This is a genomic window from Micromonospora sp. NPDC085948 (assembly GCF_040686315.1).
Classification (GTDB): Bacteria; Actinomycetota; Actinomycetes; order Mycobacteriales; family Micromonosporaceae; genus Micromonospora.
The window spans coordinates 399,397-454,928 of record NZ_JBFBJW010000003.1 but is presented as its reverse complement, the minus strand read 5'-3'; the positions used below and the strand labels follow the sequence as shown (position 1 = coordinate 454,928).

Annotated in this window: 53 protein-coding genes and 2 riboswitches (2 of these 55 only partly in view); of the genes, 25 read left to right on the top strand and 28 right to left on the bottom strand. The window is 72.0% G+C overall.

Annotation, left to right across the window (positions count from 1 at the left end; translation table 11 throughout):
• The 3 genes from AB0O48_RS11715 to AB0O48_RS11705 form a co-directional block, all read right to left on the bottom strand.
• Nucleotides 1-278, bottom strand: the beginning of a protein-coding gene (locus AB0O48_RS11715; RefSeq protein ID WP_365064929.1) for an amino acid ABC transporter permease. 499 nt of this gene lie to the left of the window's left edge; the window shows 278 of its 777 coding nt (coding positions 1-278); the start codon lies at nt 276-278; the stop codon falls past the left edge of the window.
• 39 nt (nt 279-317) lie between these two features.
• Nucleotides 318-1,232 carry an ABC transporter substrate-binding protein gene (locus AB0O48_RS11710; RefSeq protein ID WP_357245920.1) on the bottom strand — a complete coding sequence of 305 codons (915 nt, stop codon included), beginning with the start codon at nt 1,230-1,232 and terminating at the stop codon, nt 318-320.
• Nucleotides 1,233-1,513: 281 nt separating this feature from the next.
• Nucleotides 1,514-1,625, bottom strand: a riboswitch (SAM riboswitch).
• Nucleotides 1,626-1,711: 86 nt separating this feature from the next.
• Complete coding sequence (locus AB0O48_RS11705) at nt 1,712-3,670, bottom strand: amino acid transporter (protein ID WP_357245917.1); 1,959 nt, start codon at nt 3,668-3,670, stop codon at nt 1,712-1,714.
• 166 nt (nt 3,671-3,836) lie between these two features.
• Here AB0O48_RS11705 and corA point away from each other — a divergent pair, with 166 nt between their 5' ends.
• Nucleotides 3,837-4,967 (top strand): magnesium/cobalt transporter CorA, encoded by a 1,131-nt coding sequence (gene corA, locus AB0O48_RS11700; protein WP_365064925.1) that lies wholly within the window; start codon nt 3,837-3,839, stop codon nt 4,965-4,967.
• Between the two features lie 15 nt (nt 4,968-4,982).
• Here corA and AB0O48_RS11695 read toward each other — a convergent pair whose 3' ends face one another.
• Nucleotides 4,983-5,168, bottom strand: a complete 186-nt coding sequence (locus AB0O48_RS11695; protein ID WP_357245912.1) for a hypothetical protein — start codon at nt 5,166-5,168, stop codon at nt 4,983-4,985.
• A 227-nt stretch (nt 5,169-5,395) separates the two neighbouring features.
• Here AB0O48_RS11695 and AB0O48_RS11690 point away from each other — a divergent pair, with 227 nt between their 5' ends.
• On the top strand, nt 5,396-6,616 hold the full coding sequence (locus tag AB0O48_RS11690; protein ID WP_365064921.1) for an MFS transporter: 1,221 nt from the start codon (nt 5,396-5,398) through the stop codon (nt 6,614-6,616).
• Nucleotides 6,617-6,696: 80 nt separating this feature from the next.
• On the opposite strand, the gene AB0O48_RS11685 is transcribed toward AB0O48_RS11690, so the two are convergent.
• Nucleotides 6,697-7,359 (bottom strand): TetR/AcrR family transcriptional regulator, encoded by a 663-nt coding sequence (locus tag AB0O48_RS11685; RefSeq protein WP_365064918.1) that lies wholly within the window; start codon nt 7,357-7,359, stop codon nt 6,697-6,699.
• A gap of 83 nt (nt 7,360-7,442) precedes the next feature.
• Here AB0O48_RS11685 and AB0O48_RS11680 point away from each other — a divergent pair, with 83 nt between their 5' ends.
• Together AB0O48_RS11680 and AB0O48_RS11675 are read left to right on the top strand one after the other, a co-directional pair.
• Nucleotides 7,443-8,243, top strand: a complete 801-nt coding sequence (locus tag AB0O48_RS11680; protein ID WP_365064915.1) for an SDR family NAD(P)-dependent oxidoreductase — start codon at nt 7,443-7,445, stop codon at nt 8,241-8,243.
• A gap of 201 nt (nt 8,244-8,444) precedes the next feature.
• Nucleotides 8,445-8,828, top strand: a complete 384-nt coding sequence (locus tag AB0O48_RS11675) for a nuclear transport factor 2 family protein (protein WP_365064912.1) — start codon at nt 8,445-8,447, stop codon at nt 8,826-8,828.
• A gap of 54 nt (nt 8,829-8,882) precedes the next feature.
• Here AB0O48_RS11675 and AB0O48_RS11670 read toward each other — a convergent pair whose 3' ends face one another.
• The gene (locus AB0O48_RS11670) at nt 8,883-9,398 is read right to left on the bottom strand and encodes a 2'-5' RNA ligase family protein (protein ID WP_365065158.1); all 516 of its coding nucleotides are present in this window, start codon (nt 9,396-9,398) and stop codon (nt 8,883-8,885) included.
• Between the two features lie 78 nt (nt 9,399-9,476).
• Here AB0O48_RS11670 and AB0O48_RS11665 point away from each other — a divergent pair, with 78 nt between their 5' ends.
• Nucleotides 9,477-10,007 carry a DUF664 domain-containing protein gene (locus AB0O48_RS11665; RefSeq protein WP_357245906.1) on the top strand — a complete coding sequence of 177 codons (531 nt, stop codon included), beginning with the start codon at nt 9,477-9,479 and terminating at the stop codon, nt 10,005-10,007.
• A 4-nt stretch (nt 10,008-10,011) separates the two neighbouring features.
• On the opposite strand, the gene AB0O48_RS11660 is transcribed toward AB0O48_RS11665, so the two are convergent.
• Nucleotides 10,012-10,515 carry a DinB family protein gene (locus AB0O48_RS11660; RefSeq protein ID WP_357245903.1) on the bottom strand — a complete coding sequence of 168 codons (504 nt, stop codon included), beginning with the start codon at nt 10,513-10,515 and terminating at the stop codon, nt 10,012-10,014.
• A 135-nt stretch (nt 10,516-10,650) separates the two neighbouring features.
• Between AB0O48_RS11660 and AB0O48_RS11655 the strand changes: the two genes are divergently transcribed.
• Nucleotides 10,651-11,562, top strand: coding sequence for a DUF72 domain-containing protein (locus AB0O48_RS11655; protein ID WP_357245901.1), 912 nt, complete (start codon nt 10,651-10,653; stop codon nt 11,560-11,562).
• A gap of 15 nt (nt 11,563-11,577) precedes the next feature.
• On the opposite strand, the gene AB0O48_RS11650 is transcribed toward AB0O48_RS11655, so the two are convergent.
• Together AB0O48_RS11650 and AB0O48_RS11645 are read right to left on the bottom strand one after the other, a co-directional pair.
• On the bottom strand, nt 11,578-11,949 hold the full coding sequence (locus AB0O48_RS11650; protein WP_357245899.1) for a hypothetical protein: 372 nt from the start codon (nt 11,947-11,949) through the stop codon (nt 11,578-11,580).
• 155 nt (nt 11,950-12,104) lie between these two features.
• Nucleotides 12,105-12,734, bottom strand: coding sequence for a hypothetical protein (locus tag AB0O48_RS11645; protein ID WP_357245897.1), 630 nt, complete (start codon nt 12,732-12,734; stop codon nt 12,105-12,107).
• A gap of 196 nt (nt 12,735-12,930) precedes the next feature.
• On the opposite strand from AB0O48_RS11645, the gene AB0O48_RS11640 reads away from it, so the two are divergent.
• Complete coding sequence (locus AB0O48_RS11640) at nt 12,931-13,101, top strand: hypothetical protein (RefSeq protein ID WP_157563104.1); 171 nt, start codon at nt 12,931-12,933, stop codon at nt 13,099-13,101.
• Nucleotides 13,102-13,125: 24 nt separating this feature from the next.
• Here the strand turns inward: AB0O48_RS11640 and AB0O48_RS11635 are convergent, their stop codons facing one another.
• Nucleotides 13,126-13,989: an alpha/beta fold hydrolase gene (locus AB0O48_RS11635; RefSeq protein WP_357245894.1), complete on the bottom strand. Its 864-nt coding sequence runs from the start codon at nt 13,987-13,989 to the stop codon at nt 13,126-13,128.
• A 101-nt stretch (nt 13,990-14,090) separates the two neighbouring features.
• Nucleotides 14,091-15,347 carry a hypothetical protein gene (locus AB0O48_RS11630; protein WP_357245891.1) on the bottom strand — a complete coding sequence of 419 codons (1,257 nt, stop codon included), beginning with the start codon at nt 15,345-15,347 and terminating at the stop codon, nt 14,091-14,093.
• Between the two features lie 248 nt (nt 15,348-15,595).
• On the opposite strand from AB0O48_RS11630, the gene AB0O48_RS11625 reads away from it, so the two are divergent.
• From AB0O48_RS11625 to AB0O48_RS11615, 3 genes are all read left to right on the top strand, one after another.
• The gene (locus AB0O48_RS11625) at nt 15,596-17,725 is read left to right on the top strand and encodes a DNA topoisomerase IV subunit B (protein WP_365065155.1); all 2,130 of its coding nucleotides are present in this window, start codon (nt 15,596-15,598) and stop codon (nt 17,723-17,725) included.
• Nucleotides 17,726-17,763: 38 nt separating this feature from the next.
• Complete coding sequence (locus tag AB0O48_RS11620) at nt 17,764-20,247, top strand: DNA topoisomerase IV subunit A (RefSeq protein WP_365064904.1); 2,484 nt, start codon at nt 17,764-17,766, stop codon at nt 20,245-20,247.
• 263 nt (nt 20,248-20,510) lie between these two features.
• The gene (locus AB0O48_RS11615) at nt 20,511-21,029 is read left to right on the top strand and encodes a TrmH family RNA methyltransferase (protein ID WP_357245881.1); all 519 of its coding nucleotides are present in this window, start codon (nt 20,511-20,513) and stop codon (nt 21,027-21,029) included.
• Nucleotides 21,030-21,057: 28 nt separating this feature from the next.
• On the opposite strand, the gene AB0O48_RS11610 is transcribed toward AB0O48_RS11615, so the two are convergent.
• The 7 genes from AB0O48_RS11610 to pseB all read right to left on the bottom strand — a co-directional run bounded on the left by AB0O48_RS11610 (nt 21,058) and on the right by pseB (nt 28,401).
• Complete coding sequence (locus AB0O48_RS11610; RefSeq protein ID WP_365064900.1) at nt 21,058-21,693, bottom strand: alpha-ketoglutarate-dependent dioxygenase AlkB; 636 nt, start codon at nt 21,691-21,693, stop codon at nt 21,058-21,060.
• 67 nt (nt 21,694-21,760) lie between these two features.
• Nucleotides 21,761-22,819: a spore coat protein gene (locus tag AB0O48_RS11605; RefSeq protein WP_365065152.1), complete on the bottom strand. Its 1,059-nt coding sequence runs from the start codon at nt 22,817-22,819 to the stop codon at nt 21,761-21,763.
• Entirely contained in the window at nt 22,816-23,589 is a 774-nt protein-coding gene (locus AB0O48_RS11600) for a glycosyltransferase family protein (protein WP_365064897.1), read from the bottom strand. The genes AB0O48_RS11605 and AB0O48_RS11600 overlap by 4 nt, the downstream gene beginning before the upstream one ends.
• Nucleotides 23,586-25,415 carry a class I SAM-dependent methyltransferase gene (locus AB0O48_RS11595; protein WP_365064894.1) on the bottom strand — a complete coding sequence of 610 codons (1,830 nt, stop codon included), beginning with the start codon at nt 25,413-25,415 and terminating at the stop codon, nt 23,586-23,588. The genes AB0O48_RS11600 and AB0O48_RS11595 overlap by 4 nt, the downstream gene beginning before the upstream one ends.
• Complete coding sequence (locus AB0O48_RS11590) at nt 25,405-26,253, bottom strand: hypothetical protein (RefSeq protein WP_357245870.1); 849 nt, start codon at nt 26,251-26,253, stop codon at nt 25,405-25,407. The genes AB0O48_RS11595 and AB0O48_RS11590 overlap by 11 nt, the downstream gene beginning before the upstream one ends.
• A gap of 10 nt (nt 26,254-26,263) precedes the next feature.
• Complete coding sequence (locus AB0O48_RS11585; protein ID WP_357569972.1) at nt 26,264-27,421, bottom strand: aminotransferase class I/II-fold pyridoxal phosphate-dependent enzyme; 1,158 nt, start codon at nt 27,419-27,421, stop codon at nt 26,264-26,266.
• A complete protein-coding gene (pseB, locus tag AB0O48_RS11580; RefSeq protein ID WP_357245863.1) occupies nt 27,418-28,401 on the bottom strand; it encodes a UDP-N-acetylglucosamine 4,6-dehydratase (inverting) in 984 nt (327 codons plus the stop codon). Before pseB ends, AB0O48_RS11585 begins: the two co-directional genes overlap by 4 nt.
• A 367-nt stretch (nt 28,402-28,768) precedes the next feature.
• On the opposite strand from pseB, the gene AB0O48_RS11575 reads away from it, so the two are divergent.
• Nucleotides 28,769-30,502: a hypothetical protein gene (locus tag AB0O48_RS11575; RefSeq protein WP_357245860.1), complete on the top strand. Its 1,734-nt coding sequence runs from the start codon at nt 28,769-28,771 to the stop codon at nt 30,500-30,502.
• A 93-nt stretch (nt 30,503-30,595) separates the two neighbouring features.
• On the opposite strand, the gene AB0O48_RS11570 is transcribed toward AB0O48_RS11575, so the two are convergent.
• Nucleotides 30,596-31,105 carry a GNAT family N-acetyltransferase gene (locus AB0O48_RS11570; protein ID WP_357245856.1) on the bottom strand — a complete coding sequence of 170 codons (510 nt, stop codon included), beginning with the start codon at nt 31,103-31,105 and terminating at the stop codon, nt 30,596-30,598.
• Nucleotides 31,106-31,205: 100 nt separating this feature from the next.
• On the opposite strand from AB0O48_RS11570, the gene AB0O48_RS11565 reads away from it, so the two are divergent.
• From AB0O48_RS11565 to AB0O48_RS11550, 4 genes are read left to right on the top strand one after another with little or no spacing between them, the layout of a single operon-like run.
• A complete protein-coding gene (locus AB0O48_RS11565; protein ID WP_091401397.1) occupies nt 31,206-31,457 on the top strand; it encodes an acyl carrier protein in 252 nt (83 codons plus the stop codon).
• On the top strand, nt 31,454-32,743 hold the full coding sequence (locus AB0O48_RS11560; protein WP_365064885.1) for an AMP-binding protein: 1,290 nt from the start codon (nt 31,454-31,456) through the stop codon (nt 32,741-32,743). Before AB0O48_RS11565 ends, AB0O48_RS11560 begins: the two co-directional genes overlap by 4 nt.
• Nucleotides 32,736-33,491, top strand: a complete 756-nt coding sequence (locus tag AB0O48_RS11555) for an SDR family NAD(P)-dependent oxidoreductase (protein WP_357245850.1) — start codon at nt 32,736-32,738, stop codon at nt 33,489-33,491. The genes AB0O48_RS11560 and AB0O48_RS11555 overlap by 8 nt, the downstream gene beginning before the upstream one ends.
• Nucleotides 33,475-33,918 (top strand): hypothetical protein, encoded by a 444-nt coding sequence (locus tag AB0O48_RS11550; protein WP_357245848.1) that lies wholly within the window; start codon nt 33,475-33,477, stop codon nt 33,916-33,918. Before AB0O48_RS11555 ends, AB0O48_RS11550 begins: the two co-directional genes overlap by 17 nt.
• A 54-nt stretch (nt 33,919-33,972) precedes the next feature.
• On the opposite strand, the gene pseI is transcribed toward AB0O48_RS11550, so the two are convergent.
• Entirely contained in the window at nt 33,973-35,025 is a 1,053-nt protein-coding gene (gene pseI, locus AB0O48_RS11545; RefSeq protein WP_357245844.1) for a pseudaminic acid synthase, read from the bottom strand.
• Nucleotides 35,026-35,134: 109 nt separating this feature from the next.
• A complete protein-coding gene (locus tag AB0O48_RS11540; protein WP_365064880.1) occupies nt 35,135-36,304 on the bottom strand; it encodes a glycosyltransferase in 1,170 nt (389 codons plus the stop codon).
• A 276-nt stretch (nt 36,305-36,580) separates the two neighbouring features.
• On the opposite strand from AB0O48_RS11540, the gene AB0O48_RS11535 reads away from it, so the two are divergent.
• The 4 genes from AB0O48_RS11535 (at nt 36,581) to AB0O48_RS11520 (ending at nt 41,112) form a co-directional block, all read left to right on the top strand.
• On the top strand, nt 36,581-37,792 hold the full coding sequence (locus tag AB0O48_RS11535) for an acyltransferase (RefSeq protein ID WP_357245839.1): 1,212 nt from the start codon (nt 36,581-36,583) through the stop codon (nt 37,790-37,792).
• A 172-nt stretch (nt 37,793-37,964) separates the two neighbouring features.
• Nucleotides 37,965-38,735: a hypothetical protein gene (locus AB0O48_RS11530; RefSeq protein ID WP_357245836.1), complete on the top strand. Its 771-nt coding sequence runs from the start codon at nt 37,965-37,967 to the stop codon at nt 38,733-38,735.
• 283 nt (nt 38,736-39,018) lie between these two features.
• Nucleotides 39,019-39,160, top strand: a riboswitch (cyclic di-AMP (ydaO/yuaA leader).
• 231 nt (nt 39,161-39,391) lie between these two features.
• Nucleotides 39,392-40,240: a C39 family peptidase gene (locus AB0O48_RS11525; protein ID WP_365064876.1), complete on the top strand. Its 849-nt coding sequence runs from the start codon at nt 39,392-39,394 to the stop codon at nt 40,238-40,240.
• Between the two features lie 125 nt (nt 40,241-40,365).
• Nucleotides 40,366-41,112, top strand: a complete 747-nt coding sequence (locus AB0O48_RS11520) for an alpha/beta fold hydrolase (RefSeq protein WP_357245831.1) — start codon at nt 40,366-40,368, stop codon at nt 41,110-41,112.
• A 22-nt stretch (nt 41,113-41,134) separates the two neighbouring features.
• Here the strand turns inward: AB0O48_RS11520 and AB0O48_RS11515 are convergent, their stop codons facing one another.
• The 4 genes from AB0O48_RS11515 to AB0O48_RS11500 form a co-directional block, all read right to left on the bottom strand.
• The gene (locus tag AB0O48_RS11515) at nt 41,135-42,823 is read right to left on the bottom strand and encodes a CDP-glycerol glycerophosphotransferase family protein (RefSeq protein WP_365064873.1); all 1,689 of its coding nucleotides are present in this window, start codon (nt 42,821-42,823) and stop codon (nt 41,135-41,137) included.
• 34 nt (nt 42,824-42,857) lie between these two features.
• On the bottom strand, nt 42,858-44,369 hold the full coding sequence (locus AB0O48_RS11510) for a bifunctional cytidylyltransferase/SDR family oxidoreductase (protein ID WP_357245826.1): 1,512 nt from the start codon (nt 44,367-44,369) through the stop codon (nt 42,858-42,860).
• Between the two features lie 145 nt (nt 44,370-44,514).
• Nucleotides 44,515-45,291 (bottom strand): ABC transporter ATP-binding protein, encoded by a 777-nt coding sequence (locus AB0O48_RS11505; protein ID WP_357246181.1) that lies wholly within the window; start codon nt 45,289-45,291, stop codon nt 44,515-44,517.
• 34 nt (nt 45,292-45,325) lie between these two features.
• Nucleotides 45,326-46,219, bottom strand: a complete 894-nt coding sequence (locus AB0O48_RS11500) for an ABC transporter permease (RefSeq protein ID WP_357245823.1) — start codon at nt 46,217-46,219, stop codon at nt 45,326-45,328.
• Nucleotides 46,220-46,397: 178 nt separating this feature from the next.
• Here AB0O48_RS11500 and AB0O48_RS11495 point away from each other — a divergent pair, with 178 nt between their 5' ends.
• From AB0O48_RS11495 to AB0O48_RS11485, 3 genes are all read left to right on the top strand, one after another.
• Entirely contained in the window at nt 46,398-47,036 is a 639-nt protein-coding gene (locus AB0O48_RS11495) for a TetR/AcrR family transcriptional regulator (RefSeq protein WP_357245820.1), read from the top strand.
• A 138-nt stretch (nt 47,037-47,174) separates the two neighbouring features.
• On the top strand, nt 47,175-49,283 hold the full coding sequence (locus AB0O48_RS11490; protein ID WP_357245817.1) for a DUF6077 domain-containing protein: 2,109 nt from the start codon (nt 47,175-47,177) through the stop codon (nt 49,281-49,283).
• Nucleotides 49,284-49,563: 280 nt separating this feature from the next.
• Nucleotides 49,564-51,255 carry a CDP-glycerol glycerophosphotransferase family protein gene (locus AB0O48_RS11485; protein WP_365065148.1) on the top strand — a complete coding sequence of 564 codons (1,692 nt, stop codon included), beginning with the start codon at nt 49,564-49,566 and terminating at the stop codon, nt 51,253-51,255.
• An 84-nt stretch (nt 51,256-51,339) separates the two neighbouring features.
• On the opposite strand, the gene AB0O48_RS11480 is transcribed toward AB0O48_RS11485, so the two are convergent.
• Entirely contained in the window at nt 51,340-51,678 is a 339-nt protein-coding gene (locus AB0O48_RS11480; protein WP_365064867.1) for a DUF952 domain-containing protein, read from the bottom strand.
• A 113-nt stretch (nt 51,679-51,791) separates the two neighbouring features.
• On the opposite strand from AB0O48_RS11480, the gene AB0O48_RS11475 reads away from it, so the two are divergent.
• The 3 genes from AB0O48_RS11475 to AB0O48_RS11465 all read left to right on the top strand — a co-directional run bounded on the left by AB0O48_RS11475 (nt 51,792) and on the right by AB0O48_RS11465 (nt 54,319).
• Complete coding sequence (locus AB0O48_RS11475; RefSeq protein ID WP_355031047.1) at nt 51,792-52,103, top strand: hypothetical protein; 312 nt, start codon at nt 51,792-51,794, stop codon at nt 52,101-52,103.
• An 83-nt stretch (nt 52,104-52,186) separates the two neighbouring features.
• On the top strand, nt 52,187-52,843 hold the full coding sequence (locus AB0O48_RS11470) for a response regulator transcription factor (protein WP_357245811.1): 657 nt from the start codon (nt 52,187-52,189) through the stop codon (nt 52,841-52,843).
• Between the two features lie 9 nt (nt 52,844-52,852).
• Nucleotides 52,853-54,319, top strand: a complete 1,467-nt coding sequence (locus AB0O48_RS11465; RefSeq protein ID WP_357245808.1) for a sensor histidine kinase — start codon at nt 52,853-52,855, stop codon at nt 54,317-54,319.
• Nucleotides 54,320-54,328: 9 nt separating this feature from the next.
• On the opposite strand, the gene AB0O48_RS11460 is transcribed toward AB0O48_RS11465, so the two are convergent.
• Complete coding sequence (locus AB0O48_RS11460) at nt 54,329-55,246, bottom strand: TAXI family TRAP transporter solute-binding subunit (RefSeq protein WP_357246176.1); 918 nt, start codon at nt 55,244-55,246, stop codon at nt 54,329-54,331.
• A 127-nt stretch (nt 55,247-55,373) separates the two neighbouring features.
• Nucleotides 55,374-55,532 carry the final stretch of a hypothetical protein gene (locus AB0O48_RS11455; protein ID WP_357245805.1) on the bottom strand. It continues 498 nt past the right edge of the window, so only the last 159 of its 657 coding nucleotides appear in the window; its start codon lies beyond the right edge, outside the window; the stop codon is at nt 55,374-55,376.

Sequence of the window (55,532 nt, the reverse complement as noted above, 5' to 3'; positions counted from 1 at the left end):
ATGCCCAGCGGCGCCAGCCCGACGCCGATCAGCAGGATCGTCGCCGCGGCCGGAAGTCCTCGGAACACGTCGGTGTAGACCCGCGCCGGCCAGCGCAGCCAACGGCTGCGCGAGATGCCGGCGACGGCCAACAGCAGGCCCAGCACCGAGCCGAGCAGGGCGGCGGAGACCGCCAGGATCAGTGTGTTGGGCAACCCGACGGTCAGCATCTCGGGCAGCGCCTCGCGCATCGCGTCGATGTCGAAGAAGGTCTCCCACAGCGTGCTCAACGGATCCATCGGTCGCCTCTCCTACCGCCCTGCTCGCTCGTCACCGGGTCAGGACGCGGCCGACGCGGACGCCGACGGCACGGCCGACGCGGACGCCGACGGCTTCGACGACGTGCCCGACGCGGTCGGTGCCGACACGGTGCCGCTGCCCGGCGTGAAGTCCGCCGGGATCGGCCGACCGGGGTAGTACTGCGCCTGCAACCTGCTCCAGGTGCCGTCCGCGATGACCTCGTCGAGGCCCTTGTTCAGCGCCTCGCGCAGCTTGTCGCTGCCCTTGGCCACGGCGTACGCGGTCGGCGCCGGGCTGAGCTGCTTGGCCGCCACGGTGATCTTGCCGGTGCTGTCGGCGGCCGACTTCTCGCCGATTTCGGCCGGAGCGATCCACGCGTCGGCGGTGCCGGCCTTGAGCTGGTTGATCGCACCGTTGTAGTCCGGCACCCGGACCGGGTCGAGCTGCTGACCGGTGGCGTAGTCGTCCTGCACAGTGCCCTGCACCACCACGACCCGCTTGCCGGCGAGCTGGTCGAAGCCGGTGATCGGCGAGCCGGCCGGCACGTCCAGGCCGAAGTAGCCGAAGTCGTAGCCGTTGCCGAAGTCGACGGTCTTCTTGCGCGCCTCGGTGATGGTGATCGAGGAGCTGCCCACGTCGAACTTGTGGTTGTTGACCTGGGACAGCAGCGCGGAGAAGTCGGTGCCGACGAACTCGACAGTGAGGCCGAGCCTGCCGGCCACGGCGGTCAGCAGGTCGTTGTCGAAGCCGGTGAACCTGCCGTCCTTGAGGTACACGTTCGGCGGGGCGTCGGTCAGCGTGCCGGCCCGCAGCACGCCCGGCTGCGCCAGGCCGTACGGGTTGGCGGTGGCGTCGGACGAGGTGTCGTCGCCGCAGGCGGTGAGAGCGGTGGCGGCCAGGATCGTGGCCGCGCCCAGGGCTGCGGCACGGGTCAGGGCAGGAAGGATTCGCACGGGTGTCTCCGAAAGGGGTCATGTCTCGGCGGGCACGGACGTGTGCCGCCGACGGTGCGCCCGATGGGCGTACCGCTGGAAAGGCTCGGAAAAAGAGAGGTGTGCTAGTTAGTGCCGAGGGCCGCGTCGACACGCGGCGCTGCACATTCGCATCATGTCCACGTGCCGCCGCCGGGTCAGTGCCGGCGTGGGCTGACCGGCGCGGAGTTGCGCGACATCGGTCGGTGGGGCGGTGCTGAGGATGCGCATGGGTCTCCCGGGTCTGTGCTGACCTGGGTGCCAGGCCACGCTTGCACCGACGTCGTGCCGGTGCCTGGTCTTCACCCGGGGCACCCCACCGCGGAGGAGGGTTGCCGGCCAGCGAGCCGGGGCTTCGCGCTGGCACTCATGACCTGCAGCGAGGCTAGCAGCACGCACGGGTGGATCGTCCAGTCGTTATGACCACGCTCACCGTGCGCGGAGGATGCTCGGCCCGCAGGTCAGCCGGCGTGCACGTGCGGCCGGCGACACGGGTCGGGTTCCTGGCGGCGCAGGATCTCCCGGGTGACCGAGGCGATCGCGCCCTGCCCGAACGCCAGGTAGCGCAGGAAGTTGCGGGCCGGGCCGCCCTCGCTCCACTCGAAGTAGATGTGCGGTCGCCGCCCCGTGCGGTCGCGGATCTCCAGCAGCAGGACGGCGAGCGCGTTGGGCACCGAGGAGCTGGTCAGACTGAGCACCGCGAAGCTGTCGTCGGCCAGGCCGCCGCGTACCAGCAACTCGGTCTGGAAGTCCGACGGGTCGGTGACGTGCACCTCGACGAAGATCACGTCGCTGTCGTCGGGGAAGTCGTTGTCCGCCATCGTCTGTGCCAACTTCGCGCGGTACTCGGCCTCGTCGTGCCGGTCGGGCTCGTGGGCGACGAGCCGGATTCGCCGTCCGGCGCGTTCGTCGATCATCCGGGTGGCGACCGGATCCAGCTCGATCCGGTCCACCCGCAGCTCGTAGGCCCGAGACACCCGGGACAGCACCGAGACCACGATGATCCCGCCGATGAAACAGGCCGCGATCTTGACGCCGTCGGGGCGTTCCACCACGTTCGCCAGGGTGGTGTAGACGAAAACCACCGCGATGACGCCGAACGCGACGGTGCGACCGCGCTGACGCCGCCGGGCCGCCGCGAGCGTCACCGCCGTCGCCGCGGACGTGATCAACACCAGCACACCTGTTGCGTACGCGCCGCCCTGCGCGTCCACGCTGGCATCGAAGACGACCGTGATCAGGAAGGCCACCGTGGTGAAGACCAGCACGAGCGGCCGGACGGCCCGCGCCCAGGCCGGTGCCATGCCGTAGCGGGGCAGGTAACGGGGGACGAGGTTGAGCAGTCCGGCCATCGCCGACGCCCCCGCGAACCACAGGATCCCGATGGTGGACAGGTCGTAGACGGTGCCGAACACCTCCCCGAGGTGCTGGTGCGCCAGGTAGGCCAGCGCCCGGCCGTTCGCCGGCCCGCCCGGCCGGAAGTCCTCCGCCGGGATCAGGATGGTGGTCGTCACGCTGCTGGTGATCAGGAAGACACTCATGATCACCGCGGCGGTGGTGAGCAGCCGGCGCGCGCCGCGGATCCGGCCCAACGGTCGATCCTCGGAGTCCTGTGGGTCGCCCCGTACGCTCGGCATCACGGCCACCCCGGTCTCGAAGCCGGACAGGCCCAACGCCAGTTTCGGAAAGACCAGCAGCGACAACCCGACCACCAGCCAGGGATCGCCGTGCCCGGTGGTCAGCATGGTCGTCCAGTCCCCGACGGCGCTCGGGTGCGTCACCACCCGCCACAGCGCGTCGACCACCACCACCGCGTTCAGCGCCAGGTAGGCCGCCACCAGCACGACGGCGATGCCGATGGCCTCGGTGAATCCCTTGAGGAACACCGCGCCCAACAGGGCCACCAGCAGCAGCGTGACAAGTACCTCGTGCCCCTTGAACCCGTCCGGCCAGAACGGGTTCTCGTCGATGTGCGCGGTCGCGTCGGCGGCCGACAGGGTGATGGTGATGATGAAGTCGGTGGCCGCGAAACCGAGCAGCACCAGCACCAGCAACTTGCCCGGCCAGTAGCTCAGCAGGCGTACCAACATCGCGATGGAACCCTCACCGTGCGGGCTCTCCACGGCCACCCGCCGGTAGACCGGCAGGGCGCCCAGCAGCGTCACCAGCACCAGCACCAGGGTCGCCACCGGCGACAGCGCCCCGGCGGCCAGCGCCGCGATGCCCGGCTGGTAGCCCAGGGTGGAGAAGTAGTCGACGCCGGTCAGGCACATCACCTTCCACCACGGATGCTGCCGGTGCTCCGGCGGGCGTCCGTGCGGCCCCGGGTGCCGCACGGCGTGGTCCGAGCCCGCGTCGAGCAACCACCCCCGCAGCCGACCGCCGCGTCTGTCCACCTCCATCGGCGCGTCCCCCGTCATCCGCCCATGGTCACCGTGAGTATCCGCCCGTCGGGCCGCGCCCGTCCCCGGGTGCCCGGAACCCACCCGTCGGCGGGCTGGTTTCGGGTCGTGGGCACGGGGGATGCAGCCCTCCCGGATCGGCGGGAGCGCACCGGGCCGGACGGCGCCGGGGGAGGGGACAGGCATGGTCGGTGGCCGTCGATTCCGCCCCGGTGGTGGCTTCGGTCGCCAACTTGACGAGCACGACAGCACCGACGGCGTGCCGCCGTCGACGGTGTCGCCCGACCCGCCCACCGGCGGTCTGGTGGACAGCGCGGTCTACGTCCGAGGGCACCGCTTCGCCTCACCGTCCGGGCTCGCCGAGACGTACCGCTGCCTGCAGGAGCAGGACGCCGCGATGGCCTGGATCGGGTTGTACCGGCCCGACATCGAGCAGATCACCTCGCTGGCCCGGGAGTTCCGGCTGCACGACCTGGCGGTCGAGGACGCGATCAACGCCCACCAGCGCCCCAAGCTGGAACGGTACGGGCACACCCTGTTCGTGGTGCTGCGCGCCGCCCGCTACGACGACCTGCGCGAGGAGGTCGAGTTCTCCGAGCTGCACCTGTTCATCGGGCCGGGCTTCGTGGTCACCGTCCGGCACGGTGAGGTCCCGGACCTGGCCGCGGTGCGGCGGCGGATGGAGACCGACGCGCCGATGCTCGCCCGGGGACCGGAGGCGGTCCTGTACGCGATCCTCGACCAGGTCGTCGACGGGTACGCGCCGGTGGTGGCCGGGCTGGAGAACGACATCGACGAGATCGAGACCCAGGTGTTCGGCGGCGACCCGAACGCCAGCCGGCGCATCTACGGCCTGAGCCGCGAGGTCATCCAGTTCCAGCGGGCCGCCCGGCCCCTGCTCGCCGTACTCGACGCACTTGCCGACGGCGCCAGCAGTGCCGGCACGGACGAGGAGCTGCGCCGCTACCTGCGGGACGTGACCGACCACCTGACCCAGGTGGTGGAGCGGGTGGACGGTTTCCGGCACCTGTTGCAGAACATCCTCACCGTCAACGCCACCCTCGTCTCGCAGCAGCAGAACGAGGAGATGCGCAGCCTGACCGCGGCGAGCTACGCGCAGAACGAGGAACTGAAGAAGGTCTCGTCCTGGGCGGCGATCCTGTTCGCACCGACACTCATCGGCACCGTGTACGGGATGAACTTCGTCCACATGCCGGAGTTGAACTGGCGTTTCGGCTATCTGTTCGCGTTGCTGCTGATGCTGCTGGTCTGCGGCACCCTCTACGTGATCTTCAAGCGGCGCGGCTGGCTGTGAGCCACCCGCCCCGGATCACTCGATGCCGCGCAGGATGTGCCGTTCGTCCTCGACGTCGTCGTCACCGGCGGCGATCCGGCCGAGAAGGACGGCCGCGGCCCAGATCGTCAGCGGCGTCGCCGCCCCGGTCATGCCGCCGCCGGTCCGGTCGTCCCGGGCCTGGCTCCGCTCCGCACGTGCTGGTCTGCGCTGAGCCTGCATGGGCCCCGCCTCTCCTCGTCGACGCCGTCGTCGGTGGCGCGGCGTCAGCGCGCCACCGGTCGGGCGATCCACGCGCTGGCGGGTCACACCGGTACGACAGCCACCTCGAACTTTCCCACGCCCGGCCGTATTCGCACCGCTTGTTTTCGGGTTTCCGACTGCGGCCTGCCAAACCGGACATAACGCATCAGCGTTGTCGAGAGTGGTCGACTGGGTAGGGAGACCGGGTGAGCCGAGCTGCGGAGATGGTCTCGTCCGTCGTCCCCGCTCGCCGAGCGTTGCCCCGCTACCTCGTCGCCGCGACGCTCGCCCGAGGCGCGGACGCCGGCGGGGCGGTGGGAGTGGTGCTGCTGGCCACCCTGCCGGCGGTGGGGGCGACCCGTCCGGCGCTGCTCGGCGGGTTGTTGGCCACCTGCCTGACGGCACCGCACCTGCTCGGGCCGCTGCTGGCCCGGTGGCTGGACCGGGCCGAGGACGGCCGGGGCCGGCTGGCCGTCGGCTTCGTCACGTACGCCGCGGCGGTCGCGGCGGCCGGGCTGCTGCTCGGTCGGGTGCCCGTCGGCGTGCCCGTGGCCCTGCTGATCGCGGCCGGGGCTTGCGGGCCGCTGCTGACCGGGGGACTGAGCAGCCGGCTCGCCGCGCTGCTCGCTCCGGACGAGCGGGCGCAACGTCGGGGTCAGGGCTGGGACGCGGTGACGTACGGGATCGGCGCCAGCGCCGGCCCGGCCGTGGTGGCGACCCTCGCCGCGCTGGTCGGCCCCCGGATGTCGCTGGTCGGGTTGGGCGCCGCCACCCTGCTCGCGGCGGCCCTGGTGGGCACACTGCCGCCGCGGGTGCCCGCTCGGGACTCGCCAGCGCGGGTCGGGCCACCGGCGCGGGGCGCGCTGCGGGCCGTGCTCGGCCCCGGGCCGCTGCGCCGGGTCACCGGGGTCACCACGGTCGCCGCGCTGACCGGTGGGGCGATCTCGGTGCTTGCCGTCGCGCTGGCAGCGGACCTCGGCCGGCAGACGGTCTCCGGTGCGCTGCTGGCGGCGGTCTACGGCGGTGGAAACCTCGCCGCCGCGCTTCTGGTCACGGCGTTCCCGCTGACCGGTGCGCCGGAGCGACTCACCGTCCGCTGGGCGGCCCTCGGCGCGGTGGGGATCGCGCTCTGCGCGGCCGTGCCCAGCTTTCCGTTGGCGGTCGTCGCGTTCGCCCTGGCCGGGGCAGCGACCGCGCCGCTCTTCGCGGCCACCCTGGCGGCTCGATCGGCGTACGCGCCGGACGCCGTGCGGGCGCAGGTGTTCGTGTCGACGGCGGCGATCAAGGTTGCCGCCGCCTCGCTCGGCACCGGGTTGGCCGGGGTGCTCGCCCCGCTGGGTCCGCGCCTGCTGTTGGTCGCCGGAGCGTCGGTCACGCTTGCCGCGGCGACGGGGGCGACGGTGTCACGGCGGCGAAGCGACCGGTGACGCGACCGAGGGCCGGTCAGAGCGCCTGGCCGGCGGGGTGGGCAGAACGGTTGATGGCGTTGCCGCCGCGGAGCACGATCTCACTCGGATGGCCGGTGGGGACGAGCTCCGGGGCTGGTCGCATCGGGTGCGGCATCGCCGCCGCTGGTCGCCGGCGGTGCGGTGACGAGGGCATTCATCAGATCGCGCAGTTGTCGGGTCAGAGCGCCCTGATCCATGCCGGTGAGTGCGGGGGTCGCGATGACCTTTCGCATCAGCCACACTCCGGCGATCAGGGAGAGAAGTAGTTCCGCGCGTGGGGCGGCGTCGGGCCCAGGCAGACTGTCGGTCAGGTGCCGTCCGACGTGTTTCTCGATCCCCGCACGGATGATCTCGGCGGCCCGTGGATTGGCTACGGATCGCAGCATCAGCACGAACGGGTCCAGGTCGTCTGCCTCTGGCGCGGTCCGCGCAGCCAACCTGGTCGCCGTCTGTTCGCTCAGCACGCTGGGGTCGTCGCTGACGACTGTTCGCGGAGCGAACGAGCGGTCGACTGCCTCGGCGAACAGCTGTTCCTTGGAGCCGAAGTAGCGGTTGACCAGCATTGCGGTCACTCCGGCGCCTCCGGCGACCTCGCGTACGCCGGCGCCGTCGTAGCCCAGGCGGGTGAACGCCTCTATCGCCGAGTTCAGGATCGCCTCGCGGGTGGCGCCCGCATCGCGCCGGCGGGGGGCGTCACCGGATTCGTCTGTGTCTGCCGTCACGTCTACGAGTGTAGACTACTGCGATCCACGATGTCTACAGTCGTATACATAGCAGCCTGACGCCGAGAGAGAAGGAGAATCTGATGGACCTGCAGCTGATTGGCAAGCGCGCCCTGGTGACCGGTTCGAGCTCCGGGCTCGGTGAGGCGATGGCGCGGCTGCTCGCCGCCGAAGGCGCCCAGGTGGTCGTGCACGGGCGGAGCGAGAAGCGGGCAACGGCGGTGGCCGAGGCGATCCGCGCAGTCGGCGGAAAAGCGGACATCGCGCTCGGTGATCTCACCACGGACGAGGGTGCGGACGCGGTTGCCACGGCGGCTCTGTCCGGAGGGCCGGTCGACATCCTGGTCAACAACGCTGGCGCCTACAAGCACCTGTCCTGGACCGATGCGACGCCGGACTCCTGGCGCGAGACCTACGAGGGCAACGTCATCTCCGGCGTACGGATGATCCAGCGACTTGTGCCTGGCATGCGCGAGCGTGGCTGGGGGCGCGTCATCACCATTGGTGGCGGCCTCGCGACCCAGCCGTTGTTCCAGCATCCGCAGTACAACGCCACCCTCGCCGCCCGACACAACCTGGCGGTGTCACTCGCCCGGGAGTTGAAGGGCACCGGAGTGACCTCCAACATCGTCGCGCCCGGAGCGATCCTCGTCGAGGCCGTCAAGGACCTGCTGATCGAGATTGCCCCGGAGCGGGGCTGGGGCGAGACCTGGGAGCAGATCGAGCAGGGCGCGACGAACGAGCTGGTGCCCAACGACATCGACCGACTCGGCCGGCCGGAGGAGATCGCCGCGGCGGTCGCCTTCCTCGCGAGCCCGCTGGCCGGCTACATCAGTGGCGCCAACATCCGCGTCGACGGCGGCACCATCCGCAACGTCACCTGACCCCCGCAGCCATCATCGCGGCCACGACGTGACGTCCGTGCGGCAGTTGTTGACGCCGTGGGTCACCGAAACCGGTCCGACCCACAGCGGCCCCTCGCGTCGGTGGGGGGACGGGCTTCGTACTCCTCGCACGGCGCCCGGTAGTGGACACACTCCGGCCAGCACCGACCTGCCAAAGAGCCGATTCAGAAGGAACAGACAATGAGCGACGATGTTCGATTGATCGCCGAGAAGGCGTACGACGCCCTGATCCAGGGGTTCCAGACCGGTTCGTGGGAGAGCTTCTTCGAGCTGTTTGATGATGAGGTCGACGTGATCCTTCCGGCTCCGCAGACCGGGCACTTCACCGGGACCGAGGGGCGCGAGAAACTGGTCGGGTTCTTCAGCCTGTTCGCGCCTGGTGCCAGCCGCTTCGACAGGGTTGAGGTGATTTCCAAGACCGTCGCCGAGGATCGCGTCGTCTTCGAGGACTGGGCCCGGGGCGTCTTCTTCGGTGAGCCGTACGCGGCCCGGCACTGCATTCACGTAATTGTCCGAAATGGCAAGGTTGTCGGCTTCCACGAATACAACCGGCCCCTCGACTGACCGCAGCCCACGAAGCTGCCGAAACTCCACACAAGTCAGAATGCGTCCGGAGTGCTAGGGCAGTGGTTGGGCAATACCCCGGGCGTGGTCGGTGAGCGCCGCGCCGACCACCGTCGCGGCCAGCGGCAACACCTCAAGACAGCGGCGCACCGCCGCGGCCATCAGCACGTTCGGCACCCGCATGGAGAGTGTGCAGTGCGGCACCCAGCGGCCCGGCCGGTAGTGCTCGGCCAGCGGGATGCCGGCGGCGATGAGCCGATCGGACACCATCCGCTGGTGGGTCAGCAACTCCGCGGTGGGGGCCGGGCCGAGCCAGAGCACCCGGCCGACGAACTGCCCGGCGTGCTGGAAGTCCAGTCGCAGCGGGGCCGCGACGACAGTCCCGCGCAGCGCCTCGGCGACCTGCTCGGGGTTGAAGCGGGGCGCCACCGCGAGCGAGACGTGCGGCCGGTGGCGTCGCTCCAACAGGGAACGCATGCTCTGCACGCCCTCAGCCTCCAGGGCGTCCCAGAGCGCCCGGATCCGCCGGGTGGCGTCCGGGTCCAGATACAACTCCAACGCGGCGACCACCCGATCACAGTAGTGGCCGAGGTTTGATCGCACGCGCCAGCGGTACCTGAGGGGGACACCGACCCGAAGGGCGTGCCAGTGGACGTGAGTGACCTGCTGACCGAGGCGTACGACCGACTGCCCGACCTCGTGCGCGCGGCCGTCGACGGCCTCAGCCCCGAGCACCTGCGCTGGGCGCCCGGCCCGGGCGCCAACTCGATCGGCTGGCTCGTCTGGCACCTCACCCGGGTGCAGGATCACCACGTCGCCGACCTGCTCGACGCCGACCAGGTCTGGGTGAGCGGCGACTGGGCGGGCCGGTTCGGGCTCACCGCCGACCCGGACAACACCGGCTACGGTCACTCGGCCGTCCAGGTCGAGACGGTGCGGCCGGAGAGCGCGCAGGCGCTCGTCGACTACTACGAGGCGGTGGCGTCGCGGACCGGATCGTTCCTGGCCGGCCTGCGCCCGGCGGACCTGGACCGGGTGGTCGACGAGTCGTGGGACCCGCCGGTCACCCTCGGTGTCCGGCTGGTCAGCATCGTCGACGACGACCTGCAACACGCGGGCCAGGCCGCCTACGTGCGCGGCCTGCTCGAGGCCGACGCGTCCACCGGGGCCGGTCGGTAGGACCTCAGCCCATCGTCTTCGCGCCGTCGATCGACTCCCGCAGAATATCGGCGTGCCCAGCGTGCTGGGCTGTCTCGGCGATCAGGTGCAGCAGCACCCGGCGGACCGTCCACCTTGCCCCCGGCTCGAACCAGGGCGCCTGCGGCAGCGGATGCGCCGAGTCCAGGTCGAGGGTGGCGACCAGCGCGTCGGTCTGGTCGGCCACCTCCTGGAACCGCGCGACCAGACCGGCCAGGGTCTCGCCCGGCGTCATCCGGAACTGACCGACCCAGTCGATCTCCTCGCGCTGCATCGCCTCCGCTCCGCCCACGGCGAAGAGCATCCACCGGTGCTCGACGCCGGCGACGTGCTTGATCAGGCCGCCGAGGCTCAGCTCGCTGGCCGTGGGACGGGCGGCGGCCTGCTCGTCGGTGAGCCCGCCCACCGTGTGCAGGAGGAAACCCCGGTGCCGGCGGAGCGTCTGCAGGAGATCGGCCCGCTCACCGGTGAGCTGCTCCGTGCTGGTCATGCCGCCACCCTTCGTCGATGTTCACCAGCTGTCACCCTAGGGCGAGGCACCGACACTTCCGGCGTCGCACACCAGGTGCGACATGTGAGTCGCCAGCGGTTGCCGATTCGCGTCGGTGGCGGTCCACTGAATGACATGGGTGTGATCAAGGTGGGCACGTCGTCCTGGGCCGACCAGTCGCTGCTGCGCTCCGGGTGGTATCCACGCTCGGCCAACACGCCGGCCCGTCGACTCGGTTTCTACGCCGGCCGGTTCCCGTTGGTCGAGGTGGACACGTCGTACTACGCGGTCCCGGTTCCGGAGACCACGTCGGGCTGGGTCGACGCCACACCTGACGACTTCACCTTCGACGTCAAGGCGTTCAGTCTCTTCACCGGCCATCCGACGCCGGTCGCCGCGCTTCCCCGGGACCTGCGTCCGGCCGGCGGCCCGAGTCGGATCCGCCGTCGTGACCTGCCCGAGCGCGCGTACGACGAACTGTGGACCCGGTTCCGCGCGGCGCTCGCGCCGATCGCGGCGGCCGGCAAGCTGGGCGCGGTGCTGTTGCAGTTCCCACCATGGCTGGCCCGCGGTGCCGCGGCCGAACGTCGGATCGTCGAGCTGGCGCAGCGCTGCCGGCCGTGGCGGGTCGGCGTGGAACTGCGGCACGCCTCCTGGTTCGACGGTCCGGCGGCGGTCGAGACGCTGGACCTGCTGCGCGCGCACGATCTGTCCCTGGTCTGCGTCGACATGCCACAGGGGCACCCGTCGTCGGTGCCGCCGATCCTGACCAGGACCGCCGAGCCGGCGATCGTCCGCTTTCACGGCCACAGCCCGGCCTGGGGTGACGGCGACAAGCAGGACAAGTTCCGGTACGCCTACGGCGACGACGAGCTTCGGCACTGGGCCGGGCTGCTGGCTGACCTCGCCCGCCCGGCTGACGACCTGCACGTGCTGTTCAACAACTGCTGCGCCGGTCAGGCCCAGCGCGACGCCACCCGGCTGGCGCAACTGCTCACCGAGACGATGATCGCCGATCGGAGTGTCCCGGCCGGGTCGACCGGCTGACCGTCCACGCTGGTGTCAGGAGCGTCGGCCCCGGCTGCGCAGCGCGTCCTGCGTCGACTCGCCGATGTCGGCGTCGTCCGGGAAGGTCCGGCCACTGGGCGCCGGGTCCGGTGGGGCACCGGGTCCGGCCATCGTCGTGCGGGTCGGCTCCACCGAACCGAAGCCGTGCCGTCCCGCCGGATCGGTCCGGCCCGCCGACGCGCCCGCCCGCCGCTCCCCGCGTCGTCCCTCGGGCACCGCGGTCTCCTCGCTGCCCTCGTCCATCGGCGAGTCCGCATCGGTGCCCCAGGGCGCGTCGGCGTCGAAGCCGTCGCCGCCACCCCACGGCTGAGTCGCCTCCGGCTCCTGCCGGTCGTTGTCGCCGCTGCGTCCCTTGTGCGCCGTCATGGCCACCCCGCTCCTCGGTCCGCCGCGGTCGGCGGACGGTGTGCTGATCTCCGGCCGCGCGGTGTCGTCACCCGACCTTGTCGCAACGCTGAGCGCGCAGGGCCGGCCTGCGCCCCGCCGTCGAGAGGGCGGCGGGACGCCGGCCGGCCCGGCGTTCAGCGTCCGGCCATCGCCATCGGTCGCTTGCCGTTGCTCATGCCGGCCATCTTGATCATGCCTTTCGAGGCGCCCTTCATGGTGCCGCCCCGGCCGAGAATCCCCTTGAAGACCTGGCCGGGCTTCTGCTGCTCACCCATGTACGCGGTGACCACCACCAGGGCCCCGGTCAGCGCCGGGATGGCCCACTGGAGCAACTTCATCTGCCGCTGCGAGGAGGCCACGCTCGCCGGAGTCTGGTGGTTCGGCTCGGTGGTCCCGCTGACCGGTGACGCACCGGCCTTCTCCAGGCGCATGCCGATCAACCGGCTGTAGCCGGTCACGGCGAGAGCGCCGATCGTCAACGCCGTCTTGATGGCGCTGGTCCGGCCCACCCCGGACTGGGCCGCCACGCGTGGGCTCTCGGTCACCAGTTCGCCGACCGCACCGGCCAGGTGCGCGCCGATGGCGGCTGCGTTGACCGGGGTCCATCTGGACCATCCCGCCGACGCGACCGAGAGTCGCTGCGTCGAGTCGCTGATCTTCCCGGCTGCGCCGTTGACGCCGAAGGCACCCATGAGGGAGCCGCCGAACCAGGCCGCGAGACCCAGATCGTGCATCGAGCGCAGTGCGGTATGCCGTTCGGACATGTGATCCCCTTCCGCCGTGTTGGGCGCTGCGGCTTACCCGCCGCCCGGGCGGCTAACCCCGTCGTCCGGGGGCTGATCCGCGCCGCGCCGGTACGACCGGGACGTTCGGGTTTCGACGGGGTCCACGGCCGCCGGCAGGAGTCGTCCGCGCGGTGGCGGGTAGATCCCGAGCGACGCTGACGGAGAGGGGAACGGGATGTCGCAGCCGGACGAAAGTCGGGAGAAGACCCCGAAAACCGACGCGGTGCTCATGCACCCGGACAACGACCCACACCGGAACACCGCGGAGGTCGCGCCCCGCAAGGACCACGCGGAGATCCAGGTGGAGCGCGACGGTGAGCTGGTGCCGCTGGACCAGGACGAGTGATCCGTCCGGGCGGTCCGGTGCGGCTCAGCGGGACGGCAGGTCGCCGACGAAACCGGCGATCCGCCGCGCCAGCGGGGTGCTCGCGCGGACCCAGGTGAAGTGGTCCAGAGCGGCGCCGGCCTGCGCCGAGGTGTAGCGCTCGCGGGTGAGTGGGGCGGCGGCGAGCTTCGCGCAGAGCGCGTCCATCGTCTCGTGCGGGGTGAACTGGTCGTCGTCCACACTGACCGCCAACACCGGTGTGCGCACCGCGCGTACCGCCGCCTCGGTGTCCGTACCGTTCAGTCGGGGGAAACGGCCGGTCCGCGCGGTCTGGGCCCAGTCGCGGATCACGCCGCGTGCCTGCCGGCCGCCGAAGCCCCAACCCGGCCAGACCCCGAGCAGGGCCGTGGTGGCGGCGATCCCCTGGGTGTACGGCAGCACGCCCAGGCCGCGCAGACCCGGGTAGCTTCGCCAGTACGGGATGCCGACCGCGATCAGCGCCAACGCGTCCACGTCGTCGCCGCCGTGCAGGGCGAGGTGCAGCAGCGCGGCCTGCCCGCCGAGCGAGTGCCCGACCAGCAGCCGGGTACGCCCGTCCAGTCGTGGCTTGAGCGCGGACAGCACGGCGCCGACGTCGTCGGCCAGGTCGGCGTAGCCGTAGCGGTCGGCCCGGCTCGGCGTCGGGGTGCTCGCCCCGTTTCCGCGCAGGTCGGCGACGACCACGGCCAGTCCGCCGGCGCGCAGCTCGGCGGCGAAGGGCCGGTAGTAACGGGCGCGGACCCCCATCGCGGGCCAGATCACGGCCACCGGCGCATCGGTCACACCGGTTGGCTCCGGATAGATCTGCACACCCAGCCGACCACCGGCGACCTCGACGAACTCCTGTGCGTACTCCGGCTCCCCGTTCATCGGCCCAGCTTACGGCCTGACGTTACTGGCGGGTAGCCGCAGAGTGGTCGGGCGCGACGGAGGCCCCGCCGACCGGCGGGGCCTCCGAGTTGACGCGGCGATCAGGAGACGGAGATCGTCCCGTTGCCGGCGCGGACGCAGGCCACCGACCGGGCACTGGTGGAGGCCGCGCCGCTCAGGCACTGGCCGAGGACCTGGTGCCCGGTGGCGTTCGGGTGCCACGACTCCTGGCAGGTCTGGAAGTAGCTGACGCAGGTGTTGGCGATCCGCTGAATGGCGATCTTGTCCTTGCCGGCGAGGCTGGTGACGAAGGTGCCGGTCGCGCCGTCCTGGAGCCGGATCGGCGTGGCCAGCGTGCCCGTCGGGCTGCCCGTCTGCTCGCAGAGCCGGGCGCCGTTGAAGGCCTGCTGCACGTTCAGGTACACCAGGTCGTCGGCGGGGAACTCAGCGGCCAGGGTGTCCCGGGTGGACTGCACGATGGCGCCCAGGCCCTGGGAGAACCGGTGGCCCGGCGCCAGGCTGGCACGGTGGATCGGGCAGCCGCCCGCGTACCGCTCGGCACCGAGGTCACGGAACTTGTCCCGGGTGTCGTCCCGGCCGTCCTCCTCGTGGTACGCCGGGTTCAGGTCCAGCGGCAGCGGGTTCGTGTAGTCCTGGAACACCACCCGGTGCTGCCCGTCCGCGTCGATCTGGTCCAACGTGGTCAGCACCTGGCGGACGGCGGCGGTGGTCTCCGCGGTCGCGGCGCTGATCTGGGCGGCGGTGGCCAGGTCGGCGTCGCTGCACGGCTTCTGCTCGACCGGGCCGTTGAGGTACGCCCAGAACTCCCACCAGCCGGTCCACGCGTCGGCGATGAACCGGTTGGCGCACTTCTCCGCGACGCTGCCGAAGGTGAACGAGCTGTTGTTGGAACCCAGGCCGATCAGCACCAGGTCGATGTCCTGGGTCTGCGCGACGGCGCGGAGCTGGTCGAGCTGCGCGGCCACGGTACGGCCGTTGGTCCGCGCCTGCGAGGCGTTGGCGATGTCGTGCGGCTGACCGCCGGAGCAGGCCAGGTTGAACCGGTTCTGGATGCCCGGCAGGTTGGCCTGGTTGAGCGAGGCGTTCGCGGAACGGTGGCAGAAGTACGCGTTGTTGTTCGCGGCCGTCCAGCCGGGGAAGCCCTGGGCGACGCCGTTGACGTCGACCACCGGGGTGTACGCCCCGGCGCCCTCGCCGCTGATGAAGCTGTCCCCGAGTGCCACCGCGGCGGTGGGCAGCGCGGCGGACGCGGGTCCGGGCAGCGTGACGGTTGTCGACAGCGCGGCCATGGCGATCGTTAGTCCCGCGGCGAGCGCGGTACGGCGGAACCTGGGCATGGGGCCCCCATCCATCGAAAGATGAAAGATTCTCTGAGAGCGCGATCAGATCACCCCTGTGCAACGGGCGTCAATGGCCGGTAACAGAATCGTTCGATGAAAGACACGTGACTCCGCCGGCTGAGAAGGGGTGTCTGTGCGTGGTCCCGTGCGCGCTGGTTGGCTGTTCCGTGGCTCACGTTCGGCGGCTGCCGCACGGCGGGTCGCATAGGTCCTCCGGGACTTGTCCTAGCCTCGGGCTAGGCTCGCTGCGGCGCGCCACGCCGGCTGATGTCGCCGGTGACCGGCAGCACACAGCCGAGACCGGGGAGTACGACCAGTTGACCGCAGAGCCTGACACCCTGTACGGGGCCGATGACCTCACCCACCTTGAGGGGCTGGACGCCGTCCGCAAGCGTCCCGGCATGTACATCGGCTCCACCGACAGCCGTGGCGTGGGTCACCTCGTCAACGAGATCCTCGACAACTCCACCGACGAGGGTGTCGCCGGTCACGCCAGCGCCGTCGAGGTGATCCTGCACGCCGACGGCTCGGTGCAGGTCGACGACGACGGGCGGGGCATCCCCACCGACGTGCACGCCAAATCCGGCATCTCCGGCGTCGAGCTGGTGCTCACCCGGCTGCACGCCGGCGGCAAGTTCGGCGGCTCCGGCTACAAGACCTCCGGCGGCCTGCACGGCGTCGGCGCCTCGGCGGTCAACGCGCTGTCCCGACGGTTCGACGTGACCGTCCGTCGAGCCGGCAAGATCCACACGATGTCGTTCCGGCACGGCGTACCGGGCATCTTCGACGGCGCCGGGCCGGACGCGCCCTTCACCGCCGGTCCCGGCCTCCAGGTCATCGGCGCCATGAAGCGCGGCCAACGCACCGGCACCTCGATCCGCTGGTGGCACGACGCCCGCTACTTCGAGACCGGCGCCGCACTCGACGTGGACGCGGTCCGCACCAAGCTGCGGAACACCGCGTTCCTGGTCCCCGGTGTGACCTACCTGCTGCGCGACCTGACCGGCGAGGCGCCCGCCGAGGAGCGGTTCCACTACCCCAACGGGCTCAGCGACATGGTGGAGTTCCTCGCCCCGGCCGGCGACCGGCCCGTCTCCGGCACCCTGCTGGTCAACGGCGAGGGCACCTACCGGGAGAACGCCGCCGACGCCAACGGCGTGATGCAGTCCAACGTGCAGCGGCGCGCCGAGGTCGAGGTGGCGTTCCGGTGGGGCACCGGCTACGACCGCACCGTCGAGTGCTTCACCAACACCATCCGCAACGCGCACGGCGGCACCCACCGCAAGGGCTTCGAGCGGGCTCTCGTCCGCGCCCTCGCCGACGCCGTCCGCAACACCCGCGGCCTGCTCAAGGCCAAGGAGGAGCCGCCCCTGCTGGACGACGTCCTGGAGGGGATGACCGCCGTGGTGCACGTGCGCATCCCCGAGCCGCAGTTCACCTCGCAGACCAAGGACGAGCTCTCCACCCCGGGGATCACCAAGGTGCTCCAGAGCCTGGTCGACGCGCACGTGAAGGCCTGGCTGGAGGACCGGCGCACCAAGGCCGAGGCCCGCACCGTCCTGCAGAAGATCGTCGACGCGGCCCGGGTACGGCTCACCCAGAAGCAGCAGAAGGACGCCGCCCGGCGCAAGACCGCCCTGGAGGGCGCGTCGATGCCGCCGAAGCTCGTCGACTGCCGGGCCACCGGTGTGGAACGGAGCGAGCTGTTCATCGTCGAGGGAGACAGCGCCTTGGGAACGAGTCGCATGGCTCGCTCCTCGGAATACCAGGCGCTGCTGCCGATCCGAGGCAAGATCCTCAACGTGCAGAAGGCCAACCTCCAGCAGGTTCTGGACAATGCCGAGTGTGCGTCCATCGTGCAGGTCCTCGGCGCCGGCTCGGGGCGCACCTTCGACCTCTCCGCGCTGCGCTATGGGCGGGTGCTGATCATGGCCGACGCCGACGTGGACGGCGCGCACATCCGGACGCTGCTGATCACTCTCTTCGCCCGGTACATGCGGCCACTGATCGAGGCCGGTCGGCTCTACGCCGCGATGCCGCCCCTGCACAAGATCACCACCAGGGGGCGTAACCCGCAGACGGTGTACACCTACACCCAGGCCGAGATGGAGACGACGGTCCGCAAGCTGGAGAAGGCCGGCAAGCAGATCGTCACGCCCATCCCACGGTTCAAGGGTCTCGGTGAGATGGACGCCGACGAGTTGTGGGACACCACGATGAACCCGGCCACCCGGGCCGTACGCCGGATCACCCTCGACGACGTCGACGCCGCCGAACGCATCCTCGAACTCCTGATGGGTGAGAAGGTCGAGCCGCGCCGCAACTGGCTCATCGACTCCGCCGACCGGGTCGACCGGGATGCGATCGACGCATGAGCGCCCGTTCCGTTCCTGTTCCAGTGGAGAGCTGAGTCATGGCACGCCGTAAGGAAAACAAGGTCGACCTCTCCTCGTTCGACCAGGCCGGCGCGCGGGTCTTCGACAACCCGCTGGTCACCGAGGTGTCCGACTCCTACCTGGAGTACGCGTTCTCGGTCATCCACTCCCGCGCCCTGCCCGACGCGCGCGACGGCCTCAAACCCGTACACCGGCGCATCCTCTGGTCGATGTACGAGCAGGGCTACCGCCCGGACCGTGCGCACGTGAAGTCTGCCCGAATTGTCGGGGATGCGATGGGCAAGTACCATCCACACGGCGACACGGCGATCTATGATGCCATGGTCCGCCTCGCGCAGGACTTCTCGCTCAACGTGCCTCTCATCGACGGGCATGGAAACTTTGGCTCCCCAGACGATGGCCCGGCTGCCTCGCGTTACACGGAAGCGCGAATGTCCCGCGAGGCCATGCTGCTGGTCGGTGAGCTGGGCGAGGACACCGTCGACGTCGAGCCCAACTACGACGGGTCGCTGACCCAGCCGACCGTGCTGCCGGCCGCCTTCCCCAACCTGCTGGTCAACGGCGCGTCCGGGATCGCGGTCGGGATGGCCACCAACATGATCCCGCACAACCTCGCCGAGGTCGTCTCCGCGGCCCGCTGGCTGATCAACCACCCGGACGCCACCCTGGACAAGCTCATGGAGTTCGTCCCCGGCCCCGACCTGCCCAGCGGCGGGGTGCTGCTCGGCCTGGACGAGGTGCGCCGGGCGTACGAGACCGGGCGCGGTGTGGTGCGGATGCGCGGCAAGGTGGAGATCGGCCCGATCGAGGGCAGCCGTGGCCGCCAGGCGATCACCGTGGTCGAGCTGCCCTACGGCGTCGGCGCGGAGAAGGTCATCGCGGCGATCACCAACGAGGTCACCAAGACCAAGCGGCTGACCGGCATCGCCGACGTCAAGGACCTCACCGACCGGGAGAGCGGCACCCGACTCGTCGTCGAGTGCAAGGTCGGGGTCAACCCGCAGGCGTTGCTCGCCGACCTCTACCGGCTGACCCCGCTGGAGCAGTCGTTCGGCGTCAACAACCTGGTCCTGGTCGACGGGCAGCCGCGCACGCTGGGGCTCAAGGCGCTGCTGGAGGTCTTCCTGGCGCACCGGTACGAGGTGGTCACCCGACGCACCTCGTACCGGCGGCGCAAGCGTCAGGAGCGGCTGCACCTGGTCGACGGTCTGCTGATCGCCCTGCTGGACATCGACGAGGTGGTCCGGCTCATCCGGGGCAGCGACGACGCGCAGGCCGCGAAGGACGGGCTGATGAGCCGGTTCGGTCTGTCCGACATCCAGGCCACCTACATCCTGGACACCCCGTTGCGTCGGCTGACCAAGTTCGACCGGATCGAGCTGGAGACCGAGCAGGAGCGGCTGCGCGGCGAGATCGCCGAGTTGAGCGAGATCCTCGACGACGAGCGGGTGCTGCGGAAGCTGGTCTCCGACGAGTTGGCCTCGGTGGTCAAGCAGTTCGGTACCGAACGTCGGACGACGCTCGTCGACGGCGACCTGAAGGAGGTCCTGGCGGCGTCCGCGCCGGCCGGCCCGTTGGAGGTCGCCGACGACCCGTGCCAGGTGATCCTTTCCGCGACCGGGCTGGTCGCCCGTACCGCGGCCGAGTCGGAGGAGAGCGCCGAGGGGCGTCGGCGCAACGGCCGGGTCAAGCACGACACGGTACGCGCCATCGTGCACTCGACGGCCCGTGGTCGGGTGTTGTTGCTGACCAGCGCGGGTCGGGCCTTCAAGGTCGACGTGCTGCCGCTGCCGGTGCTGCCCGAGCAGGCCGGCACGGTGTCGCTGCGCGGTGGCATGTCCGCGGCCGAGTTGGTCCCGTTGGCGGCGGGGGAGACCGTCGTCGGCCTGGCCCCGTTGGGTGGGCAGGCGGAGGGCTCACCGGGGTTGGCGTTGGGCACCCGGCAGGGCGTGGTGAAGATCTGCGCGCCGGAGTGGCCGGTGCGCTCCGACGAGTTCGAGGTGATCGGTCTGCGGGACGGCGACGAGGTGGTCGGTGCGACGTGGTTGGCCGACGGCACCGAATCGCTCACCTTCGTCACGTCGGAGGCGTCGCTGCTGCGTTTCCCCGCCGGGCTGGTCCGTCCGCAGGGCCTCAAGGGCGGCGGGATGGCCGGCATCAACGTGCCGGCCGGGGCGCGGGTGGCGTTCTTCGGCGCGGTCCGCACCGACGACCCGGGGCATGGTGAGCCGATGGTGGTCACCTCCACCGGGGCGACGGTCAAGGTCACGCCGTTCAAGGCGTACCCGGCGAAGGGCCGGTCGACCGGCGGCGTGCGCGCGCACCGCTTCCTCAAGGGTGAGACGGACGTGGTCGTCGCCTGGGTGGGTCCGCGCCCGGTCGGCGCGACCGGCACCGGTGATCCGGTGGAACTGCCGGCGGCGGATCCCCGCCGCGACGGTTCCGGCTTCGCCGTGATGCTCGGCCCAACGGTGGTCGGCCACCTCGTCGAACGCGACTGATCGGGTTGCCACACCGCGCGCCCGACCCGCCCGCGCGCCCTTCCCCAAGAGCCGCGCAGGTGCGGGGAAGATCGTGCTCGATCCGGGAAGTAGTGGCATCACCGACGCGGCGATACCACTCGATCCTGGATGGAGCACGATCATGCGGAGAGGGCGCGTACGCGGGGTATGGTGAGGGCTCCTGTTCTCGGTGATGGCCCGGGTGCGCCGCCAAGCACCTCTCACATGATCTTTATCTTGTCCGGCGGAGTCGCCGACGCGGCGTGAGCGCCGCCATCCGGGTCCGGCCCAGGCGCGAGCTGCGTGCCGCCCGCCGACCCCGCCAGCATCGCTGCTGGGGTCATCTGATCGCCGCCCCGCTCTGGCCGCTGCACGGCGCGAACCTGGGCACCCTGCTGCGTACCTGCGACGCGGTCGGTGCCTGCCTGGCCGTGCCGCCCTTCCGGTGGGTGGACGAGGCCCTGGCCCGTGGCAACACCCTGCGCCGGCCGGGCTGCGTCCACCGGGTCGGCAGTCCGCTGCGGTGGCTGGCCGCCGAACGGGCCGCCGGCACCCGGATCCTCGGGGTGGAGTTGGCCGACGAGGCCGTTCGGCTCGGTGACCTGCCCGCCGCTCGGGGCCGCACCGTGGTGCTGCTCGGGCACGAGTCGACGGGCATCCCGCCCGAGGCCCTCGACCACCTGGACGCGGCCGTGGAGATTCCCATGGTCGGGCACGGCCAGAGCCTGAACGTCGCCGTCGCCGGATCGCTGGTCCTCTACAAACTCGCCGGCCTGCTGTAGAGCAGGCCGGGGCGGACCCGGGTGGGAATCAGGCCACGCCGACCGGGCGGAACTGGACGCTCACCCGGGGGCCGACCGGGCGGGTGGTCTTCGGGATGGCGTGCTCCCAGGTGCGTTGGCAGGAACCACCCATCACGATCAGGTCGCCGTGGCCCACCGGGAAGCGGAGGCTGTCGCCGCCGCCGCGAGGGCGCAGGAGCAGGGGTCGGGGCGCGCCGAAGGAGACGATCGCGACGATGGTGTCGGTGTGTGCGGAACGGCCGATGGTGTCGCCGTGCCAGGCGACGCTGTCCCGGCCGGACCGGTAGAGGCACATGCCCGCGGTGACGAAGGGCTCGCCCAGCTCGGGGGCGTAGTGCCGGGTCAGCGCGGCCCGTGCCTCGGTGAGCACCGGGTGGGGCAGGTGCCGGTCGCCGTCGTACCAGCAGAGCAGGCGGGGCACGTCGACCTCGCTGTCGTACATGGTGCGCCGCTCGGCCCGCCAGGGGACCTCGGTGAGCAGGGTGTCGAGGACCGCGTCGGAGCCGTGCACCCACCCGGGAAGGTGGTCGACCCAGGCGCTGCGGCTGAGCTGGTGCCGGCGGATCAGACCGGGCAGGGACCCCAGGGTCGGCCCGGCGTCGGCGAGGTCGAGCATCGACGGCTGGTAGGCGGCCTGCGTCATCCAGCCACCCTAGCAGCACTTTCGTACACCCGTACTAGGTAGCGCTGCCCCTGGTGGTCTGCTCTGGTCAGCCGGGGACGGCGGCGGCGCGTACGGCGTCGAGCACCGCGTCCACGACCCGCGCCCGGCCCTGCCCGTCGACGGTCGACCAGGCCTGCGCGGCGAGCGTCGCGCGGCGCTGCGGTGAGCTGAGCAGCCCGTGCAGGGTCCGTGCCGCCGCCGCGCGGGCGGCCCGTCCGGCGACGCCGGCGGCGGTCAGCTCCGGCAGTTCGCCGAGGCCGGCGGCCAGGCCGTGCCGCACCACCCGGGTGTACGACTCACGTTGGTTGTCGACCACGCACACGAGCGCGGCGGGCGCGCCCAGGCAGCAGAGTTCCCAGGTGGACGTGCCGGCGGCGCTGACCACCAGGTCGGCTTCGGTGATCAGTGCCGGCAGTGCGCCGGTGGGTGGCACCGGCCGGATGACCTGTCCCCGGCCGGGGGCGACGTCCTCGACCTCGGCCTCGACCTCGGGTCGACCGACGATGACCGTGAGGTCCATCGGATGGCCGGTGGCGACGAGCACCCGGGTCAGTACCGGTGCCGCGCCGACCGCGTCGGTGCCGCCGAAGAAGGCCAGCACCCGGGGTCGGCTGACCGTCGTGACGGGCGGAGGCGCCGACGGCCGGGCGGTGATCACGGAGTCGCGCAGCAGGGCGTACCCGCTGCCGGCGAGCAGCCGGCCCGGCAGCCCCGGCAGCTCCGCGCCGAAGTTCTGGTCGAGGTAGAGGTCGGCGACCTGGCCCCGGCTGTCCCCGTCGATCACGGCGAGGGTGAAGACGCCGGCGGCACGCAGCGCGCCCGCGCCGGCCGGGTCCAGCTCGTAGGAGTCGAGGACCAGCACGTCCAGGTGGTGTCGGCGGGCCGCCTCGACCAGTCCGGCCGGCGAGTCCGGGCCGGGGTGCAGGGGGATGCCCCGGGCGGCCAGTTCCGCGGTGGCCCAGGGGAGCCGTTCGACGGTGCCGAACACGGCGACGTGGACGCCCCGGGCGAGGAACTCCTCGGCGAGGGCCAGGCAGCGGACGAGGTGGCCGACGCCCCGCCGTGGGCTGGCGTCGCAGCGCAACCCGACCCGCGGCGTGCTCAGCACTCCTCCAGTTGCTTCTGTCGGACGTCGGCGTTGAGCGCGCGCAGGTGGGGTTGCCCGTGCAGCCAGTCGGTGAGCGTGGCCAGTGGCACGCTGACGTCGCCGAAGTGGTCGACGACCGCGCTGACCAGTGCCCAGTCCCGCTCGGTGTCGAGGGTCAGCCGCAGCGCCGACCGGTCCGGGGTGAGCGTCACCCCGAGCACCCGGAACAGCTCCGGATAGGTGTACGCGTACGAGGTCACGTGCACCCGGTGGTGATCGGTGGCGAGCCGGTCCAGGGTACGCAGCGTCTCCGCCCGGATGATCTCGACGTCGAGCCCGCGGGGCAGGGTGCGGGCGATCGACGTGCTCGCGTAGTCGAGCCCGGGGACCGCCCGGTACACCGACGCGACCAGGGTGATGATCTCCGGGTCGAGCAGCGGGCAGTCGGCGGTGAACCGCAGGACCGCGTCGCCCGGGTGCGCCGCGAGCGCACCCACGAACCGGCCCAGCACGTCGTCGACCGGCCCGCGGTGACACGCCACGCCCAGCCGCGCGCACTCGGCCACCACCGCGTCGTCGACCGCGTCCGTGCTGGTGGCGACCACCAGGTCGGCCAGGACGCCGCTGTCGAGGGCGGCGCGCACCACCCGGCCCAGCACGGAACGCCCGGCGAGCGGGCGGAGCACCTTGCCGGGCAGCCGGGACGAACCCATGCGCGCCTGCACGATGCCGACGATCCGTGGTCCGGCGTCGTCCGGGGCGACTCCGGGCACCGGTACGGCGGTCACTGCTGCTCCTCCTGTTTGGGGGCGAGCACCGCAGTGGCCCGGCGTTTGGCGGCGCGGGCGCCCCGCTTGGCGAGCCGGGCCGGGGTGATGGCGAGCCGGCCCACCCGGTAGCTGAGCGATCCGCTGAGCAGGCCGATCGTCGTCTCGGCCCGCCGCAACGCGCGTTCCCGCGAGGTGAGCAGCTCCTCGGTCCACGCGGTCAGTGCCGCCAGCCGGGCGAGTTCCTCGCGTTGGCGCAGCCACGCCTCGTGGAGCTGTTGGTAGCTGCGCGCCGCACCCGCCGGCGGGTCGGTCGGCGTGACGGCGTGCAGCTCGGTGGCGAGGTGGGCCCTGCCGTCGGTGTCCAACCCGTGCAGCGCCGCGGCGATGGCGGCCTCGGCCTCCACCGCCTCGCTGATGGTCGCGCGGTCCAGGTCGTGTCCGGCGAGGCCACCGAGCACCACGGTCAGGCCGGCGACGTCGAGGGTGGACGACCACGGGTGGGCGTACCCGCCGGTGAGCAGGCCCGCCGCGAAACGCCACAGCCCGCGGGCCAGCACCACGTCGGCGGGCAGCGGATCGGTGGCCCGCCAGCTCGGGTCGAGCACCGCGTACCGCTCGCCGTCGACGACCACGTTGTCGGTGCCGGCCAGCGCCGCCGCGCCGGCGATCCGGCCGTCGGTGTCGGCCTGGTCGGCGAGCCAGCCCGCGTACCCGTGCAGCAGCGTGCGCAGGGCGGCCAGGTCGCGGCGCAGGGCCGCGTCGAGCAGCAGGGTACGCAGCAGCCGGCCGGCCGGCACCGGCCCGGACAGCGCGTCCGCGTCCCGGTACGCGGCCTCGCGGCTGGCGAACGGCGCGGCGGCCGGCAGGTCCGTGCCGGTGGTCGCGAGGCGTCCCCACCGCCATCCCGACGGACCGTGCCGCACCTCCAGCACGCCGATCCCGGGGCGCCCGGTCTGCACCAGCGCCACCGGCAGATCCCCGTCGACGGGCGGCGTGCCCGGATCCGCCGGGTCGGCGGGCCGGTGGGCGAGCACCAGCCAACCCGGCGCGAGGTCGGCGGCGCGGCCGGCGTGCAGCGCGTCCACCGCCAGCCGGGCCGGGTCCTGGAGCACGGTGTCGCCGGTGAAACCGCCGGCGCACGCGCCGTGCAGCACCGCGTCGAAGAGGCCGGAGCCCGCGTCGGAGTCGAGGTGGTCGGCGTCGAGCAGCGCCGTCGGGGTGCCGGCGTCGGGGTACGCGGCCCAGCAGGCGCCCGCCCGCAGCCCCGCCGCGGTGAGCCGCTCGCGCAGCTGCTCCCGGTTGGCCGGGTGGGTCCGGTCGAGGACCCCGCCGATGGTCCACGCCGAGTCCTCCCGGCCGGCGTACCAGGGGGTGGTGGCGACGAGTCGGTGCAGGCCGAGCGGGTTGTCCACGCGCAGCAGCAGCGCTCCGCCCGGCCGCAGGGCGGCGACCAGTCGCGCCAGCACGCCGTCCCAACCGAGGCGGGTGCCCTCCACCGACTCGACCGGGTCCAGTCCGGCGGCGGCGATCACCACGTCGTACGTCTCGTCGTCGGGCAACCCGGCCGGGCCGCCCACCACCAGGTGGGCGGCGCGCTGGGCGAGCGCGACCGCGTCCGGGTGGCTGCGCAGCAGGCATGTCACCTCGGCGTGGCCGAGTTGGTCGAGCAGGGCCGGGTCGTGCGGGCCGGCCACCAGCACCCGGGCGCCGGGCGGCACGAGCCGGGCGGCCAGCGCGGCGAGGGGTCCACCGTCGGCCAGGCGCTGCTGCGGCAGATCGGACCAGGCCAGCATCTCGCCGCCGGGCAGGGTGATCCGGCCGGCGGGTGCCGTCTCAGTCGTCACGGTGGTCCTCTTCCTCCTGGAGGTTCGCCCAACCGAGCAGCTCGCGCAGCTCTGCCGGCGTGCAGCGGTGGTCGGTCCCCAACTCGGCGCGGGCGATCTCGACCGCGGTGGGCAGGTCGACCTCGGTGCCGTGCAACTGCGGCCACTGCCGTCGGATGCGGGCCGTCCCGCCGAAGGTCGGGTCCTCGTTGGACAGGATCATCGGGTCGCCGTAGACCGCCGGTTCGCAGCCGGCAGCGATGCCGTAGAAGATCGCGCTGGTCAGCCGGTTGGATGCTACCCGCCGGTGTCGACGCAGCTCGGTCAACTGCTTGTCGAGGAACTCCGGGTCGGTGTCCTTCCACCAGTGTCCCCGGTAGCCGTGGCAGATCACCCGGAAGCCGGCGCGCTCGTAGAGCCGGCGGACGCTGCGCATCCGGTACTCGTGCCAGTAGAGGCAGACGGTGACCGGGCCGGGCTCGGTGTCCTGGATGAGCGCGATCAACTTCCGGTGGTCGCCCTTGACGTGCTGGCCCTCCCACCCGTGGAACGGGTACCAGATGGTGCCCTCCCGCTCCTCGGCCGCCGGTTGCTCGGGTCGCAGGGCCAGCAGGTAGGCGAACGGAGCGCCGATGACCACCACGTTGCGCCGCCCCACCGACCAGGCCCGCCGGCGGGTCTGCTCGGACCAGAGCAGGCTGGGGGAGCGCTCGGCGTACGGGTGACCGGGGGCCAGGCCGTCACCGATGTTCCAGCCGTGCTGCACGTACCCGTTGATCCGCGGTGGGTGCCGGTCGCCGAGACCGGCGTAGCGGGCCAGTACGTGCGCGTGGCCGTAGAAGTGGTTGGCGTGGTGCATCAGGTTCCCATCAGGCGGCGGAACGCACCGAGCCGTACCGCAGGGCCGTGGTCAGCGCGTCGATGACGCGATCCTGGTCGGTGTCGCTGAGTCCCGGGTAGAGCGGCAGGGACAGCTGCTGGGAGTAGAACGACTCGGCCACCGGGCAGGACCCGCGCCGGTAGCCGAGGTCGGCGAAGGCCGGGTGCCAGTGCACCGGGATGTAGTTGACCTGGACGCCGATGCCGGCGGCGCGCATCCGGTCGTACACCTCGCGGCGACGCCCGTCGAGCACCCGGATCGGGTAGAGGTGCCAGGCCGGGTCGGCCCACGACCTGCGGTTCGGCCGGAGTACGCCGTCGAGGTCGGCCAGTGCCTCGTCGTAGCGGGCGGCCAGGGCGGCCCGCCGCGCCGTGAACTCGGCGAGCCGGCGCAGTTGACTGCGGCCCAGGGCGCAGAGCACGTCGGGCAGGCGGTAGTTCAGCCCGAACTCGTGCACCTCCTGATGCCAGCCGCCCTCGTCGGCGAAGCGGAACTCGTCGCGTTCGCGGACCATCCCGACGCCACGGAAGCGGCGGGCCCGCGTGAGGATCCGCGGGTCCAGCGCGGCGACGGCGCCACCCTCGGCGGTGGTGAGGTTCTTGGTGGGGAAGAACGAGAACGTGGTCAGGTCGGCGAGCGAGCCCACCGGTCGACCGTGGTACGTCCCGCCGATCGAGTGCGCCGCGTCGGCGAGCAGCAGCGCGTCGCTGCCGTCGACCGACGTGCGCAGCGCGTCGTAGTCGGCGGGGTGGCCGGCGTAGTCGACCGCGGCGACGACCTTCGTCCGCGCGGTGACGGCGGCGGCGGCCGCGGCCGGGTCGAGGCAGAACGTCTCGTCGTCGACGTCGGCGAACACGATCTTCGCGCCGAGGGCGACCGCGCTGCTGGCGGTCGCCACGAAGGTCATCGGTGGGACGACCACCTCGTCGCCCGGTCCCACGCCGGCCGCCGCGTACGCCACGTGCAGCGCGGCGGTGCCGTTGGCGACGGCGGCGACGCCGACCCCGCCGGTCCAGGTGGCGAGGTCGGCCTCGAAGGCGTCGACCTGCGGGCCGGTGGTGAGCCAGTCGCCGCGCAGCACGTCGGCGACGGCGGCGATGTCGTCCTCGGTGATCGAATGCCGGCCGTACGGGAGCATCCCCGTCATGCGGTGAGGCCGAGCATGTCGCGCAGTTGCTCGACGGTGAGCCACTCGTCGTTGGTGTCCGACTGGTAGGCGAAGCCGTCCGGCACCGGGTCGCAGTCGACCGGCGGCTGGTAGCCCCAGGTGGCGATGGTCGGCTGGACGATGAACCGGCCGTCGGCACGCAGCGTGCGGCGGCTGTCGTCGGGCGCGATCATCTCCTCGTGCAGCTTCTCGCCCGGCCGGATGCCGATCTCGTGGGTGGTGGCGTCCGGGGCCACGGCCTCGACCAGGTCGAGGATGCGCATGCTCGGGATGCGGGGCACGAACAACTCGCCACCCTGCATCTGGTCGAACGAGTCCATGACGAACTGCACGGCCTGGTCGAGCGTGATCCAGAAGCGGGTCATCCGCTTGTCGGTGATCGGCAGGCTCTTGCCCTCGGCGGCCAGCCGGCGGAACAGCGGGACGACCGAGCCGCGGCTGCCCACCACGTTGCCGTAGCGCACCACGGAGAACCGGGTGGGGTGCTGGGCGGCGTAGTGGTTGGCCGAGACGAACAGCTTGTCGCCGACCAGCTTCGTCGCGCCGTACAGGTTGATCGGGCTGGACGCCTTGTCGGTGGAGAGCGCGATGACCTTCTTGACGCCGGCCTCGATCGCGGCGTCGACGACGTGCTGGGAGCCGGTGATGTTCGTGGCGATGTACTCGGAGGGGTTGTACTCCGCGGTGTCCACCTGCTTGAGCGCGGCGGCGTGCACCACGTGGTCCACCCCGTGCATGGCCCGGGTGAGGCGGTGGCGGTCCCGGATGTCGCCGATGAACCAGCGCAGCCGTGGGTCGTCGCCGAGTTGCTGGCGCAGCTCGTACTGCTTGAGCTCGTCGCGGGAGAACACGACCACGCGCGCGGGGTCGGCCTCGGTGAGGATGTGCCGGAGGAAGGTCCTGCCGAAGGAACCCGTTCCCCCGGTGATCAGAATGGACGATCCATTCAACTCACTCAATTTGGTGCTCCCGTGATCGTGGATGAACGGGCGGCCTTCGGCCGGCCGACCGGGGTGAGACGCTAGCCATGGCGGGTTAACTCCCCGACGCTCGCGGGTTAACCGCACCCCCTGCTCCTGTGAATGCCGAGCACCGCGTAGGCAAACACTTCCGTCCGGCCCGTAACCGGCCTGACCTGGCCACATTGGGCCGTTACAGTGACCCGCGCGAGTGACCCGCCAGCCCCGCTTCGCGGCCGGTTCCGCGTTCACCCGACATCCGCATCGGCTCGGTGCGAGCGGGTCACCCCACGCGTCACCGGCGCGGACCGACAGCCCCTGCCGGTCCACGCGGGGACCGGTCCGACCGGCAGATCTGGAGGCGTTGATGGCATCCGGTAGCGACGTGATCGAACGGCCGGAGGTGGTGGCGACGACGTCCGACGCCGCACCGGCGCGGCGCTGGCTGGTGCCGGTGCTGCTCGTCGTCGGTTGGGTGCTCAGCGTCGCCTGGCGGATGTGGCTGTCCCGGCACATCGTGCTGCCGATCGCGCACACCGACGAGGACAGCTACCTGAACACCGCCCGCGCGCTGGTCGGCGGGCCGGGCGGGTTCAGCAGTGAGAACGACCTGCTGCGCCGGGTCGGCTACCCGATGTTGATCTCACCGGCGTTCCTCGGGGACCGGGACTTCGGCGACAGCTACCGGATCGTCCAGCTGGTCAACGCGATGGCGAACTCGACGCTGTTGCCGCTGGCGTACCTGCTCGGTCGCCGCCTGCTCGGGCTGCGCCGGTCGTACGCGCTGCTCGGCGCGGTCGCGGCGGCGACCCTGCCGGCCACCGCCTTCTACGCGGGCATCGCCATGATCGACACAGTGATGGCCCCGCTGGTCGTCGCCTGGCTGCTCGCCGTGCACCGCTGGATCTCCCGGCCCGGCCCGCTCGCCGCCGCCACCGTCGGCCTGCTGGTCGGCGGGTTCCACCTGCTGCACTCGCGTGGCCTGGTGATCGTGGCGGTGCACGCCGGATTGGTCCTGCTGCTGCTGGTCCGCCGCCGGATCGGCCCGCCCGCGGTGCTCGCGGCGCTGCTGCCGGTGCTCGCCCTGGCGCTGCTCAACGCCGCCGTCATCCACCACCTCGGAGACAGGGTCTACCTGCTGGGCAGCACCCCCGGCGGCGGCACGGTCGAGGCGGTCGCCTCCGTGCGGGGCGTGGTCCGCGTCGGCGCGGGCGTCACCACCCAACTCTGGTACCTCGTGGTGATCACGTTCGGGATGGCCGGAGTGGCCTGGGCCGCGGCCGTGCGCGAACTGTGGCGTCCACGGCACGGCGACGCGGCCCGCTGGACGATGGGCGTGGCGCTCGTGGTGACCGTCGGGGTGGCCGGCGGCGCGTCGGTGATCCTGGCCGGCATCACCGGCAAGCCCCTGGACGCGATCTACGGCCGCTACGTGCAGATGCTGGCGCCGTTCTGGCTGCTGGTCGGCCTCGGGGTGCTGCTCACCGCCGGCCGCCGGGTGGTGCTGCGCCGGGCGGCCGTCGCGGTGGCCCTGCTGGTCGGCGGTGGAGCGCTGATCGCCGCCCGCCTCGCGTACGTGGCCAGCCAGGGCCACCGGTTGCGCTACGGCGGTTTCAGCGCGCCGGACCTGGTGGCGTTGACCGGGGGCTGGCGGGAGATGCGCCCGGTGCTCGGGTCACTTGTCGGGATCGGCGGTTGCCTGCTGCTCGTCGCCGCCGCGCTGGTGCCCCGACTGCGGTTGCCGATGTTCGGCGTGCTCGTCGTGGTCAACCTGGTCACCATGCAGGTCATCGAGCACCGCATCGTGCGGCCGGCCGTCGCGAGCACCGCACCGACGCCCCGGGTGGCCGACGTCGGCGTACGCCCCGGCGAGCGGGTCTGGGCCTCGACCGGCGTGCACTACGTCCTGCGGTTCAACCTGAGCCACCAGGTGACCTGGACCGACGTCCGGTGGTTCGGCGAGCAGCCGCCGGCGGCGGCGCAGGTGGTGTTCGCCCGCTGGGCGCCCGGTCAGCCGGACGACTGGGACGGCACCGCGTACGGCTTCGTCCGGCTCGGCGGCAACCCGGTGCAGCACTGGGCGGCCTGGCGGCGGGGCTGACCCGGCCGGGCGCCGCCATTCGTGAACGGCGGATGTCCACCGGGAACACCATCGGTTAATGATTCGGGGCCATTATCCGAATGGGTCCGACAATCAGCGTTGGCGGCGGTCGGCCCGAGCCAGGGAAATCGGGATGACGGTGATTTCCCGCCCGTCGGACAGCTCCTGTCTCGGGGTGCCCTCGACGAATCGGAAACGCCGGTTCATCTGTCGTACGACGGTATTGTGACCGAGCACCTCGCCGTCGAGCCGGTCCAGGTGCAGCCCGTCGAACGCGTACTCGACGGCCTCCCGCATGACCCCCAGCCAGGCGGGCAGCGTCTCGTCCCGGCCGGCCAGCCCGTCGGCGTCCAGATAGAAGCCCCACGCCCCGGTGCGAGGGCGGTCGAACCGCAGGTCGAAGAAGGTGACCACGCCGCAGGGCCGGTCGTCGCGGACGTACACCAGCACGCGCCGGGACCTGTCGTCGCGGACCGCCGACCACCACCGGGCGTGCTCGTCGGCGGTGATCTCGTGGCTGGTCTTGCTGACCTGTCGGTTGGTTTCCTGATTACGCCAGGACAACATCAGGTGAACGTCGTCCGCCGTCGCTTCGCGCAGCACGTGCGTCTCGCTTTCTTAGCTGTTCACGTCCGGTCGGAGCACCTTACCCGGCCACACCGGGAAAGCAGATATGCATTCGATGGGTTGTAGACTGCGCCGCATGAACGAATTGAGTCGCGCGCAGATCCGCGACCTCATGGCTCAGGTGCTGAAGAACCAGGACAAGGAGCTGCCCGCGGACGACGCGGCGCAGTTGCGGGAGATCGGTTTCCGGTCGCTCGACTTCTCCGAGTTGGCCCTGCGGGTCGAGGACGAGACGGGGGAGGAGCTCAACTTCGACGCCCCCGGCCTGCGCCGCATCGCCACCGTCGGAGACGTCCTCGACTTCCTCGTCGAGCTTCAACACCAGTGACAGTCGCGACGGCGCGCGACCGCGCACCCGCGCCCCGGGAGCCGGCGGGCGTCGACAACCGGATCGTCGTCGGTGGCGCCGCGCTGACCTGGCGGGCACTGCCGACGCCGACGCTGCCCGATCCGGCAGCGGTGCTCGCCCACCGTGGCGTGGACGCGCTCGCCGCCGCTCGACAGCACGCCGTGCACGGCACCGAGCTGCTGCTCAGCACGCCGAGTCGAGTCGACGCGACGATGCGGACGGAGTTGCTGGAGGCCGGGTTCACCGTCGGCGTCCTCGACGACGGCGGCGTGCAGCCGAGCGTGCCGGCCCGGCCCCGAGCCGCCGAGCCCGGCCGGCTGTGGCTGCTGACGTCGGGCTCGACGGGGCGTCCCAAACGGGTCGGGCACACCCTGGACACACTGACCACCGTGCGGGCCGAGCAGCCCGACCGGACCTGGCTCTGCCCGTACGCGCCCGGCACGTACGCCTGGTGGCAGGTGGTCACCCTGTCACTGACCCAGCCCGGCCAGCACCTCGTGGTGGTCGAGCCCGACGAGCTGGACGACTGGCCCGCCGTCGCGGCCGCGCACGGGGTGGACGCCGCCTCCGGCACCCCGACCTTCTGGCGTCGCACCCTCCACCGCGACGCCGCCGCCCTGGCCCGGGTGCCGCTGCGGCAGCTCACCCTCGGCGGGGAGCCGGTGGACCAGGCGATCCTGGACCAGCTCCGGGAGCTGTTCCCCACCGCCCGGATCTCCTGGATCTACGCCTCGTCCGAGGTGGGGGCATCCATCGTGGTGCACGACGGGCGGGCCGGCTTCCCGGTCGACTGGCTGGACCGAGAGACCCCGGGCCGGCCGACGCTGTCCGTTGTGGACGACGAGCTGGTGGTGACCTCCCCGCACCACGGGGCCGGGCTGTCCGGCCCGATCCGCACCGGGGACCGGGTGCAGATCCTCGACGACCGGGTGCTGATCACCGGCCGCCTCGACTCCGACGAGATCAACGTCGGCGGCAGCAAGGTCTCCGCCGGGGTGGTCCGCGGTGTGCTCGCCGGGCATCCGGCGGTGGCCTGGGCCCGGGTGACCGGACGCCGCGCCCCGGTGCTCGGCCGGATGGTGGTCGCCGAGGTGGTCCTCAACCCCACCGGCCCCGCCGGCCCGCCTTCGGTCGGCACCGGTGTGCCCGACGAGGCCGCGCTGGTCCGCTGGTGCGCGGGCCAGCTTCCCGAGTACGCGGTGCCCCGCCGGATCCGCGTGCTCACCGAGATTCCCGTCAAGGAGACCCTGAAGAGCGATGTCTGATCCCGTCGTCATCCCACTCGTCCCGCCCAGCACCGTCGTCCTCGTCTCCGGCGGCTCCCGTGGGCTGGGCCTGGCCATCGTCACCGACCTGCTCGACGCGGGCGTACGGGTGGCGGCGTTCGCCCGTACCGTCACGCCGGAGCTGGCGAAACTCGCCGCCGAGCACCCCGACCGGGTGCACGTCGGCTCGGTGGACGTCACCGACCTGCGGGCCGCGCAGAGCTTCGTCCGCGAGGTGGAGCAACGCCTCGGCCCGATCGACGGCATCGTCAACAACGCCGCCGTCGGGCAGGACTCGCTGCACGTGCACACCGCCACCGACGACATCGCCCGGATCATCGAGACCAACCTGACCGCCCCGTTGCAGCTGACCCGGCTGGTGGTCCGCCGAATGCTCGGCAAGGGCATGCGCGGGCGGATCGTCAACATCACCTCGATCTGCGGGCAGCGCGGGTTTCCGGGTCTGGTCGCGTACTCGGCCACCAAGGGCGGCATGGACGCCGCCACTCGCTCGCTCGCCCGGGAGTTGGGCGGCCGGATGCTCGTCAACTCGGTCGCCCCCGGCTTCTTCGCCTCGGAGATGTCCGCCGTGCTCGGCCCGACCCAGCTCGACCAGATCGTGCGCCGCACGCCGACCGGTCACCTGACCGAGCCGGCGGAGGTCACGCCCGTGGTGCGGATGCTGCTGCGGGAGCACACCAACATCAACGGCCAGGTCATCGTGGTGGACGGTGCCGCCGCCATCTGACCTGGACCGGCTGCTCCGGCCCCGTCCGGTGCCGGCGCTGCTGGCCGTCGCCGAACGACACCTGCGTATCGGTGCTCCCGCCGCCCTGACCGACGCGGTGACCCGCAGTCACCTGGACGACGGACGCTGCGTCGGCTGGTACGGCCCGCGGACGCCGGGGTGGCGGGTGGCCATCGACGCGGAACGGGCCGACGCCCCGGTGCCCCCGGCGCTGGCCCGCCGGTTCGGTGTGGAGGACTTCTGGGCGCGGTGGACCCGCGCCGAGTGCTGCTGCAAGCTGACCAACGTGCCGGTGGCGGCGTGGTGGCGCCGCCACGGACTGAGTACACCGGCCGACGGGCCCGCGGTCTGGCGGACCCTCTGGCTGGCCGACCTGGTGGTCACCGTCGGCTTCGTGCCCGACGGTCGGGCTGCTGCCGGCGCCTAGGGGAGTGCACCGGGCCGGGCCGCACCCACTCGGCGACCCGGCCTCGGACGACGGTCAGATCAGGTCCCAGCTCAGGGGAGTGCCCCGGGAGACGTCGGCGGTGAAGGTGCGGCCCAGCACCCGGTCGATCTCCACGGGGGGCAGGCCGCCGGCCGGCCGGATCGACCGCACGTTCTGCGCGGACACCTGGTCACCGGCGCGGACGTCCTCGACCACGAACAGGGAACGGCGGAACCGTAGCCCCTCCCGCTCCGCCGGGGTCGGGCCGATCGCGGTGCCACCCAGCGCCTCGTACGCCCGGCCGGACTCGGCGACGAGCGCCGCCAGCTCCGCCGGGTTCAGCGAGAAGTCCGAGTCCACGCCGCCGTCGGCCCGGTCCAGCGTGACGTGCTTCTCGATGAAGCAGGCGCCGAGCGCCACCGAGGCGACCGCCACCCCGATGCCGGGCGTGTGGTCGGAGAGCCCGACCGGCACGTCGAACGCGCCGGCCAGCACCGGCAGTCGGCGCAGGTTGCTGTCGGCCGGTGGCGCCGGGTAGGACGCGGTACAGGCCAACAGGACGATGCCCGCCGCGCCGCCGGCACGGGCGGTGCGCACCGCGGCGTCGATCTCGGCGACCGTCGCCATCCCCGTGGAGATCACCATCGGCTTGCCGGTGCTGGCCACGAGCCGGATCAGCGGCAGGTCGACCAGCTCCGAAGAAGCGATCTTGTACGCCGGCGCGTCCAGCGACTCCAGCAGTCGCACGGCGGTCGCGTCGAACGGGGACGAGAAGACGGTCAGCCCGTGCTCCCGCGCCCGCTCGAAGATCGGGGCGTGCCACTCGTACGGGGTGTGCGCCCGCTCGTAGAGGCGGTACAGGTTCTCCCCGCCCCACAACTCGTGCCCGCCGGAGATCCGGAACGCCGGGGTGTCGACGTCGATGGTGATCGTGTCCGGCCGGTACGTCTGGAGCTTCAGCGCGTGCGCCCCGCTCTCGGCCACCGCGTCGACGATGGACAACGCCCGGTTCAGGTCACCGTTGTGGTTGCCGGACATCTCGGCCACCACGAACGGTCGCTCCCCGGCACCGACCAGGTGTGGTCCGATCTTGATTGTCGCCGTCATTCCGACCTCTGCTCAGGTATGCCCGCACCCGCGTGCGGTGGTGCTGCTGTCGTCGTCCACCCGGCGGGTGAACGACCTGGAAAATCCGCGTGCTGTGCGCTGGTCGCGGTCACGGCAGTCGACCCCCGGCCAGCGCGTCCCGCCGCTCCGTCGCGATCCCGCCGCCCCGCGTCGTCGCGACGTCCGCCCCTCGACCCGGGTCCTCGTCGGCGGTGACCGGACCGGCTCCGGAGCCGGCCCCACCGGTCGGGCCGCCGCGGCGCAGGCGACCGGCGATCCGGTGCGCCTGGCGCAGCGCCGAGTACGCCAGCCAGTCACCGCGACCGACGAGGCGGTGCTTGAGCCCGGTCGCCCCGGCGGGCAGCGGATAGCCGCCGGTGGGCAGGTACCGGCGGTAGTGCTCGGCGGCCCGGTGGAAGAAGTCCCGCCGCAGGTGCGGGTGCAACCGGTCGTCGTTGCCCACCACCACCAGGTAGTGGCTGATCATCAGCTGGAACAGTTCGGCCTGCAACCGCTCGTCCGGGTGCCTGCGGGCGACCCAGTCCAGCAGGCGCTCGTACTGGGCGAACGCGTCGAAGTGCCGGCCACTGCGGGTGGAGGTGATCGCGCCCTGTCGGCCCTGCCGGTACAGGTAGCAGACCCGGTTCAGCACGGAGATCTTCTCCGCGCCGATCAGCAGCGGATGGCTGAACGGGATGTCCTCGTACCAGCCGGGGAAGAACCGCAGCTCCAACCGGTCCAGGAAGTCCCGGCGGACCACCTTGTTCCAGGCGGTGTGCTGCACCCGCAGCAGTTGCGGCTGGTCGTCCAGGCGGGTCACGCCGGCGATCCCGTGCAGCAGGTGACTGCTCGCGTCGATCTCCCGCCGGCCGTCCTCGTGCACCCGCAGGTGGTCGAGCATCAGCACGTCGGGCTGGTGCTGGCGCAGCCGGTCCAGCACGGCCGCGATCGTGCCCGTCGGCACCCAGTCGTCGCTGTCGATGAACCAGACGTACCGGCCGGTGGCCACGTCGAGCCCGGCGTTGCGGGCCAGACCCAGACCCACGTTGCTGCTCAGGTGCACGACGCGGACGCGGTCGTGGCCGGCGGCGTACGAGCGGAGCATGTCGCCGCAGCCGTCCGGGGAGGCGTCGTCGACGGCGATCAACTCGACCGCGTCCGACTCCCCGGCCGGGATGTCGGCCCGGATCGACTCGAGGCACTGGTACAGGTACGCCTCGACGCCGTACACGGGCACGACGATGCTCAGCAGCGGTGCGTGCGTCGGCTCATTGACCACGCCCGCCACCTTCGACGACCCGGATGGCCGGCCCCGGAACCGCGCGTGACCGCGGATGGTGGAGTCGCTGAACTCCCGCCCAGCAGAAGGTTAACGCCGGCCGGCGGGACCAGGCCCGCGACGGGCGGGACTCGTCCGGTTCACCCGGGAGTGACCCGGTAGGGTGCCCCGGTGCGGCCCCGCCGGGCCGTCGCGGGCGTCGCCGTCGTGCCGTCCACGCCGCGCCGAGGAGGATACGAACGTGCTGGTGACCCTGCCAAGCCTCGGTATCCGCCGATGACGAGCGCCGCCGCGGCGTCGACCGCCCGGCCCGCCCCCGCACCGTCCCGGCTGCCCTCGCTGACCGGGCTGCGCTGGATCGCCGCGCTGCTGGTCTTCGGGTTCCACGCGGGCACCATGCGGATCATCGCCGAGCCGGACGTCAAGGCCGTTGTCGACAAGGTGTTCAGCCTCGGCCTGTCCGGGGTGCAGTTCTTCTTCATCCTCAGCGGGTTCGTGCTGGTCTGGTCGGCCCGCCCCGGCGACTCCCGGCGCACCTTCTGGCGGCGACGGGTTGCCAAGATCTACCCCAACCACCTGGTGCTGTTCATGGCGACGGTGCTTGTCGCCTGGTGGTTCGCCGACCCGGTCCTGCCGGCCGCCGCGCTGGAGAACCTGCTGCTGTTGCAGGCCTGGGACCCCCGGCCGGGCTGGTTCTACAGCATCAACACGGTGAGCTGGTCGCTGTCCTGCGAGTTCTTCTTCTATCTCTGCCTACCGTTGGTGCTGCCGCTGCTGCGCCGGGCCCGGCCGAAGCTGCTCTGGGCGCTGGTCGTCGCGATGCCACTGCTGATCCTCGCGCTCTGGCCGGCCCAACACCTGGTGCCGGAGGTGAGCCGGTGGTGGTTCACCCAGATCTTCCCGCCGGTCCGGTCGCTGGAGTTCTGGTTGGGCGCGGTGGCGGCCGAGCTGATGCGCCGGGGTCTCTGGCGTGGCCCCGGGCTGACCTGGGCCAGCGTCATCTTCGTGGGCGTCTGGGCAGCGGCCGCGCAGTGGATTCCCGCGGAGCTGTGGACCACGCTGCTCGCGGTCGCGTACCTGTTGGTGATCACCGCCGCCGCGGACGCGGACGTGCGGGACCGGCGGTCGCCGTGGCGGTCGCGGCCGCTGGTCTGGCTCGGTGAGGTCTCCTTCGCCTTCTACCTGGTCCACGTGCTGGTGATGACGAGCGTGCTGCGCTTCACCGGCGACTGGGGGATCGGCTTCGAGGGGTGGCGCGGGCCGGCCGTGGTGCTCGGCTTCCTGCTGGTGACCCTGCTCCTCGCCGCGCTGCTGCATCGCTACGTCGAAACCCCGATGATGCGCCGGCTCGCGCCGCGCCGCCCGGCCCGATCGGCGTCCGTCCCCGGACAACGCACGGCCGGAACCCGGGCCACCGGCGACGTCGCCCCCGATACCGGCGGACCCGACCAGACCGACAGTCGATCAACGTACGCGGACACCCGCTGACACCGTCCACCCTGGTCAGGGGGCTCGGCGCGGCGCGCGTCGACACGCCCGCGGTCAATGCGCCCGGGTCGGCACGACGGTAGCGTGGGGACGTGGCTTCCGGTCGCGCTCACCGTGGCCAGGTGGCCGACGGGGCTCCCCATCGCTCTGCTTCCTCAGCGAGGTGCCGACCATGGAGACCACCGTCTTCTACCAGTTCGTAACCGAGGTACCGCAGGCCGCTGCCATCTGGTCGGCCCTGTTCCTGCTGGCGCTCGGCGTGCTCGCCGTGCTTGTCGCCCGGCCCGAAGAGGACCGGCCCACCGCCGACCCGTCCCCGGCCGTGCCGACCGCGCGTGAGGTGGCGGCGGCCGCGATCGTCGACCGGCGCCGGTACGCCGAGGAGGTGGCCGTCGCGGCGGCCGGCGCGGCCCGGACGGCCCAGCGGCGACGCGATGCCTGGCTGGCCAGTCAGGAGCAGGCCGAACGCGCCTGGGCGCGCTACGACGAGGCGGACACCGCCGCGCGCCGCTTCGCGGGGTCCGGGGCGCTGCCCAGCCCGGCCACGCCCCGCACCCCCGCCGAGTACGCCGCCCGGGAGCGCTACCTGCACCGCGCGGCCACGGCGGCGTACTGGCGGGGCGACCTGAGCATGGCGCAGCTCAGCGACGTGTTCGGGCACCGGCACGGCTGGGATCCCCGGCGGCACCCGGTCGAGCAGGAAGCGCTGCTCAGCCGGTCGATCCGGGACGCGAGACGGGCCGACCACCAGGCCGCCGCCAGCGCGGAGCGGGCCGCCTGGCGGGCTGCGGAACTGGCCGCCGAGTCGGCGCGCACCCTTGCCGAGGAGGCGTGCGCGGCAACGGCCCGGCTGCGGCCGAGTCGGGCACCCGCCCGCCGGCTGGTGCGCGGGGCGGCCCGTCCCGCCGTGGTGGCACGCTGGCGCCCGGCCCGCGCGGGTTGAGCCCGATCTGTTGTGTGAGCCCGGTCACGGAATGTGGAATCGGGCGTCCGGCACGTTCGGCGCGATTGTTCCCGGGATTCTGACCGCAGTTTCGGCGACCTGTCCGGTTGTCGCCCACAGGCGTCACCGTAACCGCTTGTCCCATCGAGTCACATCAGCGGCAGAACGCGCAGAAATTGTCGCGCCGATTCGGGTTTACGCAGGTGAACCTGGCTTGGCATGGTGTGAACGGGCCAGTAGTGTCGTCCCGTCCGGTGCGGTAACCGATCGCAACAGGCGACGCCGCGCCGACCCGCTCAATCGTCATGAACGAACCGGGGACCCATCAGTACGTCCGGGGTGAATCCGCGAGCCACGGCCCGCGGTAGGGCGATCTTCCCGCCCGAATCCGTCAGCTAACCCGGTAGGCGGTGTCGGAAGGAGTTCCATCCTCGTGCAGCACCTCTCCACCCCTCGGCTGTTCCCTCGCCTCCACGGCACAGCGGTGCCCCCGCTCATCCGTCCAGTGACGGTGAGCTGACCCCCCGGGTCATCGCCTCACCGCCCGGCCACGCCGGGCGTTCCCCTGAGCGGTTCACCACCCGCGGACCACCGTCCGCGCGATGGCGCCTGCCCGGATACCGGTCCGGCCCCGGTGTGCCGCTCTCCCCCCGACCGTGGAGGACCCCGTGAAGCACACCATGCAGCGTCAGCTCCGCCGCCTCGCGACCGAGCGCCCGTACCAGATCGTCGCCGCCTCCGCCGCGGCCCTCGTGCTCGCCGCCACCACCGGCACCCTGCTCGCCACCGCCGACGACGCGCCGGCCGGCCAGCGCACCGCGACCACTGTCGCCGAGATGCGCACCGACGTCGCCGCCTCCCGGGGCGAGGTGCGGGACGCGTCTCCGTCGGCGAGCGCCGCGCCGAGCAGCGCCGCCCCGGCCACCAGCGCCGCGGCGCCCGCCGCCAAGGCCAGCAGCAACCCGGACCTGACCCGGAAGCCGGAGCGGCCGAAGCCGCCCGCGACAAAGGTGCTCGACTACGAGTACGAGGCGCAGAACACGTACTACAACTGCGGCCCGGCGGCCACCCGCAACGCGCTCAGCGCCACCGGGATCGACCGGACCCAGGAGGAACTCGGCGCCGAACTGGGCACCACCGAGTTGGGCACCAACTCGGCCGAGGACACCACCCGGGTGCTCAACGCCGAGGTGAAGGGCTCCCCGTACCGGACCCGGATGTTCGTCGGCGCGCCCAGCCCGGCGCAGATGGACCGCCTCCAGGCCGACGTCGTCAAGGCCATCACCGACGGCCGCGGCGTGGTCGCCAACGTCGTCGGGGACGCCACCGACACCGACGGCTCCTGGCACTCCTACGGCGGCGGCCACTACATCGCCGTCGTGGGTTACAAGGACAACGGCCGCACGGTACGCATCGCCGACTCGGCGAACCCGGCCGACCCGTCGTACTGGGTCACCACCATCGACCTGGCCAACTGGATCGCCAGCCGGGGCTACTCCGCCTGACCCGGCACGCTGACCGCCACGGGCGCCGTCCCTCACGAGGGGCCGGCGCCCGTCGCGTCCTCCACGGCGGTACGCCCCCGTCGACGACTCTCGTCCCTGGCCGTGAACCGTGGGAGACTGCGGCCGTGGTGGATGAATCGGGTGGTCACGCCGGTCGACGGCCGGTCCTGCTGCTGTTGCACGGCCTGGGGGCCACCGGTGACGTGTGGTTGCCCTGGGCGCCGTACCTGGAGCAACACTGGCCCGGCCGGTGGCTGGCACCGGACCTCGCGGGCCACGGCTGGGCGTCGCCGCTGCCGTCGTACTCCTTCGCCGGCTTCGCCGAGCGGATCGCGCCGGCCCTCGCCCCCGACGACCGGCTCGTCGTGCTCGGGCACTCGCTGGGTGGCGTGGTGGGCCTCGCGTTGGCCGCGCGCGACGCCGGTATGCCGGTGGACGCGGTGGTCGGCTTGGGGATCAAGGCGCTCTGGTCGCCCGCCGAACTGGAACGGGCCGCCGAACTGGCCGCCCGCCCGGTGAGCTGGTTCGCCAGCCGTACCGAGGCGGCCCGCCGCTACCTGCGCGTCTCCGGGCTGGCCGGCCTGCTCCCGCCGGACCACCCGGTGGTGGACGCCGGCCTCCGTCAGGTCGACGGCCGGTGGCGGCTCGCCATGGATCCGAACGCCTTCGCCGTCGGCGAGCCCGACCTGACCGGACTGCTGACGGCGACCGACGTACCGGTGCTGCTGGCGCGCGGCGAGCACGACCCGATGGTCACCGACGCGCAGCTCAAGGAGTACGGCGTGCCGGTCGCCACGCTGCCCGGTCTCGGGCACAACGCGCACGTGGAGAACCCGGCGGCCGTGCTGGCGCTGCTCGACGCGTACCGCTGAGGGTTTGGGCCGTCAGCCCGGGTCAGGCGAGGGGGGAGAGCTGCGGCGAGCGTTCGGCCGCGGGGTCCTCCGACGCCGTCAGCTCCCGGCGCGCGGCGGTCAGGAACGCCTCGGCGTACGACGTGGCGGGGAAGTCACCCAGGTAACGCCGGCGGGTGGCCCAGCGCTCCGCGGCCAGCGGGTCGGTGTCCAGCAGCGCGGTCAACACCTCGTCCACGTTGGACAGATCGCGGCGCAGCACGTAACCCGACGCGGCCAGCGGGAACCGCTCGGTGAACCGGTCGCCCTCGTCGCCCATGTCGGTGACCGCGTACGGCTTGCTGGAGTAGAGGTAGTCCGAGATCACCCCGGACACGTCGGAGATCAGCGCGTCGGACCGGTTCACGCACTCGGTCAGGCTCAGCTCGCGGGCCGTCGCACCGACGACGTGCTGGCGTCCGCTGCGGGCACGATCGGCGACGAGCATCTCGGTCAGCCGGCCCAACTGCCGTGCCGAGGCCGGGTTCTGCGCCGTGTACGGGTGGGACCGCAGGATCACCGTCGCGCCGCGCTCCAGCAGCCGCCGCAGCAGCCCCTCGGCGACCGGCAGCGAGCAGTAGTCGGCGTCGGCGTGGTGCCCGGTCCAGGTCGGGGTGTAGAGCACGGTCGGCGTCGTCAACCCCCGGGCCGGCTCGGGGCGTACCTCGATCGACTCCACCTGCGGGCGGCCCACCACCACGAACTTGTCCGCCGGGATCCGCACCCCGGCGCGGGCGTACCTGTCGATCGCCGCCGGGCCGGCCACGAAGATCCGGTCGAAGATCCCGGACACCGGGTTGGCGCTCGGCGCCTTGTCGCTGTCGCCGTGGTGCAACTGGACGTGGGTGAGCTGGGTGAAGCGGATGCAGTGGCTGTTCTTCGCGCCGTGGTTGACGTAGAACGCCGCCCGCAGGCTCGGCACCAGCGCCTCGTCCATGGCCCGCAGGGTGGGGCAGTAGACCACCGGCGCGTCGGTGGCCGCGGCGATCGGGGCCAGGAACTCCGGCTCGCGCAGCACGACCAGGAACGGCCGGCCGATTCGCTCCAGGTACGGCAGCCACATGGTGACCTGGTATTCCGAGCCGGGCGGCGCGGAGAAGTAGAGCAGGAACTCCGGTTGGTGCCGGCGCAGTGCCCGCGCCACCGGCCCGCCGCCGGCTCCCGGTCGGAACCGCCGCCGGGCCAGGTCCAGGGCGACCACTCCGGTGCCCGCGGCGACCAGCAGGCTGGCGGCCAACGCCACGCCGGCCGGCAGGGTGAGCGCGGCGGCGAGCGCCAGGACGGCGAGCAGCCCGAGCAGGGCGGTGCCGAGCCGGTCGGCGATCAGTGGCGTCCAGGCCCGGACCGGCAGGTTGGCCGTGCGGATCTCCAGGTTGCCGGCGGTACGCAGGGGCCCCACCAGCAGCACCAGTCCCAGCAGCACCAGGGCGGTGGCGACGAGCGTGAGGTGGAGCCCGTCGTCCAACCGCCGGGAGTAACCGACCAGGATCGCGGCCGCGATCAGCGTCGTCTCCGCGACGAGGTCGGCGTTGGGCCGGATCCGCTGCTCGGCGGCCGAGGCGGCCAGCGCGGCGACGGCCAGCGCCAGCCCCCAGCCGGTGGCGCCGGTGAGCGCCAGCACGGCAAAGGCCAGCACGGCCAGTCCGGTGCTCAGGCACCGGGCGGCCAGCTTTCGGACCAGGTCGCCGCGCATGTCGCTCCGTTCGTGGTTCCGCCGCCGGCCGGGGTCAGTTCGTCGACGCCGCGCCGACCGGCGCGTCGACCTGACCGGTCTGGGCCGGCACGCTCGGCGTGGGACCGTCGCCGGGCGCTCGGCGTACGTCGATGACCTGGCCGGTCAGGTCGGAGATCAGCACGTCGAGTGACGACTGGGCGACGGCCTCGGCGGCGAGCAGGGTGTGCTCCGGCTCCTCGCCGAAGGCCCGCGTGCGCATCGGCGTGGCGGTGCGCTCCGGGTTGATGCAGTTGACGCGGACGCCGACGTCGGCCCACTCGTCGGCGAGCGCCTGGGTGAGGTTGACCAGGGCCGCCTTGGTGGCCGAGTACAGCGCGTAGCGGGCTCGCCCCCGGGTGTAGGAGCTGGACGTGTAGAGCAGCAGTTGGCCCTTGGTCTGCTGGAGGTAGGGCAGCGCCTGCCGGGCGATGGTCACCGGGCCGACGAAGTTGACCTGGAGTACCCGGTCCATCGTCTCCTCGTCCATCTCGGCGAGGGCGCCCTTCTCCAGCACCCCGGCGGTGACCACCACGTGGTCGATCCGGCCGGTGGCCTCGAAGGCGGTCGTCAGCGCGGCCTCGACGTCGGCGGCCCGCTCCACGTGGGTGCCGGTGCTGGAACGGCTGAACGGGAAGACCTGTGCGCCGTAGCGTCGGGCCAGCTCGGCCAGTTCGTGACCGATGCCGTAGCTGCCGCCGAACACGACGATGGTGCGGCCGGTCAGCTCCTCCGAGTAGCTGCGGTGGTCGGTCAGCCGGGGCGCCTGCGCCGCGGCGAGCTGGAAGAGCTTGTCCGCCAGGTGCACGTCGACCGGGTGGGTGACCTTGATGTTCTCGTCCGAGCCGTCGATCACCTTGATCGGGGTGCCGGGCAGGTAGCGCAGCACCACGCCGCAGTCGTCGGTGGCGGCGAAGTCCTTGTCGTTCTCGGCGATCCGGTACGCCTCCCGGATGGTGGGGGAGCGGAACGCCTGCGGGGTCTGCCCGCGGCGCAGCCGGGAGCGTACCGGGATGTCGGTGATGCAGTCGTTGTCGTCCACCTGGATGATCGTGTCGGCGGACGGGATGGCCACGTCCACGGCGTCGTACGTCCAGAGCGCGTTGACGCACTCGCGCACGATCCGCCCGCTGAGCAGTGGGCGTACCGCGTCGTGGAAGAGGATGTTGCAGTCCTCCGGGCCGACCGCGTCCAGCGCGATGCGGGTGGTGGCGTTGCGGGTGTCACCGCCCTCGATCACCTTGGTGACCTTGCGCAGGCCGGCCTTCTCGACGATCTGCCGGGCGTCGTCGACGTGGCCGGTCGCCATCAGCACGATGATCTCGTCGATCTCCGGTGCCGCCTCGAAGACCGCCAGGGTGTGCTCGATGATCGGCTTGCCGGCGATCTTGAGTAGCTGCTTGGGGATGCCGAGGCCCAACCGGGTCCCGGTGCCGCCGGCCAGAACCACGGCCACCGTCCGCGAGGGCCGCCACGGCGTCGGGGTCTCCGCTGCGGCGTCCGGGCCAGTGGTCTGGTCCTGCGTCATTGCCGGATCCTCACTCTCAGGGATGCGTTAACGGAAGGTTCCGCCCGAGCGGCGACGGAATGAACCTTAACGCGCGGACCGCGCCGCCCCAACGCGGGCGACGCGGTCCATGGCGCCGTGTCGATGCCGGGTGTTCGCCGGCGCTCTACTTGCTGTTCGCGTACGCCTCGTAGGCCCGGATGACCTCGTCGGTGGGTCCGTCCATCCGCAGGACGCCCGATTCCAGCCAGATCGTTCGTTCGCAGGTGTCGCGGACCGAGGAGAGTTGGTGGCTGACGAGGAACACCGTGCCCGCGCCCTCCCGCAGCTCCCGTACCCGCTGCTCGCTGCGCTTGCGGAAGCCCTTGTCACCGGTGGCGAGCGCCTCGTCGATGAGCAGCACGTCATGCTTCTTCGCGGCGGCGATGGAGAACCGCAGCCGGGCCGCCATCCCCGAGGAGTACGTCCGCATCGGCAGGCTGGCGAAGTCGCCCCGGTCGTTGATCCCGGAGAACTCGATGATGCCGGCGGCCTGCTGGGCCACGTCGTCCGGGTGCATGCCCATAGCCAGGCAACCGAGGGTGACGTTGCGCTCGCCGGAGAGGTCGTTGAGCAGGGCGGCGTTCACCCCCAGCAGCGACGGTTGTCCCTGGGTGTGGATCGCGCCCCGGTTGACCGGCAGCAGGCCGGCGATGGCCCGCAGGATGGTGGACTTGCCGGAGCCGTTGCTGCCGATCAGCCCGATCGCCTCACCCCGGTACGCGGTGAAGGAGACACCCTTGACCGCGTGCACCTCCCGGATGTTCGGAGCGTTGGTGCGCTTGACCAGCCGGCGCAGCGCGGCCACCGGGGTGGTGCCACCGCCAGCGCCCTGGTGCACCCGGTAGATGATGTGCGCGTCGTCGACCACCACGGTCGGGATGCGCTCCTGCGTCGACGTCATCGTCGCGGTCGCCTCGGTGGGGGCCTCGAAGTGCTCAACCACGGCCGTACTCCTGTTCGCCGCGCCAGAAGTAGATGAAACCGCCCAAGCCGGCGAGCAGTGCCCACCCGCCGCCGACCAGCCAGAGCTGGGCCAGCGACTCGTTGAGCAGCGGTGCTTCCTCCAGCAGCGTGTACCGCGCGAGCTCGATGTAGACGAGCAGCGGGTTGTACTGCACGAGCGTCGTCGCCCAGCTCGGCAGCTGCTCGAAGAGACTGACGCTGTAGAGGACGCCGGAGCCGTACATCCAGGTGCGCATGATGAACGGCATGACCTGCTTCAGGTCGCTCGACTTGCTGCCCAACCGCGCCGCCACGAGGACGACGCCGGCGTTGAACACCGCCTGTAGGAGCAGGGCCGGCACCAGCAGCAGCCACTCCAGCGTGATCGGTTCCCCGGTGACCAGCACGATGCCGATCAGCACCACCATCGACGCCAGCAGTTGCTGGAACTGGGTCATCGTCGTGGACAGCGGCAGGCTGGCCCGGGGGAAGTGCAGCGCCCGGATCAGCCCCAGGTTGCTGCTGATCGACTGGGTGCCGGCCAGGACCGCGCTCTGGGTGAAGTTGAAGATGAACAACCCGGTGGTCAGGTAGGCGATGTAGTTCGGAATCTCGTTCTGACTCAGCACCACCCCGAAGATCAGGTAGTAGACCGCCGCGTTGGTCAGCGGGGTGAGCACCTGCCAGAGCTGGCCCAGCTTGGCGTTGCTGTAAGAGGCGACCAGCTTGGCGTTGGCGTACGCGGCGATGAAGTGCCGGTAGGCCCACAATTGGCGGCTGTACTCGACGAGGGTCGGTCGCTCACCGGCGACCCGTAGCCCGTGCCGAGCGGCCAGCTGCGCCTGGGTCAGGCCCGTGTCGGGGTCGACCAGCGCGGTGGTGGCCATGGAAATGGCGCTCCGATCTTTCGTGCAGACGGGTGGCTCACGACGATGGAATCCTAGTGGGAGATGTGCGCGGGGCGCCGCCTCGTCGCTGCGAGGACAGTAGTCCGAAACACGTCGGGACGCAACCGTATCGTCGTTGCGCTACCCTGGGCACCGTGACCTGCGATAAGAGTCCCTGGTGACCACCGAGAAGAGGCGCGCCCCGGCCGGTGCGGCAGTGCTCCGTGGCGAGATCACCACGGCCATCCGGCGTGCGCTGACGCAGGAGCTCGCCGCGGTCGGCTACGGCCGGCTCTCCATCGAGGCGGTGGCGCGTCGTGCCGGTGTCAGCAAGACCGCGATCTACCGGCGGTGGAACTCCAAGCTCGACCTGGTGCTGGAGATCGTCGCCGCGGCGGCCCACGGCAAGCTGCCGGCCCTGGACACCGGCACCCTGCGCGGCGACCTCGCCCTGCTGTTCCAGGCGGTGGCACACGCGCTGCGCCACCCGCTGGCGTCGCAGATCATCCCGGACCTGCTGGCCGAGGCGGCGCGCAACCCCAGCATCGACGCGACCCTGCGGCAGGTGCTGCACGCCCGTCAGCAGGAGATCGGCGGTCGCCTGGTCGCCCGCGCCGTGCAGCGCGGCGAACTGCCCACCGACACCGACCCGGACGCGGCGGTCGACCTCATCGTGGGCCCGCTCTACTGGCGGCTGGCCATCGCCCGTCTCCCGCTCACCGACAGCTACCTCGACAACCTGGTCGAATCCGTGGCCGCCGGGCTCGGCGCCGACAGCGCCCTACCCCGTCCCCGAACAGCCCCGATATCGGGTTGACCAGCCTCCGACACTCCGCCTCCCGCAGCGGCGGTCCCGCTGTCCGATTCCGCTACGCTGCCCCCTGACCCCCGGCCGGTCACCGGTCAGACATCCGCTTCTCGCCCCCAACCCGCCGCCGGACGACAAGGACGCCCCGTGACGCAAGTCGAAGACGCTGTTGTGGCCTCAGCGGCAGGCAGCCAGAAGGACACCCCGAGCGCGGGTGCCCGACCCGGACGGGGCCGCGGTCTGATCGGGCGGTTCAACGCCGCGGTGGCGGCCGCACCCGTGGTGTGCACCGACGCGGCGGTGGTGAGTTTCGCCATCTGGACGCTGCTCTACCACCTCAACCTCGGCCTCGACCTGCGCCCGTCCGTCGTCTTCCTCATCTGGGTCGTCCTGCAGCCGGTCGCGGCGTACGCGGCCTGGCGGCTGCGCCGTCACGACCCGGTGGCGCGGCAGGCCGACGACGAGGCCGCCCCCGCCCCGACCGAGGTGCCCGCCGACCGCGCGGCGCTGCTGCGTCGGTACGCGCTGCCGGTCGGTGCCGCACTCGGCGCGGCGTTGTTCGCCGCCCTCGGTCGTGGCGCGGTGAGTTGGTGGTTGGCCGCCGGGCTCGGCCTGGTCTCGGTCGTCTCCGCCTGGCTGACCCTGCCCCGCCGCGGCGGGGCGACCGACGCGGTCGCCGCGCCGGCCGGCCAGCGGACCACCCCCGTGCAGGGGTACGTGGTCATCGTCGTGTCCCTGGCCGCCGCCTACTTCGCCACGTTGATCGACCGGGTGTCGCTCGACGATGTCTTCTACGTCGGCAAGTCGGTCTGGGTCGCCGACCGGGACAACATCCCGTTCAAGGACTTCCTGTTCACCGAGGGCGTGCTGCCGGGCGGTTCGGCGAACCCGCCGCTGCCCTCCTTCGAGGTGTTCATCGGGGCGCTCGCCCGCGCCCTGCACGTGCACACGGCGTCGGTGATGTGGTACCTGCTCCTGCCGGTGCTGGCCGTCTTCGCGGTCTTCGCGCTGTGGCGGCTCGTGCTGCGCTGGGCCCCGCGACGCCCGCTCGTCGCGTTCGGCGTCGCGGCGGCCTACATCCTGCTCGTGGCCTACTACGCCGACGCCCTGAACACCTACCACCTACCCCGGCTGACCCAGGGCAAGAGCGTGTTCGTCCACGCGCTGATCCCACTCGCCTGGGTGTACCTCACCGACTACCTGGAGCACCGCTCGCGGCGGGCACTGCTCCTGCTCACCCTGCTCTCCGTCGCTGCTGTCGGCTACACCACCACCGCGGTCTTCCTGCTGCCGCTGCTCGCCGCGGCGGCCGGCGCGGTGCTGCTCGCCACGCGGCGCACACGCGAGGCCATCGTGTGCTTCGCGGTCCTCTCGGTCTACCCCCTGCTGTCCGGCGTGCTCGTCCAGGTCCTGCGCGGTGGGGTGGAGGAGGCCGCCGCGACGTACTCCCCGCTGTTGCCGCTGCGGACCATCTACGAGCTGACGCTGTGGCTCGGCGTCCTCGGCGTGATCGGTGGGCTCGCCGTCTGGTGGTCGCCCCTCCTGCTCCGTCGCGGTGTGCCGCAGCAACTGGCCGCCGGCGCCGCGCTGGCGACCACGGTGCTGATGGTCCCCGGCGTGTTGAAGTTCGGCGGTGATCTCAGCGGACTGACGGCCGTGCTCTGGCGGGTGCCGTGGATCCTGCCCGTGCCGGCGCTCGTCGGCGTCCTCGCGGTCATCCGCCTGCCCGGGCTGGCCCGGACGAGCCGGGTCCTCGCCTTCGCCCTTCCCGTCGTCCTGGTGTTCCTCTTCTTCACCCAGGGAAAGCCGATGTGGGAGGGGCAGGTGATCCAGACGACGCCGACCTGGCGGATGCCGGAGAACCGCAAGGCCGCCTCCTTCTGGATCGAGAGGCTGGACCGCCCCGCCGGCCTGGTCCTCGCACCGTCGTCGGTGATGCGGTCGCTTCCGCAGGTCACCTCGGAGGTCCGCGTGGTGCTGCCCCGCGACCTGTATCTCACCGACTACGGACCCGAGACGCCGTTCGCGCAGGACAGGCTGCTGCTGGCGAGGTTCGCCGACGGCACGGAGCCCGTCTCCGTTCCCGCGGTCGCCGAGGCCATGGCCAGGGTCGGCGTGGGCATGGTGTGCCTGTGGAAGGGCAACACCGCCAGCGCGGCGGCGACTCCCGCCCTGGGGCTGACGCCCTTCGCGTCGCGCAAGGCGCCGGGCGCGATGGTCTGCTATCGCCCCGGCTCGCCCACCGGCGGATCCTGAGGCGGGTCGGGTTGGCGGTCGGTTTGGTCGGTTTTCCGTACGGATACCCGCTCGATACCATCAGGCGGTCTCGCGTTAGGGTCGCAGGCACGTTCGTCCGCCGAGGGCTGCCGTGACGGGACGAGCGTCCACCAGGGGCTTCGGTCTCGGCTCCTGGTCCGCGCAGACCCAGCCCAACCCGATACGGAAATCGTAGGGAGCGAACTCGTTGTTCGGCACGTTCTCAGGTCGCATCGGAGTGGCCGCCAGCGCCGCGCTGCTGGTGCTGGCCTACCTGGTCATGCTCGTCGCGGGTGTCTTCGGCTGGGTGGGCCTGTTCGCCGTCGTCGGACTGGCCGCCGTGATCGGCGAGTTCGCCGCCGCCCGCTGGTCGCCGACGTCGCAGCTGTTGCTGGAGAAGGTGGGTCTGCACTGGTCGTACCGGCAGCTGACCCGGGACCTCGCGGCCGTGCTGCTCGTCGCCGCCGAGGTGCGGCTCAGCAGCGGTGAGCTGACCCTGCTGCTGGCGCTGCCGGCCTTGGTGTGGGTCGTGTCGGTCTTCGCCGGGGCGCTCTCCGTCATGATCGAGCGTCGTAACCCACTCTCCGCCATGGTGCGCAACATCGAGTTGGGTGAGCTGCGCTCCGCTCCCCAACTGCCGGGCTGGGTGGCGACGGTGGCCGGTGACCGGATGCCGCTGCTCAACCTGCTGCTGGTCCCGGCCGCCGTGGCCGCGGCGGTGCGACACGACCTGACGCCGTTCTTCGCCGCCGCCGCGGTGGCGGTCGTGGCGACCGGTGTGGTGGGCGCCATCACCGCGCTGACCTGGCTGCGGGGTCGGGGCCGGAGCACGGGGGAGGGCCCGCTGCTGCCCGCCGTGCAGCGGTGGCTGGACAACTACCGGCCCGAGGTGGCGCTCTACTTCGCCGGGCCGGCCAAGGACGTCTACCAGGCCAACATGTGGCTCGCCCCGACCGAGGCGCTCCAGCAGCGCGCGGTGGTGCTGCTGCGCAGCCGGGACGCGTTCCTCGAGTTGGCCGACACCCGGCTGCCGGTGATCTGCGTACCGACCGGTGTCGACTTCATGAACCTCGATCTGCGCAACATCCGTGCGGCGCTCTACGCCGCGAACGTCGGCGCGAACATCCACATGCTGCGTGAGCCGAGCACCAAGCACGTCTTCGTGGGGCACGGCGACAGCGACAAGCAGGCGAGCGTCAACCCGTACAGCAAGGTGTACGACGAGGTCTGGGTCGCCGGCCTGGCCGGCCGGGAGCGTTACGCCCGAGCCGGTGTGGGTGTCCTCGACTCGGACATCGTCGAGATCGGCCGCCCGCAGCTCGCCGGTGTGCACACCTTCGGTGCCGAGTCGGTGGACCGGCCGTTCACCGTGCTCTACGCCCCCACCTGGGAGGGCTGGCTCGACGACGACCCGTACCACACCTCGCTGGTGCTGATGGGCGAGCGGATCGTCAAGGGACTGCTCGCCACGACGCCCCGGCTGCGCCTGATCTACAAGCCGCACCCGCTCACCGGGTCGCGGTCCCGGGCGGCCAGGGCGGTGCACGACCGGGTCGTGGCGGCCATCCGCGCCGCCGGCGGCGACCCGAACGCGTCCTCCCTGGACGGCACCGCGCACCTGGTGGTCACCGGCCGCACCCCGGCGCTGTTCGACTGCTTCAATCAGACCGACCTGCTGATCAGCGACGTGTCCAGTGTGGTCTCCGACTTCGTGCAGAGCCAGCGGCCGTACGTGGTGGCCAACCCGTCCGGCCTGTCGGAGGACGACTTCCGCCGGGAGTACCCGACGGCTCGGGCCGCGTACCTGCTCTCCAAGGACTGCGGTGAGCTGGAGAAGATCGTGGCACTGACCCGGGCCGGCGACGACCCGATGACCGAGGCCCGCCGGGAGCTGAAGACCTACCTGCTCGGTCCGGCCGAGGCGAACCCGATGGACCGGTTCCAGGAGGAGATCTCCCGGCTCTGCCGCTGAGCACTGTTGTGCGGCTCAGCCGCTGAGCCCTCCGTTGTGCGTTGCGCGCCCGGCCCGACATCGCTCGGGCCGGGCGCGACCGGTTCAACCCAGCAGGGCGGCCACCGCGTCGGCGGCCGGAGTGTCCGCCGGCAACGCCTGCGCCGCGACGACCGCCGCGACCGGCAGCGGGCCGTACACGTGTGGAAAGAGTTGCCCGCCGCGCGACGGTTCCCACCGCAGCGCGTCACCCAGTCGCTCCTCCTCGACGCTGAGCAGGGTCAACCTGGTCGCCCCGGCGAAGTGCCGCCGCGCCGTCTCCACCACCTGGTCACCGCCGGAGAGGTGGATGAAGCCGTCCTGCCGGTCCACGGCGGAGCCGGCGAAGGCGCCGGCGGCGAGGGCGTCGTCCCATTCCGTGGTCGACAACAGTTTGTAGATCACCACCGCAGCCTACGGGGACGCCGGCGGCCCGCTCGCCCGGTTTTCGCCGGTACCGCCGCGCCCGTCGCCCCGGGCCGGGCATGCTCAGGTCACGGGCCGCGGAGGGATGGGCGATGCAGAGCTACGACGACGACTGGACCGACAGTCAGCGCGCGCTGTACGACGAGTGCTACCGGGCTGGCGGCGAGTGGGCCGAAGATCCGGACACTCCGTCCGATGACGTACAGCACGTGATCAACCTGGCCGAGGCGGACGACGACGCCTTCAACGACGCCGAGATCGACTACCCGCCTCTGGTCGACGCGGTAACCCAGGCCAGCGGGGTCACCGTCACCAGCGTGCCGGCCAGCCACGAGGACCCGGGTTTCCGCGGCTTCACCGACGGCGTCCGGGACGCCACCGCCGACGACGTCTTCGGCTTGTAGGTCCGACCCGACACGCGGCTTCCCGCCGGGCGTGCGCTTCTGCCACCATTCGCAGAACAGCGCTGCGACGAACGGGGGCACGGGTGCGGATCCTGCTGGTGGAGGACGACCGCCGGGTGGCCGCCGCGCTCTCCTCCGCCCTGACCCGCCGGGGCTACGAGGTCGAGCACGCCGCCACCGTCGCGGCCGCGCTCTCCGCCGCCCCGTGTGACCTGGTGCTGCTCGATCTGACCCTGCCCGACGGCGACGGCACCGACCTGTGCCGGGAGCTGCGCCGGCGGAGCAGCCAGCTCGGCATCATCGCGGTGACCGCCCGCGGTGAGGAACGCGACCGGGTGCTGGGCCTGCGTCTCGGCGCCGACGACTACGTCGTCAAGCCGTTCTCGATGGTGGAGTTGCAGGCCCGGATCGAGGCGGTGCTGCGCCGGGCCGCGAACGCCACACCGGAGCGGCACGTCATCCAGGCCGGTTCGGTGCGCATCGACGTGGCCGCTCGGACGGTGGCCGTGGACGGCCGCGCCGTCACGTTGACCCGCAAGGAGTTCGACGTGCTGCTCTCGTTGGCCCGCCAACCGGGGGTGGCGGTGCCCCGCGACCGCATCCTGCTGGACGCCTGGGGCACCACCTGGGCCGACCGGCACACCGTCGAGGTGCACGTCGGGTCCCTGCGCGGCAAACTCGGCGACGCCCGCCTGGTGGAGACCGTCCGTGGCGTCGGCTACCGGCTGCGCGACGCGTGAGGGGCTGACGTGCGTCGTCGACTGGTGATCAGCTATCTGCTGCTGATGGTGCTCGTCCTCATCGCGTTGGAGACGCCGCTGGCGGCCACCATGGCCAGCCGCGAAACCGAACAGGTCCGGGCCGACCGGCTCGCCGACGCGACCCGGTTCGCCTCGCTGGCCGGGCCCGCGCTGCGCGACGGTGGACCGGGTCCGATCGAGTCGGAGCTGACCAGCTACGACGACCTGTACGGGATCGGCGCCGCGATCGTCGACCGGGACCGGAGCACCCTGTTCGCGTCGCCCCGGTACCAACCCGGCCCGGGGACCGCGGCGACGCTGGACATGGCGCTGGCCGGGCAGCAGACGAGCGCCCCGGAGTCGGTCTGGCCGTGGAGGACCGGCCCGGTGGTGGTGGCGGTGCCGATCAACGACGGTGGTGAGGTGCTCGGCGCGGTGGTGATCGTGACCCCGGCCGACCCGATCCGCCGGGAGGTCGCCGTGTGGTGGTCACTGCTCGCCCTGGCCGGCCTGCTCGCCGTGCTGGCCTGCGTGCTCACCGCGTTCGGGTTGGCGGGTTGGGTGCTGCGCCCGGTCACCGAGCTGGACGCGGTCACCCACGAGATCGCCGAGGGCGACCGGGGCGCCCGGGTGCAGCACCGCCTGGGTCCGCCGGAGCTGCGTCGCCTCGCGGCCAGCTTCAACCACATGGCGGACGTGGTCTCCGACGTGATGGACCGGCAGCGCGCCTTCGTCGCGCACGCCAGCCACCAACTGCGCAACCCGCTCACCGCGCTGCGGCTGCGGGTGGAGGAACTGGGTCCCAGTCTCACCGACCCGGAGGGCCGCGCGGAGCACCAGCTGGCCCTGGAGGAGACCGATCGACTGGCGTTGGTGCTCGACGCGCTGCTGACCCTCGCCCGCGCCGAACGGGAGGAGAACGAGAGGGTCACCGTGGACGCCGCCGCGGTGGCCGCGTCCCGGGTGTCCGCGTGGGCGCCGCTGGCCCGGCACCGTTCGGTCACGTTGCGGCTGACCAGCACCGACGCCCCGGCGTACGCGCAGACCGTGCCGACCGCCGTCGACCAGGCGCTGGACGCGCTCATCGACAACGCGGTGAAGTTCAGCGGGGCGGGCGGGGCGGTGACGGTGACCGTGGCCCGCCGCGACGACGGGGTGGCCCTGGAGGTGCGCGACTCCGGCCCGGGCATGACGGGCAGTCAGCTCGGCCAGGCGACCGAGCGGTTCTGGCGGGCGCCGGACGCGCAGAACGTGGAGGGCGCGGGGCTCGGCCTGACCATCGCCGCCGTGCTGGTGGACGCGTCTGACGGACGGCTCACCATGCGCCCGGGGGAGACGCGCGGGCTGGTCGCGGCCCTGTGGTTTCCCGCCCCGGACCAGGACCCGGCGACCGAGCCGGTGGACGGCGAGCCGGCGGACGACGAGCCGGTGGACGACGAGCCGGCCACCGACCGCCGGCCCACCCTGACGCGGTAGCACCCGCCGTCAGGGTTTGTCCTCCCGGTACCAGGCGGCGGCGCCGGGGTGCAACGTCAGCGGCGCGGTGGCGATCGCCGAGCGAGGGCTCATCCGCCCCGCCGCGGGATGCGCGGCGGCCAGCTCGGCCCGCCCGTCCATCAGCAGGCGGGTCACCTCTCGGACCAACGACTCCGGCAGGCTGGCGCTGACGATCAGATAGTTCGGGTCGGCCACCGTGGTCACCGCGTCCACCCCGTACACCGAGCGGGGGATGTCCCGGGAGACGTACACCTGGCCGTAGCGTGAGCGCAGCCGCTCGGTCCAGTCGCTGAGGTCCACGATCCGGGTGGCACGCTGCCGGGCCAGGTTCTCGATGCCCCACACCGGCAGCCCACCGGAGAAGAAGAACGCGTCGATCTGCCCCGAGCGCAGCGCCTCCACCGAGTCGTCCAGGCCGAGCCGCGTACGGCGTACCGCGTCGCCACCGAGGTCGGCCACCTCCAGCAGCCTCGTCGTGGTGATCTCGGTGCCCGATCGGGGTGCGCCGACGGAGACCCGCCGGCCTCGCAGGTCGTCGAGTGTGCGCACCGGCCCTCCACTCGTGGTGACCAGGTGGAGTTGGTCGTCGTACACCCGGGCGATCGCCTTGACCGAGCTGCTTTCCTCGGCGTTCGCCGGCAGCACGTCGGCCTGGGTGAAGCCCAGCTCCGCGCTCCCGGACCGGACCAGTTGGACGTTCTCCGCGGAGGCGGCGGTGACCACCACGCGGGCGTCGACGTCGGGCAGTTCCCGGTTGAGGATGGCCGCGAGCGACTGCCCGAACGCGTAGTAGACGGCGGTGGGGCTGCCGGTGGCGATCCGGATCAGCACCTGCTCGGTGGGGGCGTCCTGGCAACCGGCGGTGCTCGTGGTCGCGGTCAGCAGCACCGTCAACAGGGCCGCCAGTCCCGCGGCATGACGCCGGGGCCGGCGGGATGAGGTACGTCTCACGCGGTGCACTGTGCGCCGTCGGACCGGTGCGCGCAACCTCCCTGCCGACAGGTGTGCCGAGTGGGTGTGGACCGAGCGCCGGTCAGCAGGTCGGGCGGGCCGGCTCCAGCGCCGCGTTGCTCAGGATCCGCGCCCGGTCCGGACCGTCGGCCACGCTGACCAGAAAACAGCCGGTGCCCGCTCGAAGCCGGGCCGGGACGTCGAGCACGGCGGCGCTGCGAATCAGCACGGCAGCCAACTC

What these genes read in the sequence shown, in the direction of transcription:
- AB0O48_RS11585 (WP_357569972.1), bottom strand. Translation starts at nt 27,421, where the DNA reads ATGACGGGGATGCTCCCGTACGGCCGGCATTCGATCACCGAGGACGAC.
- AB0O48_RS11555 (WP_357245850.1), top strand. Translation starts at nt 32,736, where the DNA reads ATGTCTGATCCCGTCGTCATCCCACTCGTCCCGCCCAGCACCGTCGTC.
- corA (WP_365064925.1), top strand. Translation starts at nt 3,837, where the DNA reads ATGGTCGGTGGCCGTCGATTCCGCCCCGGTGGTGGCTTCGGTCGCCAA.
- AB0O48_RS11635 (WP_357245894.1), bottom strand. Translation starts at nt 13,989, where the DNA reads ATGAACGGGGAGCCGGAGTACGCACAGGAGTTCGTCGAGGTCGCCGGT.
- AB0O48_RS11705 (WP_357245917.1), bottom strand. Translation starts at nt 3,670, where the DNA reads ATGACGGGGGACGCGCCGATGGAGGTGGACAGACGCGGCGGTCGGCTG.
- pseI (WP_357245844.1), bottom strand. Translation starts at nt 35,025, where the DNA reads ATGACGGCGACAATCAAGATCGGACCACACCTGGTCGGTGCCGGGGAG.
- AB0O48_RS11510 (WP_357245826.1), bottom strand. Translation starts at nt 44,369, where the DNA reads ATGACGCAGGACCAGACCACTGGCCCGGACGCCGCAGCGGAGACCCCG.
- AB0O48_RS11650 (WP_357245899.1), bottom strand. Translation starts at nt 11,949, where the DNA reads ATGACGGCGCACAAGGGACGCAGCGGCGACAACGACCGGCAGGAGCCG.
- AB0O48_RS11485 (WP_365065148.1), top strand. Translation starts at nt 49,564, where the DNA reads ATGCTCGTCGCGGGTGTCTTCGGCTGGGTGGGCCTGTTCGCCGTCGTC.
- AB0O48_RS11675 (WP_365064912.1), top strand. Translation starts at nt 8,445, where the DNA reads ATGAGCGACGATGTTCGATTGATCGCCGAGAAGGCGTACGACGCCCTG.
- AB0O48_RS11640 (WP_157563104.1), top strand. Translation starts at nt 12,931, where the DNA reads ATGTCGCAGCCGGACGAAAGTCGGGAGAAGACCCCGAAAACCGACGCG.
- AB0O48_RS11565 (WP_091401397.1), top strand. Translation starts at nt 31,206, where the DNA reads ATGAACGAATTGAGTCGCGCGCAGATCCGCGACCTCATGGCTCAGGTG.
- AB0O48_RS11630 (WP_357245891.1), bottom strand. Translation starts at nt 15,347, where the DNA reads ATGCCCAGGTTCCGCCGTACCGCGCTCGCCGCGGGACTAACGATCGCC.
- AB0O48_RS11535 (WP_357245839.1), top strand. Translation starts at nt 36,581, where the DNA reads ATGACGAGCGCCGCCGCGGCGTCGACCGCCCGGCCCGCCCCCGCACCG.
- AB0O48_RS11515 (WP_365064873.1), bottom strand. Translation starts at nt 42,823, where the DNA reads ATGCGCGGCGACCTGGTCCGAAAGCTGGCCGCCCGGTGCCTGAGCACC.
- AB0O48_RS11575 (WP_357245860.1), top strand. Translation starts at nt 28,769, where the DNA reads ATGGCATCCGGTAGCGACGTGATCGAACGGCCGGAGGTGGTGGCGACG.
- AB0O48_RS11590 (WP_357245870.1), bottom strand. Translation starts at nt 26,253, where the DNA reads ATGCACCACGCCAACCACTTCTACGGCCACGCGCACGTACTGGCCCGC.
- AB0O48_RS11660 (WP_357245903.1), bottom strand. Translation starts at nt 10,515, where the DNA reads ATGACCAGCACGGAGCAGCTCACCGGTGAGCGGGCCGATCTCCTGCAG.
- AB0O48_RS11645 (WP_357245897.1), bottom strand. Translation starts at nt 12,734, where the DNA reads ATGTCCGAACGGCATACCGCACTGCGCTCGATGCACGATCTGGGTCTC.
- AB0O48_RS11530 (WP_357245836.1), top strand. Translation starts at nt 37,965, where the DNA reads ATGGAGACCACCGTCTTCTACCAGTTCGTAACCGAGGTACCGCAGGCC.
- AB0O48_RS11680 (WP_365064915.1), top strand. Translation starts at nt 7,443, where the DNA reads ATGGACCTGCAGCTGATTGGCAAGCGCGCCCTGGTGACCGGTTCGAGC.
- AB0O48_RS11695 (WP_357245912.1), bottom strand. Translation starts at nt 5,168, where the DNA reads ATGCAGGCTCAGCGCAGACCAGCACGTGCGGAGCGGAGCCAGGCCCGG.
- AB0O48_RS11620 (WP_365064904.1), top strand. Translation starts at nt 17,764, where the DNA reads ATGGCACGCCGTAAGGAAAACAAGGTCGACCTCTCCTCGTTCGACCAG.
- AB0O48_RS11505 (WP_357246181.1), bottom strand. Translation starts at nt 45,291, where the DNA reads ATGACGTCGACGCAGGAGCGCATCCCGACCGTGGTGGTCGACGACGCG.
- AB0O48_RS11500 (WP_357245823.1), bottom strand. Translation starts at nt 46,219, where the DNA reads ATGGCCACCACCGCGCTGGTCGACCCCGACACGGGCCTGACCCAGGCG.
- AB0O48_RS11610 (WP_365064900.1), bottom strand. Translation starts at nt 21,693, where the DNA reads ATGACGCAGGCCGCCTACCAGCCGTCGATGCTCGACCTCGCCGACGCC.
- AB0O48_RS11475 (WP_355031047.1), top strand. Translation starts at nt 51,792, where the DNA reads ATGCAGAGCTACGACGACGACTGGACCGACAGTCAGCGCGCGCTGTAC.
- AB0O48_RS11655 (WP_357245901.1), top strand. Translation starts at nt 10,651, where the DNA reads ATGGGTGTGATCAAGGTGGGCACGTCGTCCTGGGCCGACCAGTCGCTG.